General features: G+C 66.7%; 51 protein-coding genes and 11 pseudogenes. 39 read left to right on the top strand and 23 right to left on the bottom strand.

Annotated features, from left to right (window positions below):
* Positions 1–75: 75 nt before the first annotated feature.
* Positions 76–279, bottom strand: coding sequence for a SidA/IucD/PvdA family monooxygenase (locus ACIBBB_RS25305; protein ID WP_398985709.1), 204 nt, complete (start codon positions 277–279; stop codon positions 76–78).
* A 636-nt stretch (positions 280–915) separates the two neighbouring features.
* Between ACIBBB_RS25305 and ACIBBB_RS25300 the strand changes: the two genes are divergently transcribed.
* The 5 genes from ACIBBB_RS25300 (at position 916) to ACIBBB_RS25280 (ending at position 7202) form a co-directional block, all read left to right on the top strand.
* The gene (locus ACIBBB_RS25300) at positions 916–1371 is read left to right on the top strand and encodes a hypothetical protein (RefSeq protein ID WP_398985707.1); all 456 of its coding nucleotides are present in this window, start codon (positions 916–918) and stop codon (positions 1369–1371) included.
* A 248-nt stretch (positions 1372–1619) separates the two neighbouring features.
* Positions 1620–2882, top strand: a complete 1263-nt coding sequence (locus ACIBBB_RS25295; RefSeq protein WP_398985705.1) for a LeuA family protein — start codon at positions 1620–1622, stop codon at positions 2880–2882.
* Positions 2883–2937: 55 nt separating this feature from the next.
* Entirely contained in the window at positions 2938–4869 is a 1932-nt protein-coding gene (locus ACIBBB_RS25290) for an aconitase family protein (protein ID WP_398985703.1), read from the top strand.
* Positions 4866–5912 (top strand): isocitrate/isopropylmalate dehydrogenase family protein, encoded by a 1047-nt coding sequence (locus tag ACIBBB_RS25285; protein ID WP_398985701.1) that lies wholly within the window; start codon positions 4866–4868, stop codon positions 5910–5912. The genes ACIBBB_RS25290 and ACIBBB_RS25285 overlap by 4 nt, the downstream gene beginning before the upstream one ends.
* A gap of 90 nt (positions 5913–6002) precedes the next feature.
* Entirely contained in the window at positions 6003–7202 is a 1200-nt protein-coding gene (locus ACIBBB_RS25280; protein WP_398985699.1) for a PLP-dependent aminotransferase family protein, read from the top strand.
* Between the two features lie 252 nt (positions 7203–7454).
* On the opposite strand, the pseudogene ACIBBB_RS25275 reads toward ACIBBB_RS25280, so the two are convergent.
* A pseudogene (locus ACIBBB_RS25275) lies at positions 7455–8652 on the bottom strand (IS110 family transposase).
* A 222-nt stretch (positions 8653–8874) separates the two neighbouring features.
* On the opposite strand from ACIBBB_RS25275, the gene ACIBBB_RS25270 reads away from it, so the two are divergent.
* Positions 8875–9420 (top strand): SUKH-3 domain-containing protein, encoded by a 546-nt coding sequence (locus ACIBBB_RS25270; RefSeq protein ID WP_398985697.1) that lies wholly within the window; start codon positions 8875–8877, stop codon positions 9418–9420.
* A gap of 120 nt (positions 9421–9540) precedes the next feature.
* On the opposite strand, the gene ACIBBB_RS25265 is transcribed toward ACIBBB_RS25270, so the two are convergent.
* The 3 genes from ACIBBB_RS25265 to ACIBBB_RS25255 all read right to left on the bottom strand — a co-directional run bounded on the left by ACIBBB_RS25265 (position 9541) and on the right by ACIBBB_RS25255 (position 11669).
* A complete protein-coding gene (locus tag ACIBBB_RS25265) occupies positions 9541–9915 on the bottom strand; it encodes a hypothetical protein (protein WP_398985695.1) in 375 nt (124 codons plus the stop codon).
* Positions 9912–10454: a hypothetical protein gene (locus ACIBBB_RS25260; RefSeq protein WP_398985693.1), complete on the bottom strand. Its 543-nt coding sequence runs from the start codon at positions 10452–10454 to the stop codon at positions 9912–9914. Before ACIBBB_RS25260 ends, ACIBBB_RS25265 begins: the two co-directional genes overlap by 4 nt.
* A gap of 495 nt (positions 10455–10949) precedes the next feature.
* Positions 10950–11669: a hypothetical protein gene (locus ACIBBB_RS25255; RefSeq protein ID WP_398985691.1), complete on the bottom strand. Its 720-nt coding sequence runs from the start codon at positions 11667–11669 to the stop codon at positions 10950–10952.
* On the opposite strand from ACIBBB_RS25255, the gene ACIBBB_RS25250 reads away from it, so the two are divergent.
* A complete protein-coding gene (locus ACIBBB_RS25250) occupies positions 11635–11979 on the top strand; it encodes a DUF6879 family protein (protein WP_398985689.1) in 345 nt (114 codons plus the stop codon). The two genes, ACIBBB_RS25255 and ACIBBB_RS25250, sit on opposite strands and share 35 nt — an antisense overlap.
* Positions 11980–12081: 102 nt before the next feature.
* Here ACIBBB_RS25250 and ACIBBB_RS25245 read toward each other — a convergent pair.
* The 3 genes and pseudogenes from ACIBBB_RS25245 to ACIBBB_RS25235 all read right to left on the bottom strand — a co-directional run.
* Positions 12082–12485: pseudogene (locus ACIBBB_RS25245) on the bottom strand (transposase family protein); the annotation flags it as partial.
* Between the two features lie 209 nt (positions 12486–12694).
* On the bottom strand, positions 12695–13771 hold the full coding sequence (gene recA, locus ACIBBB_RS25240) for a recombinase RecA (RefSeq protein WP_398985687.1): 1077 nt from the start codon (positions 13769–13771) through the stop codon (positions 12695–12697).
* 427 nt (positions 13772–14198) lie between these two features.
* On the bottom strand, positions 14199–14342 hold the full coding sequence (locus ACIBBB_RS25235) for a hypothetical protein (RefSeq protein ID WP_398985685.1): 144 nt from the start codon (positions 14340–14342) through the stop codon (positions 14199–14201).
* Between the two features lie 752 nt (positions 14343–15094).
* Between ACIBBB_RS25235 and ACIBBB_RS25230 the strand changes: the two genes are divergently transcribed.
* From ACIBBB_RS25230 to ACIBBB_RS25220, 3 genes are all read left to right on the top strand, one after another.
* Positions 15095–15916 carry a polymorphic toxin-type HINT domain-containing protein gene (locus tag ACIBBB_RS25230; RefSeq protein ID WP_398985683.1) on the top strand — a complete coding sequence of 274 codons (822 nt, stop codon included), beginning with the start codon at positions 15095–15097 and terminating at the stop codon, positions 15914–15916.
* Positions 15916–16377, top strand: coding sequence for an SUKH-3 domain-containing protein (locus ACIBBB_RS25225; protein ID WP_398985681.1), 462 nt, complete (start codon positions 15916–15918; stop codon positions 16375–16377). The genes ACIBBB_RS25230 and ACIBBB_RS25225 overlap by 1 nt, the downstream gene beginning before the upstream one ends.
* 512 nt (positions 16378–16889) lie before the next feature.
* Complete coding sequence (locus tag ACIBBB_RS25220; RefSeq protein ID WP_398985678.1) at positions 16890–18125, top strand: Dyp-type peroxidase; 1236 nt, start codon at positions 16890–16892, stop codon at positions 18123–18125.
* On the opposite strand, the gene ACIBBB_RS25215 is transcribed toward ACIBBB_RS25220, so the two are convergent.
* The 3 genes from ACIBBB_RS25215 to ACIBBB_RS25205 form a co-directional block, all read right to left on the bottom strand.
* Positions 18089–18577, bottom strand: a complete 489-nt coding sequence (locus ACIBBB_RS25215) for a DUF4265 domain-containing protein (RefSeq protein ID WP_398985676.1) — start codon at positions 18575–18577, stop codon at positions 18089–18091. The genes ACIBBB_RS25220 and ACIBBB_RS25215 overlap by 37 nt on opposite strands.
* Positions 18574–19421 (bottom strand): IS5 family transposase gene (locus tag ACIBBB_RS25210; protein ID WP_398985674.1). Its coding sequence is split into 2 segments (ribosomal slippage): positions 18574–19092 and positions 19095–19421, totalling 846 coding nucleotides; the frame shifts between segments, so codons are not numbered across the junction. Before ACIBBB_RS25210 ends, ACIBBB_RS25215 begins: the two co-directional genes overlap by 4 nt.
* Before the next feature lie 150 nt (positions 19422–19571).
* Positions 19572–20660 carry a hypothetical protein gene (locus tag ACIBBB_RS25205; protein ID WP_398985672.1) on the bottom strand — a complete coding sequence of 363 codons (1089 nt, stop codon included), beginning with the start codon at positions 20658–20660 and terminating at the stop codon, positions 19572–19574.
* A 185-nt stretch (positions 20661–20845) separates the two neighbouring features.
* On the opposite strand from ACIBBB_RS25205, the gene ACIBBB_RS25200 reads away from it, so the two are divergent.
* Positions 20846–21109 (top strand): helix-turn-helix transcriptional regulator, encoded by a 264-nt coding sequence (locus ACIBBB_RS25200; RefSeq protein WP_398985670.1) that lies wholly within the window; start codon positions 20846–20848, stop codon positions 21107–21109.
* Between the two features lie 171 nt (positions 21110–21280).
* A complete protein-coding gene (locus tag ACIBBB_RS25195) occupies positions 21281–22186 on the top strand; it encodes a DUF6083 domain-containing protein (RefSeq protein WP_398985667.1) in 906 nt (301 codons plus the stop codon).
* Here ACIBBB_RS25195 and ACIBBB_RS25190 read toward each other — a convergent pair.
* Positions 22153–22497, bottom strand: coding sequence for a hypothetical protein (locus tag ACIBBB_RS25190; RefSeq protein ID WP_398985665.1), 345 nt, complete (start codon positions 22495–22497; stop codon positions 22153–22155). The genes ACIBBB_RS25195 and ACIBBB_RS25190 overlap by 34 nt on opposite strands.
* A 37-nt stretch (positions 22498–22534) precedes the next feature.
* Between ACIBBB_RS25190 and ACIBBB_RS25185 the strand changes: the two genes are divergently transcribed.
* From ACIBBB_RS25185 to ACIBBB_RS25170, 4 genes are all read left to right on the top strand, one after another.
* Entirely contained in the window at positions 22535–23176 is a 642-nt protein-coding gene (locus ACIBBB_RS25185) for a DNA glycosylase AlkZ-like family protein (RefSeq protein ID WP_398985662.1), read from the top strand.
* 88 nt (positions 23177–23264) lie between these two features.
* Positions 23265–23642 carry a hypothetical protein gene (locus ACIBBB_RS25180; RefSeq protein ID WP_398985660.1) on the top strand — a complete coding sequence of 126 codons (378 nt, stop codon included), beginning with the start codon at positions 23265–23267 and terminating at the stop codon, positions 23640–23642.
* A 389-nt stretch (positions 23643–24031) separates the two neighbouring features.
* Complete coding sequence (locus ACIBBB_RS25175; protein WP_398985658.1) at positions 24032–24400, top strand: hypothetical protein; 369 nt, start codon at positions 24032–24034, stop codon at positions 24398–24400.
* A gap of 251 nt (positions 24401–24651) precedes the next feature.
* Positions 24652–24843 carry a hypothetical protein gene (locus ACIBBB_RS25170; RefSeq protein WP_398985656.1) on the top strand — a complete coding sequence of 64 codons (192 nt, stop codon included), beginning with the start codon at positions 24652–24654 and terminating at the stop codon, positions 24841–24843.
* On the opposite strand, the pseudogene ACIBBB_RS25165 reads toward ACIBBB_RS25170, so the two are convergent.
* Positions 24821–25668, bottom strand: a pseudogene (locus ACIBBB_RS25165) (IS3 family transposase); the annotation flags it as partial. The gene ACIBBB_RS25170 and the pseudogene ACIBBB_RS25165 sit on opposite strands and share 23 nt — an antisense overlap.
* Before the next feature lie 634 nt (positions 25669–26302).
* Between ACIBBB_RS25165 and ACIBBB_RS25160 the strand changes: the two are divergent.
* The 3 genes from ACIBBB_RS25160 to ACIBBB_RS25150 all read left to right on the top strand — a co-directional run bounded on the left by ACIBBB_RS25160 (position 26303) and on the right by ACIBBB_RS25150 (position 29335).
* Positions 26303–26926, top strand: a complete 624-nt coding sequence (locus tag ACIBBB_RS25160) for a VOC family protein (protein ID WP_398985654.1) — start codon at positions 26303–26305, stop codon at positions 26924–26926.
* A 437-nt stretch (positions 26927–27363) separates the two neighbouring features.
* Positions 27364–28896, top strand: coding sequence for an MFS transporter (locus ACIBBB_RS25155; RefSeq protein ID WP_398985652.1), 1533 nt, complete (start codon positions 27364–27366; stop codon positions 28894–28896).
* 160 nt (positions 28897–29056) lie between these two features.
* Positions 29057–29335 (top strand): hypothetical protein, encoded by a 279-nt coding sequence (locus ACIBBB_RS25150; protein WP_398985650.1) that lies wholly within the window; start codon positions 29057–29059, stop codon positions 29333–29335.
* A 722-nt stretch (positions 29336–30057) separates the two neighbouring features.
* Here the strand turns inward: ACIBBB_RS25150 and ACIBBB_RS25145 are convergent.
* Positions 30058–30423 (bottom strand): zeta toxin family protein, encoded by a 366-nt coding sequence (locus tag ACIBBB_RS25145; RefSeq protein WP_398985648.1) that lies wholly within the window; start codon positions 30421–30423, stop codon positions 30058–30060.
* A complete protein-coding gene (locus ACIBBB_RS25140; RefSeq protein ID WP_398985646.1) occupies positions 30408–30719 on the bottom strand; it encodes a helicase associated domain-containing protein in 312 nt (103 codons plus the stop codon). Before ACIBBB_RS25140 ends, ACIBBB_RS25145 begins: the two co-directional genes overlap by 16 nt.
* Before the next feature lie 221 nt (positions 30720–30940).
* Here ACIBBB_RS25140 and ACIBBB_RS25135 point away from each other — a divergent pair, with 221 nt between their 5' ends.
* The 6 genes and pseudogenes from ACIBBB_RS25135 (at position 30941) to ACIBBB_RS25110 (ending at position 36313) form a co-directional block, all read left to right on the top strand.
* Complete coding sequence (locus ACIBBB_RS25135) at positions 30941–31141, top strand: hypothetical protein (RefSeq protein WP_398985644.1); 201 nt, start codon at positions 30941–30943, stop codon at positions 31139–31141.
* A gap of 1046 nt (positions 31142–32187) precedes the next feature.
* Positions 32188–32805 (top strand): TetR/AcrR family transcriptional regulator, encoded by a 618-nt coding sequence (locus ACIBBB_RS25130; RefSeq protein ID WP_398985642.1) that lies wholly within the window; start codon positions 32188–32190, stop codon positions 32803–32805.
* 671 nt (positions 32806–33476) lie between these two features.
* Positions 33477–34832, top strand: a pseudogene (locus tag ACIBBB_RS25125) (transposase).
* A gap of 140 nt (positions 34833–34972) precedes the next feature.
* Positions 34973–35287, top strand: a pseudogene (locus tag ACIBBB_RS25120) (transposase); the annotation flags it as partial.
* A 166-nt stretch (positions 35288–35453) separates the two neighbouring features.
* Entirely contained in the window at positions 35454–36020 is a 567-nt protein-coding gene (locus tag ACIBBB_RS25115; protein WP_398985640.1) for a hypothetical protein, read from the top strand.
* The gene (locus ACIBBB_RS25110; RefSeq protein ID WP_398985638.1) at positions 36017–36313 is read left to right on the top strand and encodes a hypothetical protein; all 297 of its coding nucleotides are present in this window, start codon (positions 36017–36019) and stop codon (positions 36311–36313) included. The genes ACIBBB_RS25115 and ACIBBB_RS25110 overlap by 4 nt, the downstream gene beginning before the upstream one ends.
* A gap of 480 nt (positions 36314–36793) precedes the next feature.
* Here the strand turns inward: ACIBBB_RS25110 and ACIBBB_RS25105 are convergent.
* The 3 genes and pseudogenes from ACIBBB_RS25105 to ACIBBB_RS25095 form a co-directional block, all read right to left on the bottom strand.
* Positions 36794–37299, bottom strand: a pseudogene (locus ACIBBB_RS25105) (IS5 family transposase); the annotation flags it as partial.
* A gap of 37 nt (positions 37300–37336) precedes the next feature.
* Positions 37337–37828 (bottom strand): hypothetical protein, encoded by a 492-nt coding sequence (locus ACIBBB_RS25100; RefSeq protein ID WP_398985636.1) that lies wholly within the window; start codon positions 37826–37828, stop codon positions 37337–37339.
* 1207 nt (positions 37829–39035) lie between these two features.
* Positions 39036–39680, bottom strand: a complete 645-nt coding sequence (locus tag ACIBBB_RS25095; protein ID WP_398985634.1) for a TetR/AcrR family transcriptional regulator — start codon at positions 39678–39680, stop codon at positions 39036–39038.
* A 146-nt stretch (positions 39681–39826) separates the two neighbouring features.
* Here ACIBBB_RS25095 and ACIBBB_RS25090 point away from each other — a divergent pair, with 146 nt between their 5' ends.
* Positions 39827–40606 carry a glucose 1-dehydrogenase gene (locus tag ACIBBB_RS25090; protein WP_398985632.1) on the top strand — a complete coding sequence of 260 codons (780 nt, stop codon included), beginning with the start codon at positions 39827–39829 and terminating at the stop codon, positions 40604–40606.
* 47 nt (positions 40607–40653) lie between these two features.
* Entirely contained in the window at positions 40654–41079 is a 426-nt protein-coding gene (locus tag ACIBBB_RS25085; RefSeq protein ID WP_398985630.1) for a nitroreductase/quinone reductase family protein, read from the top strand.
* 206 nt (positions 41080–41285) lie between these two features.
* Here the strand turns inward: ACIBBB_RS25085 and ACIBBB_RS25080 are convergent.
* A protein-coding gene (locus tag ACIBBB_RS25080) for an IS5 family transposase (RefSeq protein WP_398985628.1) occupies positions 41286–42085 on the bottom strand; the annotation gives its coding sequence in 2 pieces (ribosomal slippage) (positions 41286–41735 and positions 41738–42085; 798 coding nt in all).
* Between the two features lie 82 nt (positions 42086–42167).
* A complete protein-coding gene (locus tag ACIBBB_RS25075; RefSeq protein ID WP_398985949.1) occupies positions 42168–42644 on the bottom strand; it encodes a hypothetical protein in 477 nt (158 codons plus the stop codon).
* On the opposite strand from ACIBBB_RS25075, the pseudogene ACIBBB_RS25070 reads away from it, so the two are divergent.
* The 8 genes and pseudogenes from ACIBBB_RS25070 to ACIBBB_RS25035 all read left to right on the top strand — a co-directional run.
* A pseudogene (locus tag ACIBBB_RS25070) lies at positions 42529–43331 on the top strand (DUF6192 family protein). The gene ACIBBB_RS25075 and the pseudogene ACIBBB_RS25070 overlap by 116 nt on opposite strands.
* A 3-nt stretch (positions 43332–43334) precedes the next feature.
* On the top strand, positions 43335–43748 hold the full coding sequence (locus ACIBBB_RS25065; RefSeq protein WP_398985626.1) for a hypothetical protein: 414 nt from the start codon (positions 43335–43337) through the stop codon (positions 43746–43748).
* Positions 43749–43775: 27 nt separating this feature from the next.
* Positions 43776–44203, top strand: a pseudogene (locus ACIBBB_RS25060) (transposase); the annotation flags it as partial.
* 117 nt (positions 44204–44320) lie between these two features.
* On the top strand, positions 44321–45439 hold the full coding sequence (locus ACIBBB_RS25055; RefSeq protein ID WP_398985624.1) for a tyrosine-type recombinase/integrase: 1119 nt from the start codon (positions 44321–44323) through the stop codon (positions 45437–45439).
* Complete coding sequence (locus ACIBBB_RS25050; protein WP_398985622.1) at positions 45436–47475, top strand: tyrosine-type recombinase/integrase; 2040 nt, start codon at positions 45436–45438, stop codon at positions 47473–47475. Before ACIBBB_RS25055 ends, ACIBBB_RS25050 begins: the two co-directional genes overlap by 4 nt.
* Positions 47427–47672, top strand: a complete 246-nt coding sequence (locus ACIBBB_RS25045; RefSeq protein WP_398985620.1) for a hypothetical protein — start codon at positions 47427–47429, stop codon at positions 47670–47672. The genes ACIBBB_RS25050 and ACIBBB_RS25045 overlap by 49 nt, the downstream gene beginning before the upstream one ends.
* A 114-nt stretch (positions 47673–47786) precedes the next feature.
* Positions 47787–48101: pseudogene (locus ACIBBB_RS25040) on the top strand (DUF6262 family protein); the annotation flags it as partial.
* 683 nt (positions 48102–48784) lie between these two features.
* Positions 48785–49180, top strand: a pseudogene (locus ACIBBB_RS25035) (transposase); the annotation flags it as partial.
* A gap of 436 nt (positions 49181–49616) precedes the next feature.
* Here the strand turns inward: ACIBBB_RS25035 and ACIBBB_RS25030 are convergent.
* A complete protein-coding gene (locus ACIBBB_RS25030; protein ID WP_398985618.1) occupies positions 49617–50618 on the bottom strand; it encodes an aldo/keto reductase in 1002 nt (333 codons plus the stop codon).
* A 375-nt stretch (positions 50619–50993) separates the two neighbouring features.
* Between ACIBBB_RS25030 and ACIBBB_RS25025 the strand changes: the two genes are divergently transcribed.
* Entirely contained in the window at positions 50994–51479 is a 486-nt protein-coding gene (locus ACIBBB_RS25025; protein WP_398985616.1) for a hypothetical protein, read from the top strand.
* A 16-nt stretch (positions 51480–51495) separates the two neighbouring features.
* On the top strand, positions 51496–51786 hold the full coding sequence (locus tag ACIBBB_RS25020) for a hypothetical protein (RefSeq protein WP_398985614.1): 291 nt from the start codon (positions 51496–51498) through the stop codon (positions 51784–51786).
* Between the two features lie 130 nt (positions 51787–51916).
* Here ACIBBB_RS25020 and ACIBBB_RS25015 read toward each other — a convergent pair.
* A pseudogene (locus ACIBBB_RS25015) lies at positions 51917–52449 on the bottom strand (HNH endonuclease family protein); the annotation flags it as partial.
* Between the two features lie 42 nt (positions 52450–52491).
* On the opposite strand from ACIBBB_RS25015, the gene ACIBBB_RS25010 reads away from it, so the two are divergent.
* Positions 52492–52623 (top strand): hypothetical protein, encoded by a 132-nt coding sequence (locus ACIBBB_RS25010; RefSeq protein ID WP_398985612.1) that lies wholly within the window; start codon positions 52492–52494, stop codon positions 52621–52623.
* 322 nt (positions 52624–52945) lie between these two features.
* On the top strand, positions 52946–56830 hold the full coding sequence (locus ACIBBB_RS25005) for a DNRLRE domain-containing protein (protein ID WP_398985610.1): 3885 nt from the start codon (positions 52946–52948) through the stop codon (positions 56828–56830).
* Between the two features lie 83 nt (positions 56831–56913).
* Here the strand turns inward: ACIBBB_RS25005 and ACIBBB_RS25000 are convergent, their stop codons facing one another.
* Positions 56914–57366, bottom strand: a complete 453-nt coding sequence (locus ACIBBB_RS25000; RefSeq protein WP_398985608.1) for an SMI1/KNR4 family protein — start codon at positions 57364–57366, stop codon at positions 56914–56916.
* Positions 57367–57671 lie beyond the last annotated feature (305 nt).

Below are 57671 nucleotides of genomic sequence, written 5' to 3'. Positions count from 1 at the left end.
CTGATGACCTCGTAGGCCGGCAGGATCGCCGAGACCCGGGGGTGCGGGAGGCTGTCGTACGGGAACCGGGCTGTCTCAGCCGCTCTGGCCGGCGCCGACGACCGCCACGTTCCTGAGCTCCGCGGGATCCATACGGCGGTACTTCGCCCGGAACTCCGAGCTGCGCCAGACCCGTTCGTCGCGCTCGACGCCCTCGGGCATCCGCGGTACGAGGCCGGTCGCGACGGTCACGTTGCGCGCCCTGGCGAGCCGGGTTGCGCCCGAGACGACGTCCCTCACCTCGATCTCCAGGTGCTCGGCATCCTCAGCTCCGGTGCCCTGCGGTGGCCGGATTCTCCCGCCAGCGTTCGCTGCGACAGGATTTCCGCATCTTCACCGGGTCGGTTGTGGCTATCCAGAGGCCCTGGTCGGGAATACGGTTAACTCACTTCAAGGTGTGCGGATGGCGGTCTCGAACATCTCGACCGGTCACCCGGGACAGGCGTATTGAGTATTACGCTCAAAAACGTGGTAGTGCCAACCTGGAGGGACCGGCAGCCACCTCCCAAGAGGTCCCGGTGTACCGCGTACCTATGGTTGCTGTCCTGTCGACAGGACAGCGGCCTCCTGTTTCCGAATTTTGCCGCAAATGCTCAACGTACTGCTAGCGTTGGCGAGCGAGTCGGAGCCACACCGTGAGCCAGATAACCGAAGGGTGTGAATTCGGATGTTCGTTCCCCGCCACTATCGTGAACCAGACAGTTCATGGATGGCAGACCCGATCCGCGCCAATCCGCTGGCCCTTGCGGTCATGAATGGAGACTCCACCGAGGGCCCGTTTTCCACTCCCATCTGCCCGTCATCCCCGGTCCGCAGATGACGGGTTCGTGGGAAGGGTCCAACTGCTGACCTTCCTTCACCGGTCCGCACGGCTATGTGTCGCCCACCCTGTACGAGGTGACGCCGGCCGCTCCGACGTGGAACGTCACCTTGGTGCACGTACGCGGTGTCGTGGAGAAGATCGACTCTCGCTGGACGAGACGCTGGGCGTGGTGCGGGCCACCGCGCCGGCCTTCGAGACGGAGTTCGGGGCAGGCTGGGACCAGACCGAGTCGGTCGGCTGCTTCCGGAAGATCGTCCCCTGTGTGGGGGACCTTCCGGGTCAGTGTCACGGGGGGACGACGGCATGTTCGGACTCAGCCAGGAGCAGCCGCCGACGTCCGCGAGCGGGTGCAGCAGTCGTTCAGCGGGCGCGCGTGCGGCATCCACCGGCAGACGGCCAAGCTCATTGAGCCAGTTGCCATGACCGGGATCCGACAGGCCGGCGGCCGGACCCCTGGTTGTCCGCCGACCTCCAGGGCCCGCGCTCCCAAGGGAACGCGGGCCTGGTGACACGGGAGAAGCGGGTGCCCGATGTGGATGGCGCGGGAGGTGCGGAGTGAGCGGCGGGCCGGGTCCGCGCTGCGGCCGGCCCACCCGCTGGAACAGGGCAGCGGGATCCGGCTTCGTGCGTCGCAGGTCATGCGACAGCCGGACCTGCGGTGCGTCGCCACGTTGCTGGGCGAGGATCCAGCGCCCGAGCGCGACGACCTCGCAGGAGAGCAAGCGCCCTTACCCACACGAGACAGTCCGGAGACACCGTGAGTGAGACAAAGGACGAGTACACGCAACCAGCAGCCGATGTGTGGTTCACCTGGAACGACGCGGAGACGGAGCAGGGCTCCTCAGAATCGGCCTATTCCGGCACTCTTTTTGACGAGACCTTGCGGGACGGCCTGCAGGCCCCGCACATCCGCAATCTGACTCTGGAACAGAAGCTCAGCTTCGTCGATCACATGGTCCGTTCCGGAGTCCGCTCCGCGGACCTCGGCTTCCCCGGTTCCGACGCGGCTGCCGCACGGGAATGCACGGAGCTCGCGAAGCACATCGCGTCGAACGGCCTTGATCTGACGCCTGGCTATGCGGGCCGCACGCACCCGTCGGACATCAACGCGATATGTGAGGTGGGGCAGCAGTCCGGAGTCGCGATCGAGGCCTATGCCTTCATCGGTGTCAGTCCCATCCGGCAGTACGTGGAGGACTGGGACATCGAGCTGATCAAGCGCGCTGTCCACAGGTCGGCGGCGGAATGCCGGCGCGGGAACGTGGAGTTCGTCCTGGTGCTGGAGGACGCGATCCGCTGCACGCCAGAGGTGTTGGGCAGTGTCTACGACTCGGCAGTGGAGACGGGGACCCGGCGGCTGACCCTGTGCGACACGGTAGGTGCCGCCGTGCCTGGAGGAACGGCGGCCCTGGTCCGGTGGACCCAGCGGTACTTCGCCGAGCGCGGTCATCCTGTGGCGCTCGAATGGCACGGGCACAACGACAGGGGTCTGGCCCTCGCCAACTCGCTCACCGCGCTCGCCCTGGGCTGTGCGCGCGTGCACGGCACGATCCTGGGGATCGGCGAGCGGGCGGGCAACGCGTCCCTGGATCAGCTCATGGTCAACAGCCATCTGGACGGTCACCACGCCTACGACCTGAAGGCGCTCCGTGAGTATTGCCGGTACGCGGCCCCCCTTCTCGGCGTGGACATCCCGCAGAACTACCCCGCCATGGGCCGTGACGTCTTCAAGACCAGCGCCGGAGTGCACGCCTCCGCGATTCTCAAGGCCCACGAGAAAGGCAGCAGGACGATCAAGGACGGGGTCTACGCGGGCGTCCCCGCCGGTTTGCTCGGCCGCGAGCAGGAAGTGCTCATAGACGCGGCCTCGGGCGAGAGCAACGTGAAGTACTGGCTGACCGTGCACGGATACGCGACGGACGACGCCGCCTTGATCAAGAGGGTGCTGGAACGGGCGAAGACAACCCCCGCACCCCTGACCGACGAAGAGATAGGACAGGTCCTTGCGACAGGCGAGTGAATCACGAGGGGACGCCCCCGACCGCACGATCAGGCTCCACGGCAACGTTCTGGTCATGACGGAAAGCCCGGAACTGCTCGCCGCGCAACTCGACGGCAGCAGCACCATGACACCGTCGCGACTGCTGCGTGAACCACTCAGGAACAGCATCTCGACGGACGAGATCATCCCTGGATGGTGCTGCTACTGGTATGACGAGAAGCTGGGCGACTACGCGTATCTGGGCCTGCGTGGAAGGCAGTTCGGTGAAGGCGCGGTGAAGGCGTTCGCCCCGCAGATCATCGTCAGCGGTGAGGCGAAGGGAAGTGGGTCCTCCCGGGAGCACGCCGTGTACGCCGAGAAGTACTCCGGGGTCCAGCTCGTCTTCGCCCGGTCCTTCGAGCGGATCTATCAGCAGAACTGCCGCAACGTCGGCATTATCACGTGTGACGACTTCGACGTCCTTGCCGCTCTGCTGGCAGGCGAGGAACTGCCCCTGGAGGCGTTCACGCGCAGCGCCAATGACATCGAGCGCGCCATCATCGATCTCGGTGGCCTCTTTGGCTTCAACCGCGGCCACCGTGAGGAAGCTCGCTCCACGCTCCGGACCGTCTTCAGTGAAGACAGGCCGCTGAACATCGTCGAGAAAATCATCCAAAGCCGGCTCTCGTCTCGGAACCGGCCACCCGCGGACTCCAGTGTGCGGGTGGGCGAGTCCTACTTCGTGGAGACGGACGTCCGATTTTCGCACGAGTATGTGACACCCATGGCGGCCAGCATGTTCACGCAGCAGTTCGGGAAGGACGCCGCCCTCTCCGACCCGGACTCCTGCTACTTTTTCCAGGACCACCTCTCGCTGGCGGAGCAGGTGCTGACCCGGCGCGCGCGCGGCCCGGAACTCATCGCGCGAGTCCATGACCTCGGCCGACGACAGCAGGATTTCGCCGCGCTGGGCGGTGGCCACTTCATCGGTCCTTCCGACAGCGGGGGCAGCCGCGCCATCTGCCACAACTACATCGTGGAACATGTTGCCCGGCCCGGAGACGTCGTCATCGGCACGGACAGTCACACGTGCACGGCCGGCGCCGTCGGCGCCTTCGCCTTCGGCGTGGGTGCGACCGACATCGCGAACGCCTGGTACAACCGCGAGATCCTGGTGAAGGTCCCGGCGGCTATCAAGATCAACCTGATGGGGCGGCTCCCGCGGGGCGTGTGTGCGAAGGACCTCATGTTGGCCCTGCTCGTACACCCGATGATCGAGGGAAGCCAGACGTTGGGCAAGGTGCTGCTCTTCACCGGTCCCGGATGCGCCGCCTTGAACATCGACGAGCGCGCCACCCTGTGCAACATGGCGGTGGAGGCCGGAGGCATGACCGCCATGTTCGAACCGGATGAGGTGATGCGCGCCTATCTGTCAGGGCGCGCCGGTGCACCCCGTAATTCCGGTGTGCCGGACCTGACCTCGGACGAGGGCGCCACGTACAGCGCGGTCGTGGACATCCCGCTGGCCGGGGTCGAGGCCATGGTGGCGCTCCCCGGAGACCCGGGGAACGCTGTCCCTCTCGCCTCCGTCCACGACGAAATCAAGGTCGACAAGGTCTACGGAGGATCCTGCACGGGCGGCAAGGCGTACGACATGGACATGTACGCGAGCGTCTTCGAGCTGGCACGGTCACGGGGCATGGTTGTCCCCGAGGGTGTGCAGGCGTATATCCAGGTCGGCAGTGAGTCCGTCATGAAGTACGCCGTCGAACGGGGCTACATCGGTCTTTTCGAGGACGTCGGTGTGCGGGTGCTGCCTCCCTCGTGCGGGGCGTGTATCAACGCCGGACCGGGCGTCTCCGAAAGTCCGGACGAGATCACCGTCAGCGCGCAGAACCGTAACTTCCCGGGACGGTCGGGGCCCGGCCAGGTGTACCTGGCCTCGCCCTACGTGGTGGCCGCCACGGCGATCTCCGGACGCCTCAGCTCCGTCGAGGCCATGCTCGCGACGGAGGCCCGCCCGTGAGGATCGCGGTGGTTCCCGGAGACGGGATCGGTCAGGAAGTCATCCCGGCGACCCTCCCCGCCCTGACGGCGCTCAGCGAGGCGTTCGGCCTCGGCATCTCTCACGATGTCTTCGACTGGGGGGCTGACCAGTGGCTCGCCACGGGCGTCGGGCTGCCCACCGGGGCGATCGATCGTCTCGCCCGCGAGTACGGAGCCGTCTTCCTGGGAGCGCTCGGCGACCCGCGCATCCCGGACATGGCGCACGGCCGCGACATCCTGCTCGGACTGCGCAGAGGCCTCGATCTCTATGTCAACTACCGCCCCATCGTGCTGAGGCACGGAGTCATCGACCTCTACCGCGAGAACACGCAGGGACTTTACGCAGGCGTCGGAGGTTCGATCACCCGGTCCGGAACGGTCACAGTGGCGATCGACGAATGCGTGTACACACGGAAGACGGTTGAGGATTTCGTCCGCTTCTGCCTCGGCCGGCTCGGCAGGACAGGACGTCGCAAGGTGACCCTGGTGCACAAGTCCAATGCGGTGCCGAATACCGGCAGCCTCTGGCAGGACGTGTTCCGGCGTGAGCTGGAGGCGTTTCCCGAACTGGTCGGCTCGGAAGAGTACGTGGACTCGTTCTGCTACAACCTCGTTCGCGATCCGACGCCCTATGAGGGCGTCCTGGCACCCAATCTCTTCGGCGACATCATCAGCGACATCGGTGCGGCTCTGATGGGGGGCCTAGGCATGGCGTCGAGCGCGAGCATCTGCCCGGAGACGAACTTCGCGCTGTTCGAACCCGTTCATGGCAGTGCTCCCGACATCGCCGGTAAGGGGACGGCCAACCCGTACGCTGCCGCGATGTCCCTGGCGCTGATGCTCGATCACTTCGGCCACGGGGCCGCGGCCGGCCTGCTCCGCGTCTGCCTGACGGAGGTGGCGGGAAGTGACGCAGCGACCCCCGACCTCGGAGGCAAGGGAAGTACACAGCAATTCATGGCGGAAGTGACGGATCTGCTCAAGCGGAAGACTTCCGTGCTTCCGGACACCGCCACCCCCTGACCACGTCCCGGCCGTCGGCCTCACCTCGCGCACGGGCGCTGGGCGAGACACCGGCGGCCGTCCGTCGACGACCGGAGAACGCTGCCACCCATGGAAAGACGTCTTCCTCCTCCCAGCCTTGCCACCCGGGCCGTCTCGGCAAGCGGATCGGTCATCCGCGAGGCGCTCGCGCTGACCACCCGGCCCGAGGTGATCTCCTTCGCCGGCGGACTACCCGCACCCGAGCATTTCGACGTCGAGAACATCAGGGCTGCCTACGACCAGGTACTGAGCGAGTCCTCGCACCGGGTACTGCAGTACTCCGTCACAGAAGGCGACCCGTACCTGCGAGAGGCGATCGCGGCGCGACTGTCCCGGCAGGGGCTGTTCACTCGCCCGGAGAACCTGGTGATCACCACCGGCGCGCAGCAAGCTCTCGCACTGCTGACCACCACGCTTCTCAACCCCGGTGACGTGGTGGCCGTCGAAGAGCCCACCTACCTCGCGGCCCTGCAATGCTTCGCCTATGCCGGCGTCCGCGTCATCCCCGTGCCGACCGACGCCAACGGGATCGTGATAGACGCCCTGGCGGACACAGCGGCAAGAGAGCATCCCCGGCTTCTCTATCTCGTCCCCACCTTTCAGAACCCCACCGGACACACGCTCCCGGCAGAACGGCGCCACGCCGTGGCACGCCTCGCGGCGGAATACGGGTTCTGGATCGCCGAGGATGATCCCTACGGCGAACTGCGCTTCCGCGGCGAACCGGAACCGTGGATCACGGCATACGAGGTGGCCTCGGACCGGACCGTACTCCTCGGGAGTCTGTCGAAAGTACTCGCGCCGGGCATGCGACTGGGGTGGCTTCGCGCGCCCACGGCGCTGTGCCGCTCCTGCGTGTTGGCCAAGCAGGCCCTCGATCTGCACTCCTCGACCGTCGATCAGGCTGCGGCCGCACGGTATCTGACGGACCACGACCTGGACGTGCGCCTGGTGCCCGTCAAGGCCGCCTACAGAGAACGCTGCGAGACAATGCTCACCGCTCTTCCGCACGTGCTGCCGGAGGGCAGCACATGGAGCCGCCCTGACGGCGGCATGTTCGTGTGGGCCCAGCTACCTGAAGGCTATGACACGGGGGCACTTCTGCTGAACGCCATCGCCAACGGAGTCGCCTACGTTCCTGGGGCCCCATTCTTCGCCGGCCCAGCCAACCCGGCCACCCTGAGGTTGTCCTTCACCGCACATCGTCCACCGGAGATCGATCGCGGACTGAAGAGGCTGGCCGTCGCCTTGGATGCGAACCGATCCTGATCAGCAGGGATGACACCGCGGCCCCGCACCGGTCGACCGCGAGGCCGAGGAAGGCCGGGCAGCCACAGGGACGGTGAACGCAGCGAACGACGAGTTCCCGTTCGATGAACAAATCGGATGGGAACTCGTCCAAGGCCGCCGCTGCAGTGCGTTGCTGCGCGGCGGGGTGGGCGTGCCGAAGAGAAGCTGGGGCAGGCGGCATACGCCTCGGGAGTGATTTCCCTGATGAGGGGGGTGCCTCTATGTCTTTCGTCAAGCGGGGCGTGGGGTTCGGGGTTGGTAGAAGGTGCCGTCGCGGAGCATCGCGAACAGCACGTTGATCCGCTGGCGGGCCAGGCGGAGGAGAGCTTGGGTGTGCGTCTTTCCGCGGGACCGGCATCGGTCGTAGTAGGTGCGTGAGGCGGGGTCGTGCAGGGCGGCGAACGCGGACAGGAACATCGCGCGCTTGAGTTGTCGGTTGCCGCCTCTGGAGGCGTGTTCGCCGTGGATCGAGGTCCCCGAAGACTTCGTGGTCGGGGCGAGGCCGGCGTAGGAGGCCAGGTGGGGTGGCAAAGCTGGTGCCGTCGCCGACGGTGACCAGCAAGGTGGCGGCGGTCCTGACCGCGACTCCCGGAATCGAGGTCAGGACCGCGGAAAGAGGGTGAGCCTCCAACAGCTGCCCGATCTGCGCTTTGAGAGCCTGCCGCTGTTCGTGGACAGCGCCGAGGGAGCGGGCCAGCGAGGGGATCACGACGTCGAGTGTGCCGGTCCCGGGGACGACGACGGTCTGTTCGTCGAGCGCGCCGAAGACCTCGTCGATCAGCCGGGCGGCCATGCGCGGGGCTTTGGGACGGATCACCTCGACGAGCCGGCGGCGGCCCGCTTTCCGCAGGGAGGCCGGGGATCCGTAGCGTTCCAGCAGCCAGGTCACGGCCTGATGGCCCAGACGGGGGCCCAGGATGCGCTCCAGGCTGGGGTGGAACTGGGTGAGCAGGCCGCGTATGCGGTTGGAGGCGCGGGTCGCCTCGGCCGCGAGGTCCTGGTCGAAGCCGACCAGCACGGTCAGTTCGGCGGTGATTTCGTCGGTCAGCTGAAGCGAGCGCAGGGTGTGGGGCATGGTGCGGGCGGCGTCCGCGATCACCGCGGCGTCCTTCGCGTCGGTCTTGGCCTCGCCCGGGTAGAGGTCGGCGATCCGCCGCATGGACAGGCCCGGCAGGTAGGCGACTTTGCAGCCGGCGTCCCTGGCTACCGTCAGGGGCAGGGCGCCGATGGGGGCGGGCTGGTCCACGATCACCAGCACGGTGCCGAACTTCGCGGCCGACTTGTCGAAGACGGCCCGCAGCTTCGGTTCGCTGTTGGGGAGCTGCTTGTCGAAGACTTTCTTGCCGGCCGGGGTGAGCCCGTGCCCGTGATGGGCGCTCTTACCGACGTCCAGGCCGAGGAAGACGCCTATCTCATCGATGTCGTACAAGCCGTCCTCCCGAACGGGGTTGGCGCGGTGCTGGCCGGGCGTTGGCGTCGTATGCGCGCATCCACGTTATGCAGACCCGCCGCCCGAGCGGCCGGGCATCGCGCCAGACCAGGCGGTAGTCGGACCTCTCATCAGCGTCTCCAACGGCGCCTCTCGGGCCCGGTGACACCACCCCCCAGGTCATCCGTTCCAATGCCGTTGCTTTTGGGGCTACTGCCATCTGTGGTTCAGGGCGAGGGTGACGGCGGGGCGGCGCTGGCTGGTGGGCTCGTCGGGGGCCTTAAGAACGTACCCGTGGATCAGGCGTGGGTTGAGGCGGATGCGGCGGCCCGGCGGGATGCCGGTGAGGTTGAGGAGACGCTGCGTGCGGCCGGATGGCAGCCGGGGCGACGCGTCCCGGTTCAGCAGTGGTGCGAGATGCTGGAGGCAACTGGGCTGGTCCGGATGCATGAGGCCGCCGAACGCTTCTTGACTGAGTTCGGAGGCTTGGGCGTACAGATCAGCGGGCCGGGCATCACCTGTGCAAGGACGCCCTTCAACTTTGATCCCGAACTCGCGGTGGGCGAGGAGGATCGATTCGCAGACTGGAGTTCGACGGTCGGGCGGGACATCTTCCCCATCGGTGAGCTCGACGAGGGCCGATTCTTCCTCGGTATCGACGAGACCAGCGAGATCTATCTGATCGAGACCTGGGTGGCGACGTTCGGCCCGGTCCGGGAGGCACTGGAGAAGCTCGTCCTGGGCATATCTCCACGGCGTATCGGTTGAGGTGAGTCGCCATCGCATGTCGCGCAACAGCAGTGTTGCTCTGAATCGGGTGTCTTCCGGTGCTTGTCAGGGCATGTGCTGCTGTCGTGGCATGGCTCGGACCTTGGCCGCGTCAGCGTCTCAACCTGAGAGGGCAGCGTTCTCCAGGGACAGCAGGTTCACGGTGGTCGCGTAGAGCTGAAGACGCGTTTCCAAGGTCCTGCAGTGGGCCTGCAGCTCTTGGTGCTTCTTCTTCAGCTCCTCGAAGGCGTCCGTGGACTGGGCGTTCGAGGTTCTTCTCGTCTCTAGCTCGGCGGTCTTGGTCTGAAAGAGTTGTCGGAGGTCGGGGTGCTGGTGAGTCAGGTGCCAGCGCTTGACGTTTGCTTCGATGGCCAGTTGAGAGACGTTGAGCCGTCCGTTCGACCGCTGTGGGGTGCCGGCGAAGAGGCGGTTCATCGCGCTGATGATTGCCCGGCGGGTGGGGCTCTGCTCGTTGTCGAACGGGATGCTGCTCACGTGCTCGTGGCCCCTCGCTCGTGGTTGCTGATGATCGACTTAAGGCGGTCGAATTCGCGTCGCTCACGTTCGTGGCGGATGGGTGGCGCCAGTGGGTCAGCGACGATGTCGGCGAGCTCAGCCGCTCGTTGTTGGACGTAGGCGAAGTCGCGATCGGTCCGGGCGATGTTTGGGCATTGAGGGCGGCAGTCGTCGGTGTCGGGGGTGACCTGGTGGTCGTCCATGGTTCCGCGGAGCTGGCATGCTGCTGTGGCGGGGTTGAGGACGCAGGTCATTCCTTCGCCGTGGTGGATCTGCAGCAGTGGATTGCCGAGCAGGTCGCGGGCATGGCGCTCTTTGGTGAGGACGCGGCCGGCGAACTCGCGGTTGGCGGCGGTGATGCGGTGTCGATAGGTGTCGGCAGCGGGCCCACTGACGTGTTCACCGTTAGTAAGGGCGTGTTCATCGTCGCTCAGGCACTCGATGCGGTAGAGCCAGTCCTCGAACGCGTACTCATCGGGGAAGCCGGATTCGTAGCTCCCCGCGTAGCCCTGGAGCATTTGCGTATGGGCATGGCCGTACTGAATCGATGCGGCGACCAGCCCTCTCGGACGGCGCCGGACGAACCACGCGAGAGTGCGGCGAAAGCGGCTGGCTTTGAGTCGGCCGCGGTCGTCCTCGGGATGTGGTCGCTGCGACCGAGTTGGTGGCACCCGTTGTTGACCCACGTTACGAAGGCTGCCAGGTCACCGGTGATCGACTGGTCTCGCCGAGCGTTGCCCAGACGCTTTTCGCCCTGCGGGCGTCGCCGGTGCGGTTCGATTCTGGTGGGAAACAGCAAGGGGTGCGGGTGGAACCGTTCGAGGACGGTGACTGCGCGGGCGACGATTTCGAGGACGACCCACGGGTCCTCGCGGGGCTGGCCCTCAGGAATCTTGTTGCCGTTCTCGTCCTCGGCTCCCTTGAAGTAGAGCCCTTCCTTCAGCCACAGGTTGGCCTCCGTGTCGTGCTTGATGCAGCCGCGCCGGAGGTTGAGCACTACTGGCGGGAGGAGGTTATTCCGACCGTGCACCATTCCCTCGATCGATCTCGGGTTCGGTGCAGCCGAGACTTGGCGAGCGGCGGGCGGATCCCTCCGGCGTGAAGGTGAAGCCGTCCGTGAACAGGGTGCCGCCGTCCCGGAAGGCCCAGAGGACGGGTTCGGCATGGACGGAGCCCGACGACGAGCTTGGACTTGGGGCGAAACTGTTCCAGAGGTGAAAACAGAGCAGGGTGTCGTCACGTTGGTCGGACGCGTAGGCCAGCGTCTTGGGGTAGTTGGGGTTGTTCCCCCCGAAGAGGACCGAGGGCAAACCGAACGCCGTGACGACGTCGCTGAGGAAACGGTCCTTGCGACACCATGTCTCGCTGACACGACGGATCTCGTCGTACTCAGCCGAGGTGAGGGTCCGGTCGAGTCGCAGCCACCCCTGACGGTGTGCGATCTCGGCGTAGACCGAGGCCACGGCGCCCTCGTGTGCATCACCCCAGAGATCTTGGAAGGCTCCGCGCACGCCGGTAGAGGAGAATCCTCGGCGGGTTTGCAGGTCCTTCAGTTCCTGCTGCCATTCCTGCTCGGAGGCGTCCGCGAACGCCACTGCGTCGAGGTAGAGCCTGAGTGCCGTCTCCCCGCCATACATCCCCGGCCGACGCAGGGCGTCGTTCAATTGGGTGAGCAGGTAGTCGCGCACTTCTTGGGCTGTGCGCCCGCCGTTGTGGCCGGTCCTGTCGGTCATCGTCTGTCCTCCTGTTGGTCCTTGGTCCGAGCTGCGAGGTATTCGGCCCAGTCGCGTCTGGCCGGAGGACATCCGGGTCATCGCCCGGGCCGAGGCCGAACGGCTCGAGCTCCCGGACTATGACCTGTGGCTGTTCGACTCCCGGACCCTGGTGCGGATGCACATCGACGAGTCGGACACGACGATCGGTGTGGAGCTGATCAACGACCCGGACCGGGTGCTCGCGGCGTGCCGGGCCCGTGACGCGGCCACGGCCGCCGCGCGCCCTACTGTCGAGGTGTGGGCGCACACCACCAGCAGAGACCACTGATGGCCCCGATTCCGTTCATTCGGTCGGGGCCTTCGCCATTCCCCCACGTGATCATCCGACATGAGACCAGGCGCGCGAAAGCGTGGCTTCGGAAGGTGGTTGGACGACTTGGTGGTTGGTGGAGTACCGGTAGTTCTTCGACTGCTCGGCGACAGCGTGATCGCGGGTGGGCACGAGGGCGCCGTCCACGATCAGCACGGTGTCCTTCGCGAACCGCTTGCGAGGCTGGAGTGCGAGCATCGGCCCGAGGTGGTCGATGATCCGATCCGCCGCCGACTTGGACACCCCGAACAGCGGAGCCAGCTGGCGCCTGGTCAGGTTCGTGCGCCAGTAGGCCGCGACCAGCAGTGCCCGGTCCTCTAGCGGCAGGCTCCACGGCCGGCCCTTGCGGACCGCGTCCGCACCCTCGCGCCGCAGAACCGTCGCCAGCTTCCCGAACTGCCGCGGGCTCAGTCCGGTGAGGGAGCTATCCAGGACGGCTCCGAAGCCGTGATCACACCAGCCACACCAAGATCATCTCATGCCTGACCAGCAATTACGGGACAGCCCTTAGCGCGGTGTCCGCTGCGACACGCGTAAGGGCTGGTATCGCCCGGACGCGTACGAGCAGGTTCTCGGCACGGAACAGGGACGCGAGCGGATCAAGGTTGTGGAGCGCACCGCGATGCTGGACGCGTCGGAAGCCTGACCTCCGGCCGGGCCGCGCCCATGCCTGTCAGGCGGCGCTACCCGCTGAGGTCCGGGCGGCATCAGGAGCCGGGACGGTGCCCGTGTCCTCGGCGACCGCGGCCTTCGCCGATACCCCGATTCCGAGCTTCTCCAGGATCTTCTTCTCGATCTCGTCGGCGAGGTGGGGGTTGTCCTTGAGGAAGTTGCGGGCGTTCTCCTTGCCCTGGCCGAGCTGGTCGCCCTCGTACGTGTACCAGGCGCCGGCCTTGCGGACGAATTCATGCTCCACGCCCATGTCGATCAGACCGCCCTCGCGGCTGATGCCCTGGCCGTAGAGGATGTCGAACTCCGCCTGTTTGAACGGCGGCGCGACCTTGTTCTTGACGACCTTGACGCGGGTACGGTTGCCGACCGCGTCGGTCCCGTCCTTCAGCGTCTCGATACGCCGGATGTCCAGACGCACCGAGGCATAGAACTTCAGCGCCCGGCCACCGGTCGTGGTTTCCGGCGAACCGAACATCACACCGATCTTCTCGCGTAGCTGGTTGATGAAGATCGCCGTCGTCCTCGTCTGGCTGAGCGCGCTGGTGATCTTACGGAGCGCCTGGCTCATCAGACGGGCCTGAAGACCCATGTGGGCGTCGCCCATCTCGCCCTCGATCTCGGCGCGTGGCACCAGGGCCGCGACGGAGTCGATCACGATCAAGTTGATCGCGCCGGAGCGGATCAGGATGTCGACGATCTCCAGCGCCTGTTCACCGTTGTCCGGCTGGGACAGGATGAGGTTGTCGGTGTCGACGCCGAGCTTTTTGGCGTACTCCGGGTCCAGAGCGTGCTCGGCGTCGATGAACGCCACCGCGCCGCCGGCCTTCTGTGCGTTCGCTACTGCGTGCAACGTCAGCGTCGTCTTGCCGGAGGATTCCGGCCCGTATACCTCCACCACACGGCCGCGCGGCAGACCGCCCACACCGAGCGCCACGTCTAGCGCGGTCGATCCGGTAGGGATCACCTCGATGGGCTCGTTGGGCCGCTCGCCGAGGCGCATGACCGCTCCCTTGCCGAACTTCCGCTCGATCTGTGCGAGCGCGGTGTCCAGCGCCTTCTCGTGGTCGGTTCCTGCCATGAGCTTCACCCGGTCCGATTGAGTGGCGCGCCGCACGTCGGAGAACGTGAGCGTCTACTGCCGACAACGGACGTGTCGGAGATCCCAGAAAACGAACATCCGATCGATTGTTGTGTCCAGTGAAAGGTACCAAACCGAGGGAAGCGGGACGGGTCGCGCACCGGACCGCTCCGGACGCAGACCGCGCCACCCGCTTCCCCTCGCTGAACCACGGGGTCGTCGAATGTCGTCACTGCTTCCGAGAATGCCTTCCGCCGGCTTCGTGACGTACGAGACCTCGCTGCGGCTGGCCTCCTCGCTGGCATGAGGCGTACTCAGGTGGCCGTGCCGATCACGAAGCCGCAGTCACGCAGCCCTGCTGTCTCTCGGTAACAGTGAACGGCAGGCGCCCCAGACCGCATGGCAGTGCCGTCGTGCCGAGGTCTGCCTACTGGGAGTAGAAGCCGGTGATGCGGTAGAGCTGTCGGAGGTAATGGATGCTGAAGCCCATGACCCACCGCTCGTACAGGTCGTCCACGACGATCAGCTGCGGGTCGGTGCGGGCGGTGGGGCGGTGCAGGGGCATGGTCACCGGCACTGGGCACTCGCCGAACAGGGACCGGGCGTGGGAGTAGGGGCGGTCACTATGCGTCCCACGAGCGCACCGGTCGGGTGGAATTCGGCAGGCACCTGTTCCTCGGCAGCTTTGGGGTCGGCCAACTGGTAGGGACCCGCTTCGCATCGAGCCATTGCGTCTCGCGTAGTCCAGGCAAGAAGCCAGGCAGATGGGCGTCCAGCGCAGCGAGCGCGCTCTTCAGATCCTTCGGCACCCCAGCAGTATCCACCGGCGGACCGGCCGCCCACCGCAGTGTTTCGTAGGTTCGCCACGGACTGAGCGGCCAAACCGCGCACTGCAGGAACAGTCGACCGGAGTGATCCGTTGACCCGCGAATGGCCGCCTGCTCTTGCCGCTGATACCGATGAGGTCTCTGCGCAGAGAGGGCTACGACGGCGCGCAGTGTCCGGCGCGGGCACCGTTGTACTCCGGCTCTCCGCTATCAAGCACGCGTAGCAAGGACGCGGTGACGACGCGAGTCGAGCGGCCGATCCTGAGCACCCGGCACGGGAACTCGCCCCGACGAACCAGTGCGTAGCCGGCCCGCGAAAAGCCCAAGTACCGTCGCCGACGCGCGCAGTGCACCGGATCGATCGCACTGCCATGCTGGCGGCGTCAGTCTTCCGTGGTGGTGTCGGCCTTGGTGTAGTCGTAGATCCACCCGGCAGGGGTGTCGGGGGCTCGGACTGCGAGGTAGGTGTGTTTGGCGGTGGGGTTCCAGGGTCCTGGTGCTCGACCGGGGCCGCAACAGTTTCACGGCGGACACCCCGGTTCTCCTGGCGGACGGCACCCGCAAGCGGATCAAGGACATCCAGATCGGCGACCAGGTCCTCGCCACCGACCCCGAAACCGGAGAATCGGGCTCCCGCCCGGTGACGGCCCTGATCAAGGGCACGGGCGACAAACAACTGGTCGACATCACCCTCGACACCGGCAAGACCAGCACCCTCACCGCCACCGACGGCCGTCCCTTCTGGGTCCCGGCTCTCGGCCGCTGGATTGAAGCCGACGAACTCACCTCCGGCCAGTGGCTCCAGACCAGCACCGGCACCTGGACCCAGATCACTGCCATTACCCACCACGCCAGACGCGCCACGGTCTACAACCTCACCGTCAACGACCTCCACACCTACTACGTGCTGGCAGGGGCCACTCCGGTCCTCGTTCACAACTGCGGTCTGCACGATTTGGCCAGGGCTGAATCGGCGAAATCAACTACCTCCAATACTGCCGGGGCGGTCGCCCGTGACACGTACACAGGGGAGTGGGCATATGGCGAGAGCGGCACGGTGCCTGCACAGATCCATCCTCAACTTCGCGAGCGTCTCGATGATTTGATGGACCAGCATGGGGGTTCCTTGGAATCATGGCCAGCTGGCCAATGTGCAGAGTTCAACGCATGCAATAATCTGCTCTACAAATTGCCTACGGCGCGCCTTGATGAGATCGAGTATGCGACCATCATCAGAAAAACTGGATTGAATTTCCCATCTTGCGACAACTGCCGATTCTTGTTGGGTGGTGGTGGCGCACGAGAGGCGGTGGATTAATGGGTTTGCTCGGATTGCCTGTCAAGGATGCTGGCCTGATTGGCTTTATGGAGGGAATTGGATGGTTCCCGGGGCGGCGTGTCGATCTGCAGGGTGATCTCGCGGCATGGTCGACTGATGGGTACAGTCTTGCTGGCTCCGTTCGAGAATTCATGGAGGAATGTAGCGGTCTCAAATTCGACTACCCTCGACACCCGGCAGTCGGCGGAACGTATGTGTGCCTGGTCTCTGGGGTCTCTTCAGTGCAACAGGTCGCACGGTCGCTCGTGACGGAGTACGAGGAGAGGCTTGGCTGCGAGCTGTGCCCTATCGGCTATTCGGCGAGCGGGAACCTGTTCCTGTATATGGCGCCGGATGGGACGACATACGGTGGAAATGATCGATTTCTTGCCAAGGTGGCCGATGATGGATACCACGCTCTTCAAGCCATCGAGCGGAGAGTGCACTTGTCTCCGATCTGATCCGTGGGGCCTCTCCAGCTCGGGATGTGGTCAATTCAATATCGCACCTGATCACGGAATGGGGGAGAGTGCTGGCGGGGTCGGGCCTGGAGTTACTTGGGAGTTGGGGGAGTCGTTTCCTGACGCCTTGCACTTCGTGGTGATCGGGGGCAGCGCGATCGCGTTTTGACTGATGGCCGCCGAACCGATTGACTGGCCGGGGATGGTTGACAGAAGTCCCACCGGACTTTGTTACCGGTGGGACTTCCGTGGCAAGTGCGTCGTCAGTGCTATCGCGGGTCGGACGGAGCGCTTCGCCGCTCACCACCTGCGGGAGTTCAACCCGTTCCGTCCGCTTGGTGCTCTTCCCGCTGCCGTTCCTGGTGGAGTTTGAGGGAGTTCAAGCATTCGGTAGGGGAGTGCGATGTGGTGTGGAGCGGCCGATCTTGAGACGCATGGCTTTGGGGCGATGAGGACTTCGGTGCTATGCACTGACTGTCACCGCCTGTTCGAGTGGTAGAACGAGGGCGCCGGTGCAGGTGTACCGGCGGCGGGTTGATCGCGATGGTTCGTCGCTCGTCAGAGCGATCACTACCTGGGGTGGGGGATGTGCCGTGCGGCGTAGGTCGTTGGTTTCCGGGGCGGCGGTTGGGCTGGGGCTTGTTGGGGCGGGTGTGGTCGGAGTGCGTGCGGGGGGTGGCCCGTCTGAGGCTGGCGAGCGCTCCGGTGCTGGTGTTGATACCGCTGCGGCGTGGGTGTTGGGAGCCACGCAGCCGGAGAGTCGGGTGGGAGTTCTTGTTCTTGATCGGGGGCGCCCCGGTGAGGAAGTGGGCCGTGCGGTAAGGGCGTTGGCTGGTAACGTGCGGTCGGCCGGTGAGGTTGACACGGCTGTGAGGTTTGGGGTAGGGGTGTCGCTGTTCGAGGGGGATCGGGCACGGGCGCCTCGGCAGTTGAAGCTGATGCCTTCCTTTGCGGGGGATCTGTTGGATCCGGCGCAGTTGCATGGTGACCTGCTTGTGCGTGTTGCGGGGGAGGATGCGGCGGCGGTGCGGAAGGCCGTGGCGGAGGTCAAGGCCGTTGCCGTGAAGGCCGGTTGGGTCGTCCGTTGGGCCATTGACGGGTTCCGGGCGGACAATCGCGTCGAGGAGGGTCGGGGTCTTGCCCGTAACCCGTTCTCTTTCACTGAGGGGTTCGGGAATCCGGTGACCGAGCGTGAGGTTGCCGACCGGGCCCTGGTGGGGGAGGGGCAGGGTGAGCCGGAGTGGGCTGTCGGTGGGAGTTATCAGGTTGTTCGGGTGATTCGGTTCGCGACGGAGTTGTGGGACAAGGATTCTGTGGATGAGCAGGAGCGGATTATGGGCCGACGGCGTGACGGGAGGTGGCTGGACGGGACATCTGTTGGTGAGGAGCCGAATTTCTCTGCCGATCCGAAGGGTCGGCGGACACCGCTTGACTCGCACGTGCGGCTCGCCACCCCCGACCGCCGCAATCCGCCCCCGCTCGTGCGGCGCAGTTACAGCTATGACCGTGGTGACGGAGACACCGGCATCATCTTCAACTGCTTCCAGCGGGACTTGGCCGAAGGCTTTGAGGCGGTTCAGAAGCGTTTGGAGGGTGAGGCGCTGGCGAAGTACGTGCTCACGACCGGCGGCGGTTACTTCTTCGTACCCCCGCCCGGCGATGCCTGGCTGGCCGCCCTGGCTAAGAACTCCTATCGGAATGAGTTTTCGGCTCAGGAGTCGATCTCCCAGTGGAGAGCGCCAGCCTGAGCGGGTGCCTCCAGGATCTTCACGAGTGCTGTCGGATCCGTGCCCGGCGGGAGGTCTACAGCGAGGTAGGTCCCCTGTAGCCATTCGTGGGGCAAGTCGGCCTCAACGACGCTGCCATGCAGGAGTTCGTACAGTCGGTCCCGATCCGGGTGGCCGACGAGGAGAGCGACGCGGAGGGTCCGGTGGCCGGATTTCTCCAGCACGATGGCTACCAGGTGGTTGCTGTCTATGGTCACTACGTCGCGGTGGCAGATGCCGTAGGTGAAGAAGGGTAGGCAGACCACCTCGAACCGGTCAGGCGCGAGCTGCCGGGTCCAAAGCTGCTCGCGCCAGCCGTCCTGTCGATCCGACAGGTCAGCGTGGATCATGTAGTTGCTGGGGCCCCGGCCGATCGGGTCCTCGTGCGTGATGATGGTGATGAGGTGCCTCCTGGAGCCGGATCCCGACCTCAAGATCCTGCACCAGCCACCTCGGCCGGAACCCGGCGGGGCGCGTTCAGCCGTCGCCAGCAGATAAGAGCGCATCCGAGGGTGAGGAATGCCTCGTGGATGTCGTCGCGGATCTCCCAGCGGATCCGCAGGCGGCGGAACCAGTGCAGGTGGGCGAACGCGCGCTCCACGACCCAGCGTTGGGTGCCGAGCCCGGAGCCGTGGTCAGTACCCCGGCGGGCGATCAGCGGCTTCACACCGAGATCCCAGACCAGGCGGCGGTACTTGTCGTGGTCGTAGCCGCGGTCGGCCAGCAGCACGTCAGGGCGGCGGCGGGGCCTGCCGCGCCTGCCCCGCACCGGCGGCACGCCCTGGAGGAGCGGGATCAGCTGGGTGACGTCGTTGCGGTTGCCGCCGGTCAAGGTGGCGGCGAGCGGGATGCCGGTGGCGTCGGTGATCAGGTGATGCTTGCTGCCCGTCCTGCCCCGGTCAACAGGGCTTCGTCCCGTCTTGGAGCCCCCTTTAACGCCCGTATGTGGGAGCCGTCGACGGCCGCCCGAGAGAAGTCCAGGGCGTTCGCGCTGCGGAGCTTGGCAAGGAGAACCTCGTGCAGCCGGGGCCACACGCCGGCCTCGGTCCACTCGGCCAGGCGGCGCCAGCAGGTCATGCCCGAGCCGAAGCCGAGTTCCTGCGGCAGGTGTTCCCAGGCGATCCCGGAATGCAGGACGAACAGGATCCCCTGGAACACCAGCCGGTCCGGATGCCGCTTGCGCCCAGGGTGCCGGGTCCGGCGCTCAACTTTGGGCAGCAGCGGCTCGATCACCGCCCACAGCTCATCATCGACTTCCCACGGTTTCGACCGCGCCACCCCACACCCCCAGATCACCAGTCCCGTAGTGATCCAACCACCGCGAAGATCATTTCGTTAGGACTTCTTAGAGACCGTGTATGAGCTTTTGGCAGACATTTCTCTTGTCTCTTTCTCGCTGATGAGTCCTGTGAAGCCTGCTGCCTTTTGTTACGCCTCGGTATGTGGCCGGATTGTGTGGAGCGCGGGCGGGGCTGGGGTCCAGTGGATTTCTACGTTGTCTTGGCTGAACTGCCACTGGGTGATCACGCCGACGAGGACCAGTTGGTCGAGTGCTTGTTCCAGTTTGTGAGGGTTGAGGCCGCAGGCGCGGTGCAGGCGGTCGGTTTCGGTGCTGGAGTGCGTGGCCCCGGGGGAGCGGTGAGCGGTGAGGGTCAGGTGGGTAAGGCGTGCCGAGGGTGACCGGGCACCCGGGGGCGGTGAGGCGGTGATGCGCAGTGCCCAGTCGGCTGCTTGGTGTCGGTCGGTGCGGCTGGGGGCCTGGGTGAGTACGGCGGGGTCGAGGAGTTGAACGGCGCGGGCGTGGTGGCGAGGTGCATTGTCTACTGGTGTGAGTGGGTGCAGCCAGCGGGCCGTTTCCAGTTCTTGCCACGGAGCCGGGTCGTGGAGCAGGCGCATGCCGCGCAGGAGCCCGGCGGGCAGGTATGCCTGCCCGTGCCTGTCGGTGCGCAGGGCGCACTGGAGGGCGAGCAGTCGGGCTTCTGGGCTTGCGTCGTGGGGGAGGGCTGATGTGAGGTAGCTGAGCATTTCCTGGACGCGGAGCTGCTCGGACGGACCGCCGGGCTTTCTTCTGTGCCGTCTTCTCCTGCCCGGACTGCGGCCAGTGGGCGGTTGGCCGTTGGCCGTTGCGGCGAGCGTGGTGTCGGGGACGACGGCGGCGGACGCGGTGGCTGCGGCGCAGGCGGCGCAGGCGGCGCAGGTGTCGGCGAGGCGCCAGGTGCGGCCGCTGCGTTCACGGGTGAGGACGAGCAGGATCGGGCCGGCGCAGCCGCGGTGGCGTGGATGCCAGTGGCACCCGTGCTGGTGGCACTGGCAGGTCCGCAGATGAGCGGGGAGCGCGCCCCGGCGTGCATGGCGGGCCAGATGGGCGAGGACGGTGGACCGCGCGGAGGCCGGTGGCACAGGAGCGGTGCCGAGGGTGCAGTGCGGGCAGTGGAGGGCCGGCCCGCCCTGCTGGGGGCGCAGTTCGACTGTCCAGGTGCGTGGCACCATCTCGTATGGGGTGGTGCACAGCCTCATGGGGCGCGTGTTCCTCCTGACTGAGCCGCGCCGGTAGGAGGTCCTTCGGTTACCTGAGGCGGGGGAGCGGGGTGGTGGGCGCACCGTAGTGCAGAGCTCTGCCCTCTCGTTCGGCCTACCGCCCCGCACAAATAGGGCAGAGGTCTGCACTGACAGGGCAGGGGTCTGCACCTTCGGATGGGGAAGTGACGATCTTCCCGCCGGACCCGAACCTCGAAGCGCTGCGCCTGGAGCTGGCGCGGCTGCGGGGTGACCACGGCTGGAGCTATGACGAACTGGCCGGCCGCAGCGGCCTGTCACGGCGCACTCTCATCGAGATCGAGCAGGGCCGCACCATCGGAACCCTGGCAACCTGGCACGCCCTCGCCCACGCTCTCGGCGCCCCGCTCGACGAACTCTTCGGCACCCTCTGCGCGGGCCACGAACCCCCAACCCCGCAGGACAACTGAGACCGTTCGGCCCCGCCTTTCAGGAGCGCGAGACGGATCACCCGTACCGGTGACGACCCGCGAACACACGAGCGAACGACCGCATAGGTGTGGCAGTGAAAGAGGCTATCCGGGGGAGGTGTCCGGCCGCGACACCAACTGTGCGGCGTGGTGCGTGGCACGTTCGCCGCCATGCACTCCACATCCGCCTCGACCAGGCGCCGCTGGGACGGTACCCAGCCTCTGACCTACCGTCATCGCGGGCTGAAGGTCGCGACGGCCAGTAGTAGCCGTCTCCTGCGCACTGGGCAGAGCGGCCGCTGCACTGCGTGCGGCAACCGCGTCGAGTGGTACGACCGCACCGGCCACCGGCCCGTCGCCCTGCACCCCAACGAACTACCTGCCAGCGTGATCCCGCCGGCCTGCCGTTGGCACGTCAGTTCCGGCACGGCCTACCCGGCCGGTGACGGGAGCGCCTGGTGCCGGATCCCGCACCCGCTCCTGTGCCCCGGCCGTGACGCGCCCGATCCGCTGACACCGGACCTGGCCGAGTTCCGCCGTCGTCTCGCCCCGCGTACCCGCCGCATGATCGACACCGGCACCTTCACCCCCACCACCGCCGAGCCCAACCCTGGCGAGTCTCAGTCGGCCGGCTGCCGCCCGGCCCGCCCGGTCGTGCAGCTTCTCTACGGGCGCTACCTCGCCGACCGCCCGGTCGAAGACATCCAATGCGTCGCCCAGACCCGTGCCCGCCACCGCTGCACCCACCCCGTCCTGACCCCCGGCGCCCCGGCGGGCACCTGGACGCTCATGCCCGCCACCGCGGGGCGCGGGCAACTCGCCCTGCCTGGAGGCGCCATGGCGGTCTACGACCTCACCCGCCTCCCTTACACCGAGCAACTGCGCTGGCGCACCCAGCACTGCCCCGCCCACGCCGCCACCCCCGCGGCCGCCGATCTCGCGCTCGCCGACTGGGAACTCTTCGATCCGCTGCTCCATCACCAGCACATCCACCCACGCCTGCCGCTCACCACCCCCACAGGAGCCCGGAGACAGCGCTGCGATCAGCCCAACTCGCCGAGGAACGGGGAGGGGTGACCATGGCGCGCCATGCCGTTGAGATCACCCTGACCCGGCCCGCCACCCCCGCCGAACTCGCCCGCGCATCCCAGGCCCTGCCACTCGCCGCGAACCACGACACGACGCGCCTGATGACGGTCATGAAAGCCGCAAACCCCGACCAGGCCCTGAACCGCGCCCGACGCCGCCTCAAAGGACTGCTCCCCCTCGACAGTCTCACCACCCACTACCCGGACCAGGACAGGCAGGTACTTCTCTCCATCGCCTTCAGCCCCGCCGCTGCCACCGCCATCCGCCACGCCGCGGAACACGAAGGCCAGGAACCGCACCGCTTCCTGGCGCAGGTGATCGACCGAGCACGGAGCAGTGACGATCAGCGACCTGGGAGGAGCACAGGGCACCGGATGGGATCGCACCTTCGCCAACAAGTGGGCACTGGAATGGCTTCTGGCCACCGGTGAACTCGCCTGTGTAAGACGCCAGGGCTGGCAGCGGGTCTACCAACACGCATCAACCGTCGTACCGGAATCCCTCCTTTCCTTGCAGCCCACGGACGACGAATGCATCCGGAGCCTGAGCCAGATCGCGTTGAGCGCACTCGGCATCGCCACTGCGGACGACATCGCCGACCACTTCCGGCTGCCGGTGCGACGAGTCACCGCACTGCTTCCAACACTGGACAACATCGAACCCGCAAAGGTCGAAGGATGGCCCGACGCCTGGGCGGATGCTTCTGCACTGCAGCCGGGGCCCGTTGACCCACAAGCCTGTACACCGCTGTCCCCGTTCGACTCGCTCCTGTGGCACCGCCCACGCATGCGCCGACTGTTCGGCGTCGAGTACCTCCTCGAGGCCTACAAACCGAAAGCTAAACGGGAGTGTGGCTACTTCGGCATGCCTGTCCTGGCAGGAACCCAGATCATCGGGCGGATCGCCGTCCGCGTCAGCAAAGGACGGCCACCATTGAAGGACACCAACTCCTGCCGGGCCACGATCCTGCCCTTCTGAATGACGCACTGGCCACCGCTTGCCGGTGGGCCGGCGCACGCCAAATTCCACTTATTAACTTTCCGACAGATGGGGTCGACGTCGCCTCGTGAACGACAAGCAGCCGCACGGCTATCGCCAGACTCTCGCCGTGCCCAAGGCTAAAACAGTCCTCGCACTGGGCGTGCTGAGCCGACTTCCCGCTGGGGTCATCCCCTTCGCAGCTCTCATCGCCTTCACCCAGCAGCACGGGATCGGTATCGCAGGGCTGGGCAGGGCAGCGTTGACGATCACCGGCGTAGAGGTCGCCGCCGGTCTGCACGAGGGAGTCCGGGACGCCGGCCAGCACCAGGGCCAGTTCGGGATTGTCGACGGGCGGCATGGGGGCCACCCCGACGCCGGCGCTCTCGCTGGAGGCTTCGAACTCCTTGGACTCCTGGGCGATGGCCCCGGCCAGCGCGGCTGCGTCGAAGTATCGCCAGGCTGACCGCTCCTGGATGCCCAACTGGCGGCGACCTTGCTCATGTTGGCCTCAATGGCGCCCGGCGGGCGAGTTCGACAAGCGTTTGCGTGACCGCATCTTTGAAAGCTTTGGTGTTCCTCACGGAAGCAGGTTGGGGCCTACCCGCACCACCGGGGCCAGGTTGACTGTGCCGACGAACTGATCGGAACGCTCTCCGTTACCAACTGCTTGCTGTTCGCCGTGCTGTTCGATCGCCCTTCGCGTTTCTGTCCGTCCCGATAGCCGACTTCAGCACCATCTAGACCGGCCGGAACCGTACGTCTGGGCAACCTGGTTGGGTGGTTTGTGTCGCTGAATCCAGCCGATGACCCTGGCTTCAGCCTGATGATGTAGCAGTGAGAAGAGGGGGAGCAGTGGATGACAGCTCGGCGGAGCGCAGGGAGGCGCACGCCCGGTGGCGCGCGGGGTGGAGGACCGAGACGGCGCTGAACGCCATGATGTCGGATCCCGCCGTTCAGCGGCTCAAGGAAGAGATCGACCAGCTGCAAGCCTCTATGGCGCAAGAGCTCAGTCCCCTGCTCCGACGTTTCAAGGAGCGGTACGACCGTGCGGTGAGGGACGGCGACTATGACCTGCTGGTCCGGACGTGTCCGGGAAAACATGGCAGGTGGGGGCGGATCTGTGTCCTGGATGCCGGGCACGAAGCGGAGTATCCGCACTTGGGGACCACCTCAGAAGGGCAGGCTGTGGCATGGGTGGGAACTGCTCCGGACGACGACTGACCGAGGCGGTACGGCGGCCCGCTGAAGTACTGTTCGATGCGACCCGCAAGGAGCTGTCCCCGTGGGGGCAGCCCAGCGCCTTGGGCTAGACGAGGACGAAGCCGTCGCAGCGATCACGCATCCCGGGCTTGTGGCTATCCGGCTGTGAACACCGAGCGCACGGCAGTCGCCACGTACGAGAGGCTGGGACCGGCACCGTCCCCCGCGCGCTGCATGCGGTCACCCAGAAGGTCAACAGCGCCTCGTGCCGCATGCTGGAGGCGATCAGCATGAGCGTCGTCGACGAGCGCGGCGAGCGCCAGTGCCTCTGCACCCGCGCGGGCGACCAGGACGACAGCGACCTGCGCTGGGCCCGCCTGCTCGCCGCCACCCCGTTGGGGCAGGTGGAATGGGGCCTTGACCCCGAATTCTGGACACGGGTTATGCGGCTGGTGCCAGCGTAGTTGGTGTGAGGTGGAAGGCGTTTTCGAAGGCGATCGGTGATCGTTGTCCGAGGCGGGAGTGTCGGCGGCGGGTGTTGTAGCGGTGGAGCCATCGGAAGGCGTCGAGTCGAGCCTGGCGTTCGTCGGGCCAGCCTTTCCGGCCCTGGAGCGTCTCGCGTTTGAAGGTCGCGTTGAAGGACTCGGTGAGTGCGTTGTCCGCGCTGACCCGGCCGCGCTCATGCTTCGCCGAACCCCTGCTGAGCTGCAGACTTCGGCGAATGCCCTGCTCGTGTACTGGGCTCCGTGGTCGGTGTGCATGATCGATCCGGCGAGGCTGCCGCGCGTGCGGATCGCCGTCGCCAGGGCGTCGGTCACGAGGTCCGCGCGCATGTGGTCGGCGATCGCCCAGCCGGCCAGACGGCGCGAGGCGAGGTCGATGATGGTCGCCAGATAGCAGAACTTCCCGCCGTCGATGGGCAGGTAGGTGATGTCGCCGACGTACTTCGTGTTCGGCTCGCCTGCGGTGAAGTCGCGGCGGATCAGGTCCGGCGCCTTGGCCCCGGCTGGATCGTGGACGGTGGTGCGGTGCCGGCGGCGCAACCGGACCCCTTCGATCCCGGACGCCCGCATGATCCTGGCGACCCGCTTGTGGTTGATCGCCTCACCGTTCGTCTCGCGGAGCTCGGCGGAAATTCTCGGGGCTCCGTAGGTGCCGTCCGCGGCAGGCGGGTGGTCACCATGCTTTCCGGCGGGCCGGCGGAAGGTGTTTCTGGCCGTCTCGGCCGCAAGGTCGTCGCGGGCGCGTTCGGTTGGTGCTGGGTCGAGGTCTTCACCTGCGTGAAGACCTGGTGGGCCATCATCTGTGCCGTGTTTGTCTTGGTCACCTTCTGCCGCCGGATCGTCGGGCGGTCGGTGGCCACTCTCATGGAGGCTGTGTTGGTGCCCGACGCGCGTGAGATGGCCGTCTGGTGACGCGGCCGCGTTCAGCACCCCGTCGGGCCGGGTGGGTTGGTTCGTCACTCCGGCGCGGGGTCGCGGTGCGGGCCGTTCCGGCTTGCCGGACATCTGGAGGCGGCTGGCATCGCCGCGTTCCAGGGCGGTAGCTGAGGAATGTCCAGTGGCTGACGGGAAGTTGGCAACAGGAGGCTGAGTTCCTGCCGCGGGTGGCGGCCGAGATCTGCGATACCGGTGACGGGTGGCGGACGCCCGGAGCGGCCTCTCGGGACCCCGAAGGGCGTGACCGGCAACGACTTTGATTGACCGTCAGTCATTGACTTGTCGTCATCGAGCTTCTACAGTCTCAACTACTCCTCCGTTGAGGGAAGTTCGGGGGAGTAGGGGTTCGGCCGCGTGTGTGGTGTGTCAGCTCCGCATGTGTGAATCCCAAGCTCGGAGTTCCCGGGGCTGTTCCGCTTCGGGAGAGCTTTCTGGCTCATCGGGAGCCGGACATATTTCCCAGAACCTAGTGGAGGTAGACGAAATGAGTAACCCCGAGCTCGGAAGCAGGCTGCGAGGCCTCAGCCACCTCGCACTCAACAGCAGCGACATGCAGGCCACTGCGGACTTCTACGAGCGACTCGGTATTCCTCTGATCGCGGCGACGCCGATAGCCTTTGGTGGGCAGCATTTCTTCTTCGACATCGGTAATGGCGACACCATCGCCTACTTCTACTGGCCTGACGGGGCCGGGGAGGGAATCGAGGGCCGGCCCGGAATCGCTGGGCAGGAGCAGCGGGACGGTGCGATGCACCACGTCGCCATGAAGATTGACCCCGAGGATGTCGAAGCGTGGGCGGAGCACCTGAAGTCGCTCGGGCTTGGGTTCCTCAGCATTGTCCACGATCTTGACTTCGAGAAGGATGTCATGAACGACCTGTCCGTCATGGGCAAGCCGGACAAGTGGGCGGTCTCCCTGTACTTCGTGGGCCCCGACAAGGAACAGCTCGAGGTCTGTGCCTGGCTCCCTGCGCTCAAGGACCTGGAATCCAACCTCGCCGGCCTGGGGTCGGCGGATGAGCGGCGTCGGGCTGCCCGTGACCGTGTCACGAGTATGGCGGACCAGATCGCCAAGGCGCAGGAGCTGGAGAAGACCGCTGGTAAGTGATACGGGCTCTGCGGTCCGTGATCAGTGGCAGTCACTACTGGCCGGCTGAATGAAACAGGGTGTCCAGGAGAGGGCACAGCCACCGCGATCGTGATCCTTTGGTACGAAGGACCAGAGCGCGGTGGCGGCCTTTTCCCTTATGTCCGCGGCCAGGTTCCGTACAGCACCGCGCACGCTCGGGGCCGGCGCGAGGGCCGGTAGTACGGCGGATGGCGGCTCTGGTGATCATTCCGCTACGCGCCGCATTGTCGGGAACGCCGGCAGTGACGGCCGTGCGTGTTCCGCGCTCCCCGCGAAGTGCGCCTGAACGGCGCGGAAGAGTGCCGCCCCGGATAACTTCTCATGTTTATTTTCAGGTGGACGGAAGGGGCAGGCCCCGGTGTGCCGCCTGCCCACCCCGCACCCACCGCATGTCCCGCTGCCCGGAGGCCGCACGCATGTCCCAGACCACGCCCGTTCACGACGCCGCAGCGCTCCCCCGGAAATCCGGCGGGCGGCGCGCATCCGGCGCGGTCGTACCGGTTCTCGCCTTCGTGGGCATCACCATGTCGGTGATGCAGACCCTGGTCGTCCCGGTCATCAAAGACCTTCCTGCTCTGCTCCATACCTCGCCGTCGAACGCCCCCTGGGTGGTGACGGCCACCCTGCTCGCTGGTGCGGTGGCCACGCCGATCATGGGGCGGCTCGGCGACCTCTTCGGCAAGCGGCGCATGCTGCTCGCCAGCCTCGCCGTGATGGTGATCGGCTCGTTGGTCTCAGCCTTCACCGACGACCTGTTGATCATGATTGTCGGAAGGGCGCTGCAGGGCCTCGGGCTGGGGGCGATACCGTTGGGCATCGCCATCATGCGCGACGAGCTCCCGCGCGAGAAACTGGGCTCTGCGATGGCGCTGATGAGTTCGTCCATCGGGATCGGCGGCGGACTCGCGCTTCCCGCTGCCGCGCTGGTCGTCCAGAACACCGACTGGCACGCCCTGTTCTTCGGAAGCGCGGGGTTCGGTGTGCTCGCGATGGTGCTGACCGTTCTCGTCATCCCCGAGTCGTCGCTACGCGCGCCCGGCCGGTTCGACTGGGTGGGCGCGCTCGGCCTGGCCGCCGGCCTCGTGGCCCTGCTTCTGCCGGTCACCAAAGGCAACGACTGGGGCTGGACGTCTTCCACGACACTGGGCCTGTTCGGCCTGTCGGCCGTGATTCTCGTGCTGTGGGGGCTGATGGAACTGCGCTCCTCGGCGCCGCTGGTCGATCTGCGCACCACAGCCCGGCGCGAGGTGCTGCTGACCAACCTGGCGTCCATCATGGTCGGCATCTCGTTCTACGTCATCTCCCTGGTGCTCCCTCAGCTCCTCCAGCTGCCCCGGGCGACCGGAGCCGGACTCGGCCAGTCGATCGTCGTGGCGGGTCTCGCCGTCGCCCCGCTGGGGCTGACGATGATGCTCACCGCCCCGCTGTACGCGCGGATCGCCGAACGGCGGGGACCCAAGGCATCACTGATGCTCGGCATGCTCGTCATCGCCATTGGTTACGGCGGCGGCCTCGGCCTGCTGAACGCGGTGTGGCAGACTGTCATCATCTCGGTGGTCGTCGGCGCCGGCATCGGGCTCACGTACTCGTCGCTGCCCTCCCTGATCATCGCTGCCGTCGACGCGTCGGAGACCGGCGCGGCAACCGGCCTCAATACGCTGATGCGGTCCATCGGCACATCGGCGTCGAGCGCGGTCGTCGGCATGATCCTGGCCCGTACGTCCGCGCCGGTGGACGGTGTGCTGCTGCCGACCATGCACGGCTTCCGGATCGCGTTCATGCTCGCCACGGCGGCGATGCTCGTGGGACTCGCGCTCGCGTTCTTCCTCCCGTCCCACCGCGCCACACTCGCCCTGCTCGCAGCGAAGGACGCCGAGGCGCAGGCCGCGGTCGACGACCGGACGGCGCAGGCCGAGCACATCCAGCCGGGCGCTCCTGCGGCACGGTAGGCGACCTTACGCGAAGGTGATGTCATAGCAGCACGGGCGGGCGACGAGGCCGGACCGCCCCCCACCACACACCGCACCCCCCACTCAGTGGAAATCAACGGTGACACGCGATTCGACTTGGGGGTCGTCAACGCCACACCTGCTCAGCGTGGAGGGCGGTGTGCGGGTAGCTGTAGGTAAGTCCACGCCGACCTTCGAGTTCACCCTCCCCGGATTATGGACAGTTCATCCGACGGAGGGCGAGGAGGGAGAGATCCGCTTCGACAGCGCGGCCTACACCCCCTGGGCCAAGGTCGGTTTCGTCTTTTCCGACGCAACGCCTTCTTTGCGCTACGACAAGAGCGACACGAGTCACGCCGGGCCGCGGGTGGCATACACCGGCGTCGAGGCAGTGGCCAGACACATCGACGAGGCGCGGAAGGACCCGGACGCCCGCTAACCGACGACGACCGGGAAGAACCTGCCCGCCGAAAGCCCGCTACACCCGCTGCACCGCATCACCCCTTCCGCCGGAACGGCTTCCAATGCGCGCTACGACGAAGAACGAGAGGGTCCGCAAGCTCGACTGCAACGAGAGCACCCCCGGCGGCCCGGCGGCCCGGCGGCGGGCAAGGACTGCGACGAATACCCGTTCCACTCATCCGCCGAAGGCGCTGCCCGCTATCTGTTCGAAGGCACCGGCGACGAGTTCAAGGACGACTTCTCCGTCCGCTACATCAACTCGGCGGAAAACCAGGAGACAGGCCGCCGCCTGCGTCTGGTGTCATAGTGACCGGATCCTCGACTGGGAAGCCTTCACCGTCGGCATCGGCGACTGACGCTCCGGCAGTGATACTCCGGGAAACCAAAAGCGGGGCCGTCCCCATTCGGGGGCGGCCCTGCGGTCCCTTCAACGCGGTTCAAGTGGTGGCGGTCCGCCAGATCTGCACCAGACAGCATTGGTCCTCCCCGTCCAGAGCGGCTTCATGGCCGGCGGGCGTGGCCAGCACGTCGGAACAACCATGCAAAGGAGAGGTGAAAGGACCTGTGTCCGGGTTGAACACCCACTGCCACCGCATCCGGTACGTGCCCGGCGACGGCAACACCAGCGGAATCCCACTGAGCCCGCCGTCGACGGTCTGCAGACCAAGCTCGTCCTCGGGAAGGCCTACCTCGACCTCCTCATGCCCCGCCCACTGAAGTGAAGTGGGCGTAGCCGCCTGTCTGCAGGGAGCGGGTGTAGCGTAGCGCCGTGGCCAGCAGGCTGTCCGCCTCCCGCACGGCCAGGACCACCAGTTCGACCGGGTAGCCGTCGGCTGCGAACGGCAGTGTGCTGGACAGGAACTCCGCTGTGCTGCCGGGTGCGGCCTCGATCAGTGCGTCGCCGCGGCGTTGGCGCACGTACTGTTCGGCCTCCGTGAACCAGGTGCGGTAGTCGGCCCGGATCGAGGCCCCCGCATTGCGGGGATCTTCGTTCAGCAGCCGCAGATGGTCCGGGTGCGAGGCCTTGAAGTCGTCACCGACCAGGTGCGTCAGTGCAGGTCCCATGGCGGGTTCCACCATGGGTCGATCGTGGCCAGTTGTTCGCGGTGCGGCGAGGCGGGTTTGCCTTGCCGGGAGCGCTGCTTGGCGCGGTCGCGCTGGCTGAACAGCCACATTCCGAGCGCGAATCCGCTCTGCCGTGTATCGCGCGTAACGGCCAGGTGCCCGTGGACGTCGGCCCAGGTCCGGGCGTGCACCAGCGCGCTTTCGAACCGGGCGCGGTGGTCGGGGCGCTGTCCGAGCCGGGAACTCCCACCGGCCTGTGCTGTGGACTGCAGGAAGGCATCCCACTGCTTCCGCACCTTCCTCATCACCTTGTGGTCCATCCGGGGCCCGCACGGGTGCAACAGACGGACTGGCCGTGGCAGCCGCCCCGCACGCCCGGCCAGCCGTCCCTCGTCTCGGCGTTCAACAACACCGTGGTGTCGTCCGATGACCACACCGACGCCGCCGACCTGGACGGCATCGGTGCCAGTTACCCCGCGCAGGCCCTCGCCGCCGGAGACTCACCGCGGGCAAGCCCGTGCAGCACGGCGGGGTTTCCTTCACCTGGCCGTCCACGGCAGGCTCCGGCACCCCGGGCAACGTGGTCGCCTTCGGCCAGACCGTCGGCGTCGACCAGGCAGGCCGCACCCTGGGATTCCTGCTCTCCGGAACCTTCAGCGGAGTCGCCGGCACCGGCGCCCTCACTACACCGACGGCACCCGGCAGAGCTTCACCCTGACCGCACCCGATTGGTTCGGAGACGGTGGGGGCGCCGGCGACGTCGTCGCCGCCTACCAGAACCGGGCGAACAACGACCGGGTCGACATCCCCGCCACTGTTCGGTTCGCCGGGATCGCCCTGCAGAGTGGCAAGACCGTCGCCACCGTCCAACTCCCAGGATCCGCGACGGTGTTGTGGCCCACCGGTCGAGCATGCACCTCTTCGCCATCTCGGCCACCGCTACCGCCAAGTGAGACCAGGGCGCCGAGAACGGTTCTCGGGCACCCCGAACCACCGTAGTCCGGCAGCCGAACGGGCAGGGAACGCTTGCGGGCCGGGCATCGTTTCCGGCCCGTAAGCGTCTCCGGCGCACCGCCTTGCCGGGCTGCCGGGCGCCGGGATGGATCAGGCGGTGGGGCGAGCGGCTCCTCTGCCTATGTCACGGGGCAGGCAATCTTCGTCGACGCAGGGTTCTCCGTTCACTGAGCCAATACCACAGCGGACTTTGGTGAACGCCTGCGGCAGGTCGAAAAAACGGCTCTGAACGATTGGTGGCGGGGTGGCAGTGGTGGCTTTCGCCGCTGAGGCAATCGGCCTGCTGCTGATCCAGTAAGGGACCGCGTGGTCTGCCCCCCCTCCCTGGGGGGGCAGACCACGCAGTTGTCGTTGACGGGCCCTACTTGACCGTATCCGATCAACTGTGCGAACTACCATGCTGCACGCAGCCGCATAGACCGCAAGCCCATCGGTTTCTGCCAGACCGGGGAAACTTCATGCAGATGCTCACCCTGACCGGACTTGCGGACCGTCTCGACCAGTAGCACCGCCCGGCCTGCGAGACCGCCCCGCTGCTGTCGCCCGCGGCGTGGACACGCGGGTACAGCCCGATAGGCTTGTTCACCTGGAGGTGCAGTCGTGCAGCCAACAGGACCTTGGATAGGTCCATCGTTGCAGGTCGGGAGCACTCTCCGCTTATTTGATCAAGGCATGGACGAGCATGCTCATGAAAGCCCGAGGTCAGGGTGGCCCTCACGCTCGAGTCGGCAAGGGGACAAAGGAGTACAGGTGGAGCTACTAAGGTCAGGTAGGCAGGCATCCGCGGAGGAGACGCGTCGCAAGCTTCTCGAGGCCGCTCTGCATCAGTTCTCAGCTCGTCCTTACGCGGAAGTGACGGTCAGTGATGTCGCTCGGACGGCAGGCGTGGCTCACGGGCTGGTCTCTCACCACTTCGGGCACAAGCAGGGCTTGTACCTTGAGGTGTTGCGCGAGACGAACCGACGCATCCGCGAAACGTACCGCACCGATCCCGAGGCGGCGGTCGGAGAGCAGGTGCGGCAGCTGTACCGGGCGCACCTCACGTATCTCGCCGAGCACGACGAACTCGCTGGGCTCCTCCTCCCGGGAACCGATGCGAGCCTCCAGGTCGGGGAGGAGTTCGATGCTGTACGGACGGCCTGTGCGCGGGAGGTATGGCTGTTGCTGGGACTGCCCCTTGAGCGGCCGGGTTCGGCGATGGTCCTTGCCTCTTTTGCCCGGGCAGCCGACGAACTGACATTTCGCTGGCTGGGCGTCTGCGGCCGTCCCGAGATCGACGTGATAGTTGAGGTGCTGGTCGACTTGTTGACCGGTGCCCTGCACGCTGTTCGCACACTGGATCCGGGCATCGACGTGCCGTCGCTGTAGGTCTTGGGTAGGACATCCCGATCTGCGGGGGCGGCCTGAGTTTGACTCTGTCGGGGATCTCGGCGTCTCCCGGTGCGGGCACCTTCATCCGCACCTTCGCCGGCTGGATATACGCTGCCTTCGTCATCGACGTCTTCTCCCGCATGGTCGTCGGCCGGCAGGTTGCCAACTCCCTTACACCGACGTCGCCCTGGACGTTTTGGATGGCCGTGTGGAAACGACGCCACACCGGTGGAAACCTGGCCGGCCTCGTGCACCATTCCGACCGCGGCCTCCGACATCGAGCCCTCCGCTACACCGACCCCTGCAGCAGGCCGATGCCGTAGCCTCCGTCGGCTCCAAGGGCGACAGCTGTGAACCGCCCCGGATCGATTGGAGACTCGATTCGATGAAGGAACGAATCACGGCACGGCCTTCCCGTTACCCGCTTGAGCTCCGCCGTCGCGCGGTGCGCATGGTCGCCGAAGTGCGCGCCGTTTAGCTTGATCTTTAACCTCGATGTCCGAACGGGTCTGCGTACTTGATCACTCGGAGGGGTAACTGCCGTACATGGGGGCGGCCTTCGCCTGAGTATGTGATTCGACCAAGGAACACACAACGCTCAGCACGAAGTCCGTGGGGATGAGTCTGTCGCATCATGCTGCCGGGCAGGATCCGTTTGCGGAACTGTCATGCTTCGGGGTGAGTTCCACTCCTGTCTGACCAGGCGCGCGGATGCGTTGTTCGAACTGGCGGACGCGGTGTTGTGTGCGGATGGGCCGGTCCGTTCGCTGGTGGAGCTGTCGCTGGTGGGTGAACACCGTCGCGGGCACGGCGGGCTCTACGACTCCTTGGCGGCGGGCCGGGTCGATGTGGCCCGGCTTCGGCGGGCCCTGGCGTCGGTGCCGCTGCCGCGGGCGGCGGACGGACGGCTGGTGCCGGCCGCCGACCTGACCTGCTGGCTGCGGCCCTGCGCGCACACCTGCCCGCAGCGGATCCTGTGCCACACCTACGGGCGGGGCAAGGACCAGCACATTCCCGTTCCTGGGTGGCCGTATTCGGTGATCTGTGCGGTGGAGACGGCCGCAGTTCCTGGACCGCGCCGCTGGACGCGCTGCGTCTGGCCCGGGCGGCGACGCCGTCACCGTCACGGCCGGGCAGATGCGTGAACTCGTCGAGCGGCTGATCGCGGCCGGGCAGTGGAAGGACGGGGACCCGGAGATCCTGATCGTGGTGGATGCCGGATACGACGTGCCCGCCTGGCCTTCCTGCTGAAGGACCTGCCGGTGCAGGTACTGGGCCGGATGCGTTCGGACCGTGTCCTGCGCCGTGCGGTCCCGCCCCGCGAGCCCGGCATGAGGGGCCGGCCGCCACGCCATGGCGGGGAGTTCGTCTTCGGTGATCCGACCACCTGGAACGGCCCCGACGTACACACGGTGACCGAGACCCGTCTCTACGGCACCGCCACCGCCCGGGCCTGGGACCGGCTCCATCCGCGGCTGACCCACCGTTCGGCCTGGACCGCCCAGCTGGGCGCCCTGCCGGTCATCGCAGGGACCGTGATCCGGCTGCAGGTCGAGCACCTGCCCAGCGGTGCGACACCCAAGCCCGTCTGGCTGTGGTACTCCGGCACCGGCGCCACCGACTCCGACGTCGACCTGCTCTGGCAGGCATTCCTGCGGCGCTTCGACATCGAGCACACCTTCCGCCTGTTCAAGCAGACCCTGGGCTGGACCTGCCCGGAAATCCGTCCCCCTGAAGCCGCCGACCGCTGGACCTGGCTGATCCTTACCGTCTTCACCCAACTCCGGCTCACCCGTCCGCTGGCGGCAGACCTCCGGCGACCGTGGGAGAAACCGACCGCGCCCGACAGACTCACCCCCGCACGAGTCCGCCGCGACTTTCGGCACCTCCGGCCGAAGGCCGCGAGGCTGTCGCGCAACTACCGCTCGCTGGTCGTCAAGTACGAGTCGATGTTCGGTTCCGGTCTTCTGCGCCGCCTCGGAGCCTTGCTCTGTGGGGCGGAACTTTCTCCGGTGCGACCGTGACCGTGTTCTTGAGATGCCGCAGGACGTGCGGGAGTGGCTGCCGCCCGACCACCTGTGCTGGAAGGTGCTCGACGTTGTTGATCAACTTGATCTGACGGCGTTCGTGCACAGTTACCGATGACCGTCAGGGGCGGGCGGCCTATCCTCCGCAGACTCTGATCGCGTTGCTTCTGTACTGCTACAGCAAGGGAATCCGGTCTTCTCGCAAGATTGAGCAGGCGTGCTTCGATGATGTGGGCTGCCGGATCATTACCGCGAACCGAAGAGTCGACCATTCCACGCTCGCTCGGTTCATCAGACGTCATCGGGCGGCTTTGAAGCTACTGTTTGTGCAGGTCCTGGCGGTGTGCGGTCGCCAACAGGGTCTGGTGAACCTGGCGGCTGTTGCGGTAGACGGCTCTCCCATGGAGGCAAACGCGCTCACGCGGCTCCAACCAGCGCCTGCAGCGGCTTGAGAGCGTCATCTCGGAATGCGAAGCCGAGATCGACTCGATGGTCGACGCCTCACTGGAACTCACCAGGTCTTGTGAGGCGGTACGGGGAACAGACGCGGACAGCGACGTGGCGCCGAATGAGTGGCCCCAGCTTTCGCGACTACTCGACCGACGGAACCGGGCAGTCGTGGCTAGAGAGAGGCTGTTCGAGCGGGCTCTTCCCTCGGCGGGGGAGATCCGGCTCAAGGTCGAGGCCGCCGAACGCATGGTGGCCCGGGCGGAGAAGCGACTGGCCGCAGAATCTGAGGCCCATCAGAAGAAGCTGGAGAAGTACGCCGCGCGAACCAATGCCGACTTGACGGCCGGCCGACGCGGGGCCAATGGCCGGCCGCCAGTGCCGATGGAGCACAAAACCGTAATCGTGCGGCAACAGAAACGGCTGGTCAGAGCCCAGGAATGGCTTGAGCGGGCCCGTAGTCCCAGACCCGTTCCTTCCCCGACGGCCCGGGCCTCGCTCAGTGATCCTGATTCACGGATGATGCTCAGCAAGCACGGCGGGTTCGTCCAGGGCTACAACATCCAGATAGCGTGCGCCCGTCGCCAGCTCCTGCTGGCGATCGAGGTTCAGGACAACCCGTCAGACATGACAGCCCTGGTTCCGATGGTGAACAAGACGCTGGTCAACCGCCTTGCCGCCGGGATGGAGCAGCCCATCCTGCTCTTGGCGCGCTGGCCTCCACGCACTTGGACATGAATCGCCCCGACCGCGCCGAGGAGACGTTCACCGAAGCCGCTGCGCTTTTTCCGGCCGACCGTGTACGCACTCGGACCCTCTTCCTCACCCGCCGTGCGGACGCCCAGTGCCGCCAAGGAGAACTCGAAAGGGCGTGTGCCACCGCTGGCCAAGCACTCGACCTCACCGAGGAAATCAGCTCACACCGCGCCGCAGGCCCACTCCACGACCTTGCCCTGCGGATGCAGCCCCACGAATCCGTCCCGGCCGTACGCGATTTCCGCGAACGCGTCGCCACCCTCACCAAAGCCTGATCGCGGTTGGCGGCGCGGCCCGGCACTCGCATGAATGCGGGCACCAGCGTGCCCCGTCCGACATCCCGTCCATCAGGACCGGCGATGGCCAGCGACAGGCCGACGTCCTTGAGCTGATGTACGAGATCCCGGCCAGGACGAAGTAGAGGTCGTACCGTCAGCCTGAGGCGTCCTCGCGCGCACGCGCGTTATCCGTGCACTCGCCGTGTCACGTCCCAGACGTGTCACCTTGGCACTCGTGACGGAGGACCGCCGTGTGGCCGTGGCGAGCCCGGTGCGGCCGTCTCCTGCCGACGTCTGCGGACGGCAGCGCGAGCGTCGCGAGGAGCGCTCCCGCCATTCACCCGACGCCCGATGCGGGCCCGCGACCTTTGCCAGCCCCTCGACCTGGCGATCGTCCCGAAAAACACTCCTGCACCGCGTCCGCTGGGAAGCTGACGCCGAGCGGATCGAGACCCTGCGCGGCGAGAGTCACATGACCATGACCACCTCGAAGGTCGGCGCGTCACCCGCCTGGCCCGCGGAGATGCGTAGGGCCAAGGGCCGTGCCTGGCCGTCGCTGACGAGATGGACCTTCGTTCTCAGGCCCGCCGGGAACGTCCGAGCGCATGGTCGTCGGGCTCAGCCCGATATGGTCCCCCTTTTTTTCTGGCCCCAGCGGCGTGCTGGTGGGCCCGGCAGACGGTGGAGTCCACCGACACGGTTCAGCCGATGTCGTCAGCACCATCGGCCGCTGCCAGGAGCGCGGCAAGGATCCGTTCCCAGGTGCCGTCCATGGCCCACCTGGGCAGCCGTTTATGAGCGGTCTGGTATGGCCCCAGCGCGTCCAGCAGGTCCCGCCAGGGCGAGCCGGTGCGGTACTTCCACGCGATGGCTTCCAGGATTCGACGATGGTCAGCCCATCGCCGACCACGGACCGGATCGGCCGGCATCAACGGCTCGATCGGGACCCACATCGCATCAGTGATCACCCACCGGACAGACACATCCGATCAACCGGCGAGCAGATCAAGGAGACATGCTCTAGCTCAGCTCGAAGGAGCTGGCCTTGTTGTCGCACCCGTAAGGTACTTGCCTCAGGTCCCAGTGCAGGTCGATCCATTTGTTCCCGCACTCACCCAGAAATCCTTCCAGGTCCGACATCCACACATCACAGTGCGAGCCGTTGCCGAGCTGGGTGGTCACCGAACTTGCCTGGTTGCTCCAGCCGTTGGGGAAGTTCGGGAATTTGAAGTCCTTGTCGCTCAGGGTGGCTGTGCAGTCCCTGAAGACGGAGTAAGTGAGGGTGGCCCCGCTGGAGTCGTAGTTGGGCCGCTCGTAGAACACGACGACGGAGACGCCGACCTGGTCTCCGGCTCGGATCGCCTCCTGCAGGCTGGGGTACTTCGCCCAGGCCGCGTTCGGGTAGACCAACAGGTGCCCGCCCGGGGCGGTGGGCTGCTTGGCGGCAGTCGGAGACTCTTCCGCGGCGGAAGGGCTTCCGGTGAGGAAAAGCCCGGCGAAAGCCAGGAGCATCGCCGCGCATAACCTGAGAACAGAGCCTGATCTTCTCATGACACCCTCCGTTGTCCGGCGCCCGGACACTTGCCGGGCGTCACGCGACAAGCCGTCGCGCGCGATCCGATCCGACCATCGCAGCCAGGATCAGCCCGCACAAGACCGCGTACACCCCCCGCCGTAAGCCCCTCCCCAAGCGACATGACACGCACCGACCTGGGGCTGGGCCACGCTCCGCCACATCGGCTCCGCGAAAGAGGGAGTTCGGTCACGCTCCCATGAAGTACCGAAGGGCGAGTGGTCCGTCGTCGACTGAGCAGCTCTGCTTCGCACCGAGGGCAGTTGTCCGCTCCGCGCGGATGACGGGGCGGTTACCGGCAGGAGGCCGGCTTCGGTCGTCAGCGGAGGAGGGCGCCGCGCAGGGTGACTCCGTGGCGGGTGCGCAGTCTGCGCAGTTCCCACGTCGCGACCGCGGTCACCGCCAGGGGCGGGCCGAGGGTGAGTGCGAGCTGGGCCCCGAACGGTGCGCTCGCAGCGCTGTCACCCGTCCACGCTCGACCTCGGACCGTCGACGAGACTGCCGACTGGTCGGCTGAGAGGAGCAGTTGGCATAGTCTTATTTTGCCGCGAAAGCGACACAAGTGCCCAAATTCCGCGCGTTATCCGTGCACTCACCGTGTCACGTTGAGGAGATGTCGCTGTGGCACCCGAGATCTGAGACTGCCCCGCGTCGCGTAACAGTCGCTTCCCGCAGCATCACGCCGGCTCGCAGAGCAGTCACTGTGCCCGTCCGCGAATGGGAGCCATAAGGCGGGCGAGACGAGAGGCGACGGTCACCTTGGTGGTCAAGGCCAAGGGTTGGCTCCCGATTGGGGCCGCCGCCACCCGCTCCCCCGGGTGTGACCTGTGCGTTCATTTGATGTTTATTCCGGCTCTTCGCAATTGAGGGTGTGGCTGCGGGCCTGAGCCCGCGGGTCTTGGGCCGCCCCTCATGATGAAGTTGGGGACTTTCCAGCCGAGAGCGAGTCGCGGAGGTTTGGGCCGGCCGCTGAGACTCTTGTCGGGCCGTGCTGGTGCCAGGCTGGTTGAGGTGGCTCAACACATCGGCGCTCCCTCCTTCGGTGTCCGCCCAGCGGGATGCCCCGCGAACGCCCTCGGGCCGACAGCCTCGACTGCTTAGGCAGCCGCTCCTTTGGCGGTGGGGCTCAGTCGCGGTCGGCGGCGATCATTTGTTTGTGTACGCCCCTGGTCCGGTCGCGGCGTACCGGGCGGTGATGGTGCGGACGGCCTCGTCGATCACCTGAGCGACGCGTTCGGTGCTCACCTCCCAGCCCGGCACGAGGAGTGTCGGCCAGAAGACGTAGTTGGAGATCATGCCCAGGAACTGGGTGGCTGCGAGGTCCACGTCTTCGACCCGCACTGTTCCCGCCTCGTGCTCGGCTAGGAGGTAGCCGCGTACGGACTCGAAGTAAGGCATCTTCCCGTGCGAGAACTGCGCATGGGCCAGCTCGGGGAACCGCGGCAACTCGGCGATGACGATCCGGAACAGGTCGGTCATCTGGGGCCGGCTCAACAGCTCGGCGTAACGGCGACCGATGGCACTGAGCCCGTCAACGACGTTGCCTGCTGGCGGAGGATCCTCCTCGTCAGCGGTTGACCAGGACTCGGTGACGATGGCGTCGAACAGGTCAGCCTTGCTCGGAAACTGCTTGAACAAGGTGGCCCGCGAGACACCCGAGCGCTCCGCGATCCGCGCCAGCGACGTCCGGTCGTAGCCCAACTCGAGGAAAAGTGCGGTCGCGGCCGTCACGATCAGCGCGCGCTTCTCCTGGGCGACGCGCTGGTGGTACGTCGGTACGACTCTGCTCATGGACCGAGCATACGAGGTGAGTGGCTTGACTCACCATCGGCCGCCGACCTAGTGTCGGGGCAGTGGTGAGTCAATCGGCTCACCATCGGCCGACCGTTCATCGCCGATGGTACCGGTCGGTCACCCACGTACCGAAGGAACATCTGATGGACCGCTTCGACAACCAGACCGTGCTCGTGACCGGTGGGACCGGCGGCCAGGGCTCGAGCCACGTACGCGCCTTTCACGCGGAGGGAGCGAACGTGGTGATCGGCGACATCGACGTCGAACGCGGCGCCGCTCTCGCCGACGAGCTCGGGACCCGTGCTCGCTTCACCCGCCTCGACGTCACCGACGAGAGTTCCTGGTCCGCCGCTGTGCTAGCCGCCGAGAGCGCCTTCGGCGCCCTGGACGTGCTCGTCAACAACGCGGGCGTCCAGAACCCGCCGGCGCCGATCGAGAACACGGACCAGGCCACGTGGTCGCGCATCCTCGACATCAACCTCACAGGGACCTTCCTCGGCATCAAGGTCGCCGCCCCGGCTCTGCGCCGCGCGGCAGGGGGAGCCATTGTCAACATCGCATCGACAATGGGCCTGGGCGGCACGGCTCACTACGCGCCGTACGTCGCCAGCAAGTGGGCCGTGCGAGGCCTTACCCGAACGGCAGCGCTCGAACTCGGCCGCGACCACATCCGTGTGAACACCATCCACCCCGGCGTGATCGCGACCCCCTTCATCCAAGAACCAGCAGCTGGCGCCACCGCGGCAATCGCCGACTTCTATTCACCCGAGCCGTTCGCCATCCCCCGGCTCGGAGAACCGACCGACGTCACCCGGCTTCTCCTGTTCCTCACGTCATCAGACGCGTCGTTCATCACGGGTTCGGAGTTCGTCATTGACGGTGGGCTCCTCCTCGGCCCCGCCCTTCAGACCGAGACCGCATGAGCACTCCAGACACGACCGGATCGAACGACTCCGTACGGGACGCGTCTTTGTCCCATCTGCCCGATCCCATCCGGCGAGCCATCGAGATCACACCTGCTGCGGGCACCAGAGAACGGGTCATCGACATCACGACGCTGGGGCGCCGCACCGGCCGACCACGCCGCATCGAGATCTTCTTCTACCGAGCCGCTGGCACAACCTACCTGTGTAGCGGCGCCAGCGGGGCCGCGACCGACTGGCGTGCGAACCTTCTCGCCAATCCCAACTTCACCTTCCACCTCAAGAACGGGATCCGTGCAGATCTGCCCGCACGGGCCACGCTGGTCACCGGTCCAGCCGAACGTCAGGCCGTGCTGGCGGAGATCGTCGCGGATCTCAATCAGCCTCACGACCCCGGCACCATCCGGCCGACACGGCTCGAAGATTGGGCCGACAGCCGGCTGATGCGCATCAGCTTCCGCCACCGGTCGTAATCGCGGGACCCTCGACAGATGACCTACTCCCTCGGACTGGGGGTGTAGTCGCGGCCTGGAACGGCTGTTCACCGAATGAGGGTGTAGCTGGCGCGGCGGTCCCGGGATAGACGTCGAGGTCTCCCGAGGAAAAGGGCTCCTACACGCTCATCCTGAAAGACCTCAACGTGCCCGACGCTACCGTCGGCGAGCGCTTAGACGTTGTTTCATTTGGTGAGGCGGCGGTGGCAGCTGCGTGTGGCTGCGATGGCGAGGAAGTGTTCGGCTTTGCGTTCGTAGCGGCGGTGGAGGCGTCGGCAGCCGGCCGGCCACGAGACGGTCCGTTCGACGACCCATCGGTGGCGGCCCAGCCGCTGCGAACTCTCGACACCTTTGCGGGCGATGCGGTGGGTGATACCGCGACTGCGGAGCCATCGGCGCAGGTGGTTGTAGCCGTAGCCCTTGCCGGCACGCAGTCTGCCGGGCCGCCGACGGCGGGGGCCACGCCGGGAGCGGATGGGCGGAATACCGCGCACGAGCGGCTTAAGGCCCTGGCTGTCGTGCATGTTCGCGCCGGAAATCCCCAGCGACAGCGGAAGACCGTTCCGGCCGGTAATCAGGTGGATCTTCGATCCCGACTTGCCACGGCCGGTCGGATTCGGTCCCGTCAACAACCCCCTTTCGCCGCCCGGACACTGACGGAACCGATCGCGCACCGCGACCAGTCCAGCTCACCGCGGGCACCGAGCTCATCAAGGACAACACGGTGCACCCGCGCCCACACCCCCGCTTCCGACCACTGCGCGAACCGCCGGCAGACCGTGGGCCAGGCCGGCCCGAACACCGACGGCAACTGCCGCCACGTGCAACCCGACGTGGCCACGAACAAGATCGCCGCCAGCACCTCACGATCACCCGCCCGAACCCGGCCACCACCCTGGGGACGTATCACCCCCGTCGGCGCCACCACCCGACGAAACAACACCCACAACACATCCGGCACCAACCGCTCAACCAAGTCCGTCATGCACGGTTCAACGAACGATCAAGCCATAAGAAACGACGTCTTAATCGAACGCCACGCCGACACCACGCGCCACGTCTGTTGTTCACGCGCATTCGGGGCGGGTGGTGAGTGCTTCGAGCGCCTTCGGTTCACGCCCTGCCTCGTTATGTCGGGTCCGCGTCACGGTGGAAGCGACCTGGGCCGGAATCTGATGTTCGATCACTTCAAGGTGACCGGTCCGGCCCGGGGTGAGGTGGTGGGCATCATGTCGGAGCGGGTCGGAAACGTCACCCGGACGCGTTACGAACAGATCGTCGCCGAAGCCCGTGAACTGATCGCGCAGGTCGCGCGGGGCCCAGTTCGCCCTGGGTGACAGAGCATTGGAGATCGAGCCGATGCGGCCGGTCGGCGGGTCGATGCCGAACGGCACCGAGGACCTGTTCACGGTCGAGGAGTCACTGGCGATCTTCGCCGACGACATCGGGGTCGCGCCGTCGACGGTCAAGGACTGGCGGTGGGTCGCCTCGCGCTGGCCGGCCGACAGGCGCAAGGACGACGTCGCGTTCAGCGTCCACCGCATCCTGTCCTCGATCCCGGAGGACGACGACCGGTGGCCCAGATCGGCGATCCTCCCTTCAACCAGCGGACCGGTGAACGCCGGTGGACAAACGACGGGGCGAAACGCCTGGTCGGGCAGCGGGTGGACCGGCCGTTCTCGTTGGAGGAGAAGGTCCAGGCGGTCACCGACCTGACGAGGGATGACGAGGTCGCCTCGCGGGTGACCGCGGATCTAATGCGACGCCCGGCGGCGGCCTCCCACGTCGCCCAGGAGGACCGGGTCCGCGTGGTCCAGGAACTGACCCGGGATGACGACGTCGCCAAGACGGTGACCACCCATCTGCTGCGGCGTCCGGCCGTCGCGCGGGAAACGATGCGCGACGACACCGCCCGGTTCCTGGTCAACCGGGCCCAGTTCGACAACTCCGCACAGGTCAGGGACACCATCCGGGAACGAACCCCGGCAGTTCGCAAGATCGAGCACACCATCGAGTACCTCGACCTGATCGGGTCGTGCCACAGCTACGTGGCGAGCCTGGGACGGCTCGTTCCCCGCCTGCGCGGGCAGGAGTTCACCGAAGACGAACGCGAGACCGTCCGGCGTGGGATCTCCAAGGTCCGCGCCGCGGCCGACTGGCTCGAAGCCGCTGTCGACAACGGCGAGTTCACCCTCGACGAGCAGCTGGCCCAGCTCCTCAAAGGCGAGTAGGCCATGCCCCGCCGCGGCGAGGCACGACCGCTGAGCGAGCACTACGGCGACCTGGTCCGTGTCTCACTGATGGAAGCACGGCCCGCCGGCCTGCACACCCGCCAGCTCATATCCGCGACCCGGCTGACAAAGTCCCAGGTCGCCAGGGGGATCAGGCATCTGAGAGACGTCGGTGCCGCCGAACACCTCACCCCCGTCATCTGGCGGCACAGGGACGGATACAAGTTCTCCGACGACCCCGCGGACTGGATCGAATACGAGAAGAAGCAGTTCCGGCAGATCCTCGGTCGGCTCACCCGGATGATCACGGGGACACTCGATCCGCACCTGGCCCGCTACCCGGACGATGAGTGGGCCCAGCTGGCCTCCGCCCAGCTCACCGGCGTCCGGGCCACCCTCGCCCAACTCACCAAATAGGCCCGCGACCCCCCTGTTGAGCCCTTCATGCCCGTCGTCCCACGCTGTCGCCGCAGTTTCTACCCGTCCGACACCTCCGTCGCCGAATGGGCCCTGCTCGAACCCCTGCTGCCGGTCCCGGCCCGCGAGACCAAGACCGGCGGAGCCGGCCCGAGAAGTGGCACCGGCGCGACATCATCGACGCGATCCGCTACATCGTCGACAACGGCGGCAAATGGAGGGCCCTGCCTGCGGATTTCCCGCCCTGGGAAACCGTCTACGGGTTCTTCTGGCGCTGGAACCGCGCCGGTCTGGTCACCTTCATCCGCGACCAGCTCCGGCGACGGATCCGTACCAACAAGGGCCGGTGCCCCCGCCCGGTGACACTGATTATCGACTCGCAGTCGGTCAAAGGCGCATCGACCGTCACCCGCGAAACCAGAGGCTACGACGGCGCGAAGAAAATCAACGGCCGTTATCTTGAGCCGTTACCGGCCTGTCCTTGATGTGTCCAAGGAACCCTGAAGGTCCGCCAGTTCGCGTCGTGGATGCGGTTATCTGCCGTCATCCATCACGGACGAACTGGAGGTGCGATGCGCGTACAACGAGTGCTGGCGCCCGACTCGATGGCGGAGTCGTGGACGCTGTTGGGAGACGACATGCGGACGGTCGCTCCGGTGGAGTCGTTTCTGTCGTACCTATCGGCGATCGAGCGGTGGCCGAACACCGTCAAGGCGTACGCCCACGATCTGAAGGACTGGTGGAGCTACCTCGACGGCCGCAGCCTGGGTTGGAAGGCAGTGGATCTGGAGGCGGTGGCCGGGTTCGTGGCCTGGCTACGGCTGCCGCCGCTGGCCCGAAGCGGGAAGGTGGCGGTGCTGCCGACGGTCGCGCATCACTGCACTGCGTCGAGCGTGAACCGCAAGCTCGCCGCGGTCACCACGTTCTACGAGTTCCACGCCCGCAGCGGCGTCGAACTCGCCGAGCTGCTGGTGACGATGTGCCCGGCAGGACCCCACCGGGCGGCGGCTACCTCCTACAAGCCGTTCCTGCAGCACATCGCCTCCGGCAAGCCCGAGCGAACCCGCACCATCAGCCTCAAAGCCGACCGGAAACGTCCCCGCGTCCTGACCGCCAGCCAGGCCCAGACGATCCTGGACGGCTGCGAGCATCTCCGGGACCGGCTGCTGTTCGCGCTCCTCCTGGACACCGGGGTCCGTATCGGCGAGGCCCTGGGGCTGCGGCACGACGACATCGCGATCGCTGAGCGGCAAGTGGCCGTGGTGCCACGGCACAACGACAACCGGGCCCGCGCGAAGGCCGGCCGGTCCCGCACGATTCCGGCGAGCGCGGAGTTGGTGCGTCTGTACTCCGACTACCTGCACCGCGAGTACGGCGCCCTGGACTCCGACTACGTCTTCGTGAATCTCTTCGCCGAGCCGCACGGCCGTCCCTGGGGCTACCCAGCCGTCTATGACCTGGTCAAGCGGTTACGGAAGTCCACGGGCATCACGTTCGAACCTCACCAATACCGCCATACCTACGCCACCTGGCCGCTGCGTCGGGGCGCCGGGATGGAGACGGTGAAGGAGTGCCTCGGACACGCGTCGATCTCCACGACGATCGATACGTATGGTCACCTCACCGTCGAAGATGCCCGGCGGACGCTGGAGGCAGCGGGCTGGTTCACCGGCCGGGAGGTCCAGCTGTGACCGCCGTCGAGAAGGTGTTGGCCCGGCCCGGACTGCTGAAGCAGCTGATGGCCGTCGTCCGGCCGGAGTTCCGCACCGAGATCTACGTCCCCGCCCCGGACGACCCCGTCTTCATCGCCGACGAATGTGCGGTCGAGGACTGCGACCGCACGGAGGCCTCGATCCGGCGCGGACTCTGCAATGCCCACGCCATCCGGTTCCGCAAGCGCGGGCATCCGTCGATGACGGAGTTCCTCGCCGATCCCGGTCCACCGGTCCGTGGCCGGATGGCGCTGGCCGCCTGCACCATCGTCGGCTGCCGCTACGGACGTGCTGCCAGGAACGGTCTGTGTCCCAAGCACCGCGACCGGTGGAACCGGGCTGGCCGGCCCGACCTGGCGGCCTGGGACGCACCCGACCTGACCTCGAGTAACGCCGCAGCGGCCAAGTGCCAACTCCCTTTCTGTGACCTCTGGGTTATCAACCCGACAAAGCTGTTCTGCACGGGCCACGATGACCGGTGGCATCGTCACGGCCGCCCCGCCCTCGATCGCTTCATCGCCGACTGCGAACTCGTCGGAACCGCCAGCATCGATCTCCGAGATCTGGTCCCACAGGTGAAACTGGAGATCCAGTACGCTCTGCAATGCCGATGTGACGCCCGCTCCCGCACCGCTGCCCCGCGCCTGGTCATGCCCGCCGTCCGGCTCGTCAAGTCCCTTGAGATCACCTCGTTGTTGGACTTGTCGGAACAACAGTGGCGCCAGAGCACCGGTCCCCAGGCCGACGAGTCGGCGCTGTTCCTGCTCGATGCTCGTGACGCGCTGGAAGCCCTGCGAGACGGGATCGGCTGGGAGATCGAATACCCCAGGGATGTGTGGCGGCTGGACAAGCTGCCCGGCATCGCCGTCCCTGCCGGGCGCCCCTGCCCGCGGGCCCGGCTGCGGTTCGACCACATTCCCCAGCCCCGGCTGCGGGACCTGGGCAAACGCTGGACGAGGCTGCGACTGACGTCCGGATTGAGCATTGGCGCGGCCCGAGCCGGGGTCGACGCGCTGATCTGTTTCGGCGACTTCCTCCGGCTAGCTGGCGTCGATGCCCTTGCCGACGTCGATCGCCCTCTGCTGGAGCGCTACCTCGCCCACGTGATGTCACAGCCCGGCGGCCACGGCATGAAGAAGACACGGATCGGCGCACTCAACCTGTTCTTCCAGAACATCCGGCAGTACGAGTGGGACCACACACTGCCCGGCACCGCGGCCTTCTACGTCGGCGATGTTCCGCCGGTCCCCGAACAAGTCGACCGCCGCCTCGCCGAGTACGTCATGGCCCAGATCGAGGCACCTGCCAACCTCGATCGCTGGCCCGACCCTGCCGGCCGGCTGGTCACGCTCATCCTCACCCAGTGCGGACTGCGGATCTCCAGTGCCCTTGCCCTCGGCTTCGACTGTCTCCTCCACGACGGTCAAGGCGCCCCCTACCTGCGCTACTTCAACACCAAGATGAGACGCGAGGCAGCCGTCCCCATCGACGAGGAACTCGAAGCGGCCATCGATGAACAACAACGCCAAGTCCTGGAGCGATGGCCGGACGGGACAACCTGCTTGTTCCCCCGGCCCCGCGCCAACGTCTCCGGCAACCTACCGCTGGCGGACGGCACCTACCGAAGGAAACTGGGCCGCTGGCTGGAGACCTGCGAGGTCCGAGACGAGCTCGGCCGCCCAGTACACCTGACGCCCCATCAATGGCGTCACACCTTCGCCTGCCGCCTCATCAACCGGGACGTCCCCCAGGAGGTCGTCCGGGTCCTCCTGGATCACGACTCACACAGGATGACCTCGCACTACGCCAAGATCACCGATCAGACGGTGCGGCGGCACTGGGAACAGGCGACCAAGGTCAACATCAACGGCGAGCGAGTCTCCCTCGACTCCGACGGGCCCCTCGGCCAGGCCCAGTGGGCCAAGACCCGCTACGGCATCGCCACCCAGACCCTCCCCAACGGCTATTGCGGACGCCCGTTCAGAAGACCTGCCCACACGCCAATGCCTGCCTGACCTGCCCGGTCTTCATCACCGGGCCCGAGTTCCTGCCCGAACTCCGAGAACAACACACACGCACCCTGACGCTGATCGACAACGCCAAGAGCTGCGGCCACACCCGCATGACCGAGATGAACCAGCAGGTCGCCGACAACCTCGACCGCATGATCGGCGAGCTGGAAGACAGCCAGGAGGACGAGAATGCCGGCTGACAACTCCCATCTGATCGTCGCCGCGGCCCATCGGAGAGCCACGGCGACCCGCCGACGCGCGGTCTCCGCTCTGCGGCGGATGGACGCCACCGGCACCGTGACACCTTCGAGACCGTCGCCCGCGAAGCGGGCGTCTCCCGGTCCTGGCTATACAACCAGCAGGACCTCAGAGCCGAGATCGAGCGGCTTCGCGCTCGCCACTGGCAGATCCCCGCCGCACGGCAGGTTCCCGACCGGCAACGGGCCTCCGATGCCTCCCTTCTGCGACGCTTGGAGGCAGCCACCGAGCGCAACCGGCAGCTGGAGGCGGAGAACCGTGAGCTCAGGCAAGCCCTGGCCCTGGCGCTGGGTGAACGCCGGACGGCCGACGTCTGCGGCATCCGTGCCACCGCGAAGCCACCGGCTCCAAGGGCCATCGGCCCATGCTGACAAGCTGGTGCCCCAGTATCGCGACCGCACTGTTCCGGCTGCCGAGGAGCTCGGCGAGGATATGAACTCGACGAACGGAGAGCTGTTACGGCACCATCCGGGGCGAGGTCCGATGTTGAGGAGCACGGTGATAACCCAGGGTGCGAAGATCACAGCGCGATGCGAGGTATGCAGCGGCGTGCTGATACTCGACACCGGCCAGTTCATCGAGCGCGGACGCCTGTGGTGGGGAACCGAAGGGCACTGCCTGTCCTGCCCCGTCGCCTGGTGCGAGCAAGACAGCGGCGACGCGACTCCGGAGGAGATCCGCCAGGTCCTCTTGGCAGAACATGGACCTGTCAGGCTCCGCCTGACAGAGCCCGAGGCGAGTACAGTGCCCGTCCTTCGCGCTCTTCGAGAGGTGCACAGCCTGTCACCGACACAAGCGCGGTCTATGGCAGCGGAGTTGAGGGCTACCGGCCTCGTGGGGACGCTCGTCGAGATGGAACTCATAGCCGCCCGGCTCCGACACCATTCCGTCAAAACGACAGTCGAGACATCGTCCAGCTGACCATCAGGAGCGAGCGACACGCCGGGCGAGGCACTTTCCGCAGCCGCAAGAGTCCCCAGCACCCCGCGTCGAGGACGCTGTCCACATCGCATCGTCCCTGGTCCAGCCCATCCTCATCGCGATGGCTCAAGATAATGGCAGCAAGCGGCACCTGGTTGTGGACACCAAGGGCCTGCCCCTTTCCGTCATGGTCACCCCCGCCGACATAACCGACCGCGAAGCAGCCAAGGAAGTCCTGTTCCGCCTGCGACTGATGCACCCCGAAATCACCATCGCCTGGGCCGACTCCGGCTATGCCGGACAGCTCGTAACCTGGGCGAAGAGACACCTCGGGCTCACCCTCAAGACCGTCTCCCGGCCGAAGAACACCCCCGGCTTCGTCATCCTGCCCCGCCGCTGGGTCGTCGAGCGATCCCTGGCCCGGATCATGCACGCCCGCCGACACGCACGGGACTACGAACGGCTCATCCAGCACTCGGAATCACTGATCACCTGGGCCGCGATCACCCTCATGACCAGGCGAATCACCAGCCGAACGGCCCGCAGGAGCGGTCAGCCAGCCTCCCGCGAAGCGCAACGCGACTGATCCTCCCGGCACTGACGGTCAGCAGTCCCACCCAGAGGTCACCGGGCCCTCACACCGGCTCAATTCTCACACCACTACGACGGGTTCGTCGCCCAATCCGCAAGCGAAGCCCGCCCGGCAGCAGCCGACCAGCCGATCTCGGCCCGGAGTCCCAGCTCAGACACCAGCCGCAGGGCGGCTGGTGATGGATGCCATGAAGGTGCGGAAGAGGTACACCGACATCGATGGCAAGACCCGCTTCTACGACGTCGGCGAGGATGCTGCGCGAACACGATGAACAGACCGCCGCCGAGCTGGCGAGCGCATGACGACCATCACGACGCCGCAGGAGGAGGAGCTAAGCGAATCCCTGGCCCCAGGTTACGAATCCGCGGCGGAATCAGCCGTGCCAACCAGCGATCCGTTCGACCATCTGGTACGGGTAGTTCGGCGTCAGCGGCGCGCTGACTTCGGTAAGTCGGGTAACCGACTTCTCGTCAAGGTGCAGCGCGGCCGCGGCAAGCGACTCGCGCAACTGCGCGATGGTACGCGCGCCAACGATCGGCGCGGAGGAACCCGGGCGGTCGGCGACCCACGCCAGGGCTGCCTGGCCGGGCGTCACGCCGTGCGCGTGCGCGACATCGCGGAGCACCTCGATGATCGACCAGACGTCCTCGGTGTTCCTTCGGTGCCACGCTTCACTCGTCTGTTCTCCGGCTTGGGCAACCCGTGTGCCGGCCGGTGGCTGCTGGTCGCGTCGGTACTTCCCAGTGAGCCACCCCTGGGCCAGCGGGCCATACAGCAGTGTTCCCAGGCCCGCGTCCACACCGGCCGGAATGACCTCCCACTCGACCGCCCGGGCGAGCAGGTTGTACTGGATCTGCTGGGAGACCAGCGGCGGGCCGCCCTGCTCCGCCAGTAGCCGTGCGAGCTTGGCGACCTGCCACCCAGGAAAGTTGCTGACGCCGACGTGGCGGGCCTTGCCCGCGGTAACGATCTCGGCGAGGAACTCGACGATCTCGTCGACCCGGTGCTCGTCGTCCGGGCCATGCAACTGGTAGAGGTCGACGTGGTCGACGCCGAGCCGGGAGAGGCTGGCGTCTATCGCGCTGCGCAGGTACGCCGGTGTCAGGCTCGCGCCTGGGTATCCGAAGCGGCCCTTGGTCGCGAGTAGGACACGCTCGCGAACACCTGGCCGGGATCTCAGCCATCGGCCAACGACGCGCTCCGACGTGCCGCTCCCATAATTGTCGGCCGTATCGATCAGCGTGCCGCCTGCATCCACGTACACATCAAGCATCTCGTGGGCCGAGGCCTCATCCGTGTCACCACCGAACGTCATCGCCCCGAACGCGAACCGGGACACGGCCGGCCCCGAGCTGCCTAGCTGACGAGTCTCCATCTGCACTCCTTTTCCGTCGTTGCCCGATGCTGGCAGTTGGAGTGCACTCAAAGTCAAGGCCGGACCAACCGTCTAACCTCGGACTGCCAGATGTGAACGCCCCGAAGATGCCCTGCAGTTAGTTTGCGGCCGGGATCAGAGATTGCGCCCCGGGGCCATCTCCTCACACAGCCCCTCCGTTCGAATTCTGGGCTGGGCAAACACCGGAACCCACGACCTCGTCATGTCATGAACGGCTCAGAAACAGTCACTCAGCAGTTGCTCACGCAGGCGCCGGGCGGTGTCCAGACTCGAGGGAGCGTGCCGTGGACGCAAGGACTGGCGGGCCTTGCCGACCGGCCCTTTGACGGCAATACGACCGGGGGCGGTGGTCGCGTGACGACCGGGCTGAGCGGAGTCGACCTCGCGCGCCAGGCGCTGATCGCCGCCCAAAAAGCGGCGAAGAAGAACGGTGCTGGCCGGGCAAAGAACAGGCGGCGGACCCGGCCGGTGGCGCGGGACGGCCGCGCACCGCTCGGGCTCGACGCCGCCATCAGCATGATGATGACCGAGCGCGGTCTGACCACCCCGGCCGCTGGCGTCAGCGCCCTCGCCCACTGGCAAACCATCCTCGCCACGGTCGCGCCCGAACTCACCGAACACACCCGGGCCGTGACGTTCGACGCGGACTCCGGCGACAGGTGGGGCCATCCCCGCCCCCGCGGGGATGGTCCCGCGCTGCCGATCACGATGCCGTCGACCTCGTCCTGCTCCCCGGGCCGGCGGGGATGGTCTCGGCCAGTCCACCACCCACTGCCCGCGCAGTACGTCACGCTGGTGATCAACGCCGGGGGCGACGTCGTGACCATGTACCCGCACTGATCCGCAAGAGGGAGATATGGGACTCGGTATCTACGTGGAGGACCTGTGGCGCGGAAGGTTGAGTGCCTTCACGGATGACAAGGAAGCTTCCTTCATGGGCGTCTGCGAGTCGGCGCCCGAAGAGAGTCTGCTCAACGGCGTGAACAAATACGGGGAAGCCCTCTTCAACTCCATCCAGTTGCGCCGACTGGTGAAAGAGCTGGAATCCCTACCCGAGAACGAACAGAATCCCGTCGTGCAGCAGGGGATCGACGGCGCGAAACAGGCCATCCACCGGACAGGCTATCTGCACTTCATCGGTGACTGATCTGCTCGACCGCCATAAGCATCGGCCCTGACGCGGAGCCGGACGTCGCTGTCCGCCCTGATCAGGACGCCGTGCAACGGTGTGGCCCCGCCGGTCGTCGACCGGCCGGGCCACACCGGTTCGCCGGTGGTTACGCGGCGGGTTCGTATTCCACACTCTGGTGGCCGCAGCCTGCGGCGATGTCGCGCAGTGCGTTGATTTCGGCGGTGTCGGCCGTGAGATCCCAGCGGAGTTTGGTGGCGACCCAGTCGGCGGCGTACTGGCAGTGGGCGTCGGCGAGCGGCGGCAGCCACTCGGCCGGGTCCTGGTCGCTCTTGGACCGGTTGGTCTTGGCGGTGACGGCCACTAGCGAGCGTTCGACGCTGATCTCGTTGGCGTACGTCTCGCGGCGTTGCGGGGTCCAGTCGTTGGCGCCCTCGTCCCGGGCCTCGGCGAGCGGCACCATGTGGTCGACGTCCAGCTTGCCCGGGACGGTGACGATGACGCCGTCGTAGTAGGAGTACCACTGGCCGGCCGTGACCCGGCAGCCGGCCTCGACGGTCGGTGTGACGCTGGATTCCGCGATCAGCACCTCTGCCGGGTGTTGCACGAGTTCCTGTCGGCGTCGGTCCAGTGCTTGAACTTCGACCGGTCGTACCCGGTCCGGTCCTCCACACCGACGGGCTGAGTCCCGAACTGACCGCGTGCTTGGCCCATACGCTCGCCGTGACAGAGGAAGTGCTGACCACTGCGTACACCGGCGAGATGCGCGAGCTGATGACGGCCAGGCTCCGCGCCCATCCCGATCTCGCAGTCCTCGACGCCAAGCTCGACACGGCATGGCGAGCAATGGGGTAGGCGAGATCCGCCGCATACGCAGTGGCGAGCTGCCCTCCTTCGCTGCGGCACGGCAAACGGCCGTGATCGCCGCGAACTCGGCTGCCGTGAGCGACGGGGCTGCGATCGTGTCGATCTCCCACTCCGTCGTCGGACGGCTGCTGTGATCATTAACGCGTTTGGAGGCAGGATCCCGCCTTATCCCAGCGGTCCGCTGGGGCGCGTGTGAGCCACGGCCGATAACTGCCTGCGCCTGCCACGTTCTTCTGCGTAGCGTCGTGTGCTCGTGACACGCAGCTCGTACACGTGTCGCATTTCTCTACAGGGAAGGACACACGCTTCCGTGTCTTCACACAGACATCAAGCACCAAGGCGCCGGGCACGCTTCGCGGCCGCGGCCGCGCTGCTCCTGGTCGTCGAGACCGCGCTCATAGCCGGGGCCTCGATGCCGGCCGGCGCGGCGCCCGCGCCGGAACCCGGCCCCCCGAAGGTGATCCAGCCGTCGAAAGCCGACATCCTCGCCTCCGACATGGCCTGGGCCGCCAAGCACGCCAAGGGCTCCAAGGCGTGGGCGATCACCGAGGCGGAGAAGACCGGGAAGAAGACCGTCGTCACCGACGAGACGACCCCGACGGCGTACACCGTCGCCAACCCGGACGGCACCCTGACCACCGAGCTCACCGCCGGTCCCGAACGGGTCTGGAAGAACGGCACGTGGCGGAAGGCCGACGCGACCCTCACCGAAGCCGCCGACGGAAGCGTCGTCGCCAAGGCCCACCCCAACGGCCTGCGCCTGGGCGGCAAGGGCGGCCGGCTGCCGAAGTCGCTGCGTGCCGCGCAGGGCGACACCGCCCGTGATCTCGTCACCCTGGGCAGCGGCGACAGCCAGGTGACTCTCCAGTGGAAGGGCGGTCTGCCGCGGCCCGAACTGGACGGCACCCGCGCCCGCTACAACAACGCCGTGCCCGGCGCCGACGTCATCGTCGAGGCCACCCGCACCGGCTTCGAGCAGTTCGTCGAGATCGCCGAGCGGCCCACCGGCGACTACACCTACACCCTCCCGGTCAAGGCCAAGGGCCTGAAAGCGCAGGCCAACAAGGACGGCTCGGTCACCTTCACCGACACCAAGACCGGCGCCGAGCGCGCCACCATGCCCGCCCCCGTCATGTGGGACGCGACCGTCGACGAGCGCTCCGGCGAACACACCAACCGCGCCCGCGTCGACATGAAGGTCATCGACAGGGGCGCAGGCGAAGTCAACTTGGTCGTCACCCCCTCGGCGGCGTTCCTCGCCGACCCGGACACGAAGTACCCGGTCACCGTCGACCCCTCCACCTCCGCACTGTCGAACACCTTCGACACCTACGTGCAGCAGGGCGAGACGGTCGACTGGTCCACCGACACCGAACTCGACCTCGGCAACCCCGGCACCACCAACGCCAACGGCACCCCCCGTACGGCCCGGTCCTTCATCACCTGGAACACCACACCGATCCAGGACGCGCTGATCGTCGACACCAACCTGGCACTGTGGAACTTCCACTCCGGCAACACCGACTGCCTCCCCCAGTCCTGGACCATCTGGGACACCACCGCACCCTCCACCGCCTCACGCTGGACCGCGCAGCCCACCTGGAACGCGCAGTACCACTCCTCCACGGAAACCAAGGGCTCCCCGGACTGCGCCGCCCAGCCGGACGGCTGGATCAACGCCGACGTCGACACCCTCGTCCAGTCCTGGGCGTCCGCGAAGGCGACACGCGGCTTCATGGGCCTGCGCGCCGCGACCGACGACATCAAGGCGTGGAAGCGCGTCAACTCCGCGAACAACACGGCCAATCAGCCCAAACTGTCCGTCACCTACAACTACCGCCCCTCGGACGGCACGGACCGGCAGGCCGGCGCCCCGTTCAAGTCGTACGCGGGTGTCTGGGCGGTCAACACCACCACCCCGATCCTGCGCGACACCTTCACCGACGCCGACGGCGACAAAGTCAACGGCACCTTCCAGGTCTACGACGCCGCCACCGACACCCCCATCACCACCCCGGCCGGTGAAGGCCTGCTCGTGTCCGCCTTCGTCGACCCGGGCAAACCCGCCAGCGTCGCCGTTCCGGCCGGACAGCTCCAGGACGGCAGGACGTACAAGTTCCGCACCAATGCCTCCGACGGCACCCACTACAACCTCAACTGGTCCCCCTGGACCCAATTCGTCGTCGACACCACCGCCCCCGGCGCACCTGCCAAGGTGTCTTCGACCACTTACCCCGAAGGACAGTGGGGCGGTGGAGCGGGCACCCCAGGCCGGTTCGACGTCGAGACCGGCGATGGCGGCGCCCACGAGGTCCGCTACCGAGTGGACGGCATCGCCGACCTCGACGAGGAGGAGGAGCTGGACGACGGCGTGAACACGCTGCGCTCCTCCGCACCGCTCGCGGAAACCTGGCAGTCGGTCGCGGCCACCGCCGGCAACGCGGCGTTCGAGGTCACTCCCGGAGTCGAAGGTTCGCACTACGTCGAGGCGGCCACCATCGACCGCGCCGACAACATCGGCGAGGTCCGCGCATACGGGTTCCGGGCGGGAACCGGGCCGCGCCGGGTGAACCACATTGTCGACATCGCTCTGCCCAAGCCGAAGAAGAGCGACGGCACCTGGCGGCAGGTGGAGGGAACCCAGCCGATCCCCGACTGGAGCCCCGACGCCGTCATCCTGGAACCCGCCCGTGCGGACAGCGTCAAGACGCCTGACGGCAGAGTCGCCCGGGGCGCGGGCAAGGAGCGGTGCGAGGACTCCGGTACCACCCGGGTCTGCTCGAAGATCGAACTGCGGGAGGTGCTCAAGCCCGGCTCCAAGGCATCCAAGCGCGCCGAGACTCCCGGCGCTTCCCCCCGAACAGACACGACGCCTTCGCCGATCATCCCGTACTGCTCGCAGACGGGCCCGTCTGCCGACGGCAGCTTCACCCGGACCGAGGCGTGCCTGGGGTACCGGTACACCTACCGTGCCATCGAGATTTCCAGTGACAAGCCGCCCCAGCTCAAGGGTGTGGCGGTTTTCAACATAGAGGCGCAGGTGCTGACCGACGTCAGGACCAAGGACATCAAGTTCTGGGCGAGGTTCAGCCCGGTGCCGTTGCTGCCGAGTGAGCCGCCGGTCGTCGGCAGCATCAAGGTGAAGTTCGATCCGACCTGTGACTTCGGGTGCACCGGCACTCCCGCGTTCGACTGGGACGGGCCGATGACCTGGAACGGCTCCTACCCCACGGACCCCCACGAGCAGACCGGCACTGCGGTGATGACGTGGAACACCGCTCTCGACGACCTCGACAGCAAGGGCCCGCACGACCAGGACCGGCAGCGCTCCTTCCCGATCGACTTCTTTATGCAGATCGACACCAGCCTGGACGGAGTCAAGCAGCAGAACGTCAAATTCGAGAACGGGCCGTTCGCAGCCCGCTGCGACGCGGCGAACATTTACAACATGCCACCGGGATGCGTGTTCCCGGCCAACAACCCCGGTTGGGTGATCGATCCGCACAGGTACCCCGCCGCCGCCGTCCACGCCGAACTGATGGGTGCCAAGCTGCCGGACTATCCGGGAAGCGACTACACCAGTCCGCTGCACTACCTGCCGATGACCAAGAATGGTCAGCCGCAGCGCAATCGCTTCGACCGGTCCGAACGGCAGAACCGTCAGGTCATCTGCAGCCGCTCGGGCGCGACGGGCTTCGTCCCGCACGACAAGACCGCCCAGTTCGACTACTTGCTGACGCCCAAGCCGGACAAGCCAACCCCGAAGGACAAGCCGTCCTGTGACGAGTACGCCTTCAACGCCACGTACGAGTCCGGTGGCATGCCCAAGACGCCCGACGGCAACGCCAACCCGTACCTCGTTAACAGCGGTGAGGAGTGCGTGCAGACCTACGAGGGCCTGAACGACGACGGCACGCTGCACCTCCGCGACGACGGGCGTTATCCCGAACCGGACTGGACGAAGGCCAAGTGCGGGCGGTCGTCCATGTCGCTGGAGGTCAATTCCGGGGCGATGCGCCTGTTCGGCCAGTTCTCGTCGTCGAACCGACTGCTGGACGCCGACGGCTACTACGTCTGGACGGGCCTGACGGCCGCCGGATGCAACTGGCTTGCGGAGAAGGTCATCTGCGACGCGTGGGCCAACGGCTTCCCCGAATGGGGTCAGTCAGCAAAGCTCAGCCCGCCGCGCCGCTGACACCTCGAGAACAGCAATCCGACAACTACCGTCCCGCCCGTTGCAGGATCAGTTCCTCAACGGGCGGGATCCGTTCGGCGCCGTCAGTGGAGTGCTCGAAGTTCGTCGGCCACCTCGGTCAGGTACCCGGTCAGGGTGCTGCCTCCGTCGTAAAGGTGGGAGACATCCTGCCGGTTCCACGACCCGATCAACCCCGTCGCGGCGTCGATGAAAGTCCCACAGAACGGGTCGTCAGGTTCGTCGGCGGTGAACGGGATCCATGCCGTCTCCCAGACCCCGGGGTGATTCAGCAAGTCGTAGGCTTCCAGAGCCTGGCGTACTCCGAGCAGTACCTCGCCCTCGGGCGTCAACGGCCCGACCGGCCCTGCGCACCGCCGCCACAGCGTACGAAGGTCGACCGGGAGGTGGAAACCGAGCTCGGCCTCAGCCCCGGCGATCAGCTCGTTGGAGGCGCCGGGAACTATCGGGGTGGTTGGAGAGTGGAGTCTCAGCCAGGACTCGATGCGTTCCCATGCCGCGATCACATCGTTGCTCATGTGCTCATGCTATAGACAGGCAAGGAATCGGACCTGCGGCGCCGCATCTTTCTGACCGGCCCGGCGGTCGCGGACGGGCTGTACAAGCCCGTGCGGGAGCACCATTGCAGGACCCTGAGCCGGGACCACGCCCGCGCGCGTCAGCGCCGCCGGGCCGGACATCTTCCTGCTGATCTCCGCCGTCCGGTGCTGGTCGGTTCGAGTCAGTGGTCGTGGAGGGGGAGGCGGAGGACGAAGTGGGCACCGGCCGGTGAGGGGGTGACGGTGATGGTGCCGTGGTGTGTGGCGACGACGCGTCTGGCGAT

This window comes from Streptomyces sp. NPDC051217, assembly GCF_044455465.1.
Taxonomy (GTDB): domain Bacteria; phylum Actinomycetota; class Actinomycetes; order Streptomycetales; family Streptomycetaceae; genus Streptomyces.
Note: the sequence above shows the minus strand (reverse complement) of the source record. Positions and strands in the feature narration are given on the sequence as shown.

Coding starts and splice junctions, on each gene's coding strand:
- ACIBBB_RS25075 (WP_398985949.1), bottom strand. CDS start 42,644: ATGCGGTGGACGCTGAACGCGACGTCGTCCTTGCGCCTGTCGGCCGGC.
- ACIBBB_RS25030 (WP_398985618.1), bottom strand. CDS start 50,618: ATGGAGACTCGTCAGCTAGGCAGCTCGGGGCCGGCCGTGTCCCGGTTC.
- recA (WP_398985687.1), bottom strand. CDS start 13,771: ATGGCAGGAACCGACCACGAGAAGGCGCTGGACACCGCGCTCGCACAG.
- ACIBBB_RS25160 (WP_398985654.1), top strand. CDS start 26,303: ATGAGTAACCCCGAGCTCGGAAGCAGGCTGCGAGGCCTCAGCCACCTC.
- ACIBBB_RS25000 (WP_398985608.1), bottom strand. CDS start 57,366: ATGAGCAACGATGTGATCGCGGCATGGGAACGCATCGAGTCCTGGCTG.
- ACIBBB_RS25225 (WP_398985681.1), top strand. CDS start 15,916: ATGGGTTTGCTCGGATTGCCTGTCAAGGATGCTGGCCTGATTGGCTTT.
- ACIBBB_RS25170 (WP_398985656.1), top strand. CDS start 24,652: ATGCTGGAGGCGATCAGCATGAGCGTCGTCGACGAGCGCGGCGAGCGC.
- ACIBBB_RS25100 (WP_398985636.1), bottom strand. CDS start 37,828: ATGCTCCTGGCTTTCGCCGGGCTTTTCCTCACCGGAAGCCCTTCCGCC.
- ACIBBB_RS25280 (WP_398985699.1), top strand. CDS start 6,003: ATGGAAAGACGTCTTCCTCCTCCCAGCCTTGCCACCCGGGCCGTCTCG.
- ACIBBB_RS25065 (WP_398985626.1), top strand. CDS start 43,335: ATGCCCCGCCGCGGCGAGGCACGACCGCTGAGCGAGCACTACGGCGAC.
- ACIBBB_RS25290 (WP_398985703.1), top strand. CDS start 2,938: ATGACGGAAAGCCCGGAACTGCTCGCCGCGCAACTCGACGGCAGCAGC.
- ACIBBB_RS25260 (WP_398985693.1), bottom strand. CDS start 10,454: ATGCTCCAGGGCTACGCGGGGAGCTACGAATCCGGCTTCCCCGATGAG.
- ACIBBB_RS25110 (WP_398985638.1), top strand. CDS start 36,017: ATGAATCGCCCCGACCGCGCCGAGGAGACGTTCACCGAAGCCGCTGCG.
- ACIBBB_RS25155 (WP_398985652.1), top strand. CDS start 27,364: ATGTCCCAGACCACGCCCGTTCACGACGCCGCAGCGCTCCCCCGGAAA.
- ACIBBB_RS25205 (WP_398985672.1), bottom strand. CDS start 20,660: ATGAGGCTGTGCACCACCCCATACGAGATGGTGCCACGCACCTGGACA.
- ACIBBB_RS25195 (WP_398985667.1), top strand. CDS start 21,281: ATGCACTCCACATCCGCCTCGACCAGGCGCCGCTGGGACGGTACCCAG.
- ACIBBB_RS25095 (WP_398985634.1), bottom strand. CDS start 39,680: ATGAGCAGAGTCGTACCGACGTACCACCAGCGCGTCGCCCAGGAGAAG.
- ACIBBB_RS25055 (WP_398985624.1), top strand. CDS start 44,321: ATGCGCGTACAACGAGTGCTGGCGCCCGACTCGATGGCGGAGTCGTGG.
- ACIBBB_RS25255 (WP_398985691.1), bottom strand. CDS start 11,669: ATGACCGACAGGACCGGCCACAACGGCGGGCGCACAGCCCAAGAAGTG.
- ACIBBB_RS25145 (WP_398985648.1), bottom strand. CDS start 30,423: ATGGGACCTGCACTGACGCACCTGGTCGGTGACGACTTCAAGGCCTCG.
- ACIBBB_RS25090 (WP_398985632.1), top strand. CDS start 39,827: ATGGACCGCTTCGACAACCAGACCGTGCTCGTGACCGGTGGGACCGGC.
- ACIBBB_RS25020 (WP_398985614.1), top strand. CDS start 51,496: ATGGGACTCGGTATCTACGTGGAGGACCTGTGGCGCGGAAGGTTGAGT.